At 68.3% G+C, this 56,153-nt stretch carries 49 protein-coding genes (2 of these 49 running past the window's edge); 16 read left to right on the forward strand and 33 right to left on the reverse strand.

Translation table 11 applies throughout. The features are described from left to right. The 4 genes from ACG01O_RS11705 to ACG01O_RS11720 all read right to left on the reverse strand — a co-directional run. On the reverse strand, positions 1–196 hold the 5' portion of the coding sequence (locus ACG01O_RS11705; RefSeq protein WP_394384714.1) for an alpha-hydroxy acid oxidase. Its footprint begins 941 nt before the window's first position; 196 of the gene's 1,137 nt are visible here — the first part of the coding sequence; the start codon lies at positions 194–196; the stop codon falls past the left edge of the window. An 82-nt stretch (positions 197–278) separates the two neighbouring features. After that, positions 279–962 (reverse strand): Fe2+-dependent dioxygenase, encoded by a 684-nt coding sequence (locus ACG01O_RS11710; RefSeq protein ID WP_394384716.1) that lies wholly within the window; start codon positions 960–962, stop codon positions 279–281. A gap of 25 nt (positions 963–987) precedes the next feature. After that, positions 988–3,279, reverse strand: a complete 2,292-nt coding sequence (locus tag ACG01O_RS11715) for a TonB-dependent receptor (protein ID WP_394384718.1) — start codon at positions 3,277–3,279, stop codon at positions 988–990. A gap of 94 nt (positions 3,280–3,373) precedes the next feature. Further along, a complete protein-coding gene (locus ACG01O_RS11720; protein ID WP_394384719.1) occupies positions 3,374–4,147 on the reverse strand; it encodes a TonB family protein in 774 nt (257 codons plus the stop codon). 117 nt (positions 4,148–4,264) lie between these two features. Here ACG01O_RS11720 and ACG01O_RS11725 point away from each other — a divergent pair, with 117 nt between their 5' ends. Beyond that, positions 4,265–4,618: a phage holin family protein gene (locus tag ACG01O_RS11725; RefSeq protein WP_394384721.1), complete on the forward strand. Its 354-nt coding sequence runs from the start codon at positions 4,265–4,267 to the stop codon at positions 4,616–4,618. Between the two features lie 144 nt (positions 4,619–4,762). Here the strand turns inward: ACG01O_RS11725 and ACG01O_RS11730 are convergent, their stop codons facing one another. Beyond that, positions 4,763–6,355 (reverse strand): M48 family metalloprotease, encoded by a 1,593-nt coding sequence (locus tag ACG01O_RS11730; protein ID WP_394384723.1) that lies wholly within the window; start codon positions 6,353–6,355, stop codon positions 4,763–4,765. Between the two features lie 224 nt (positions 6,356–6,579). Here ACG01O_RS11730 and moaC point away from each other — a divergent pair, with 224 nt between their 5' ends. Continuing rightward, positions 6,580–7,071: a cyclic pyranopterin monophosphate synthase MoaC gene (moaC, locus tag ACG01O_RS11735; RefSeq protein ID WP_394384726.1), complete on the forward strand. Its 492-nt coding sequence runs from the start codon at positions 6,580–6,582 to the stop codon at positions 7,069–7,071. Here moaC and ACG01O_RS11740 read toward each other — a convergent pair whose 3' ends face one another. From ACG01O_RS11740 to recA, 14 genes are all read right to left on the reverse strand, one after another. After that, the gene (locus tag ACG01O_RS11740) at positions 7,072–8,793 is read right to left on the reverse strand and encodes a PglL family O-oligosaccharyltransferase (RefSeq protein WP_394384728.1); all 1,722 of its coding nucleotides are present in this window, start codon (positions 8,791–8,793) and stop codon (positions 7,072–7,074) included. A 37-nt stretch (positions 8,794–8,830) separates the two neighbouring features. Beyond that, entirely contained in the window at positions 8,831–10,306 is a 1,476-nt protein-coding gene (locus tag ACG01O_RS11745) for an O-antigen ligase family protein (protein ID WP_394384730.1), read from the reverse strand. Positions 10,307–10,404: 98 nt separating this feature from the next. Next, on the reverse strand, positions 10,405–10,851 hold the full coding sequence (locus ACG01O_RS11750) for a pilin (protein WP_394384732.1): 447 nt from the start codon (positions 10,849–10,851) through the stop codon (positions 10,405–10,407). A gap of 161 nt (positions 10,852–11,012) precedes the next feature. Further along, positions 11,013–11,459, reverse strand: a complete 447-nt coding sequence (locus tag ACG01O_RS11755) for a pilin (protein WP_394384734.1) — start codon at positions 11,457–11,459, stop codon at positions 11,013–11,015. Positions 11,460–11,754: 295 nt separating this feature from the next. After that, positions 11,755–12,540, reverse strand: coding sequence for an MBL fold metallo-hydrolase (locus ACG01O_RS11760; RefSeq protein ID WP_394384736.1), 786 nt, complete (start codon positions 12,538–12,540; stop codon positions 11,755–11,757). A gap of 177 nt (positions 12,541–12,717) precedes the next feature. Beyond that, positions 12,718–13,377 carry an FHA domain-containing protein gene (locus ACG01O_RS11765; protein ID WP_394384738.1) on the reverse strand — a complete coding sequence of 220 codons (660 nt, stop codon included), beginning with the start codon at positions 13,375–13,377 and terminating at the stop codon, positions 12,718–12,720. A gap of 37 nt (positions 13,378–13,414) precedes the next feature. Continuing rightward, entirely contained in the window at positions 13,415–14,224 is an 810-nt protein-coding gene (locus tag ACG01O_RS11770) for a Stp1/IreP family PP2C-type Ser/Thr phosphatase (RefSeq protein ID WP_394384740.1), read from the reverse strand. Next, complete coding sequence (locus ACG01O_RS11775; protein WP_394384742.1) at positions 14,221–15,369, reverse strand: serine/threonine-protein kinase; 1,149 nt, start codon at positions 15,367–15,369, stop codon at positions 14,221–14,223. Before ACG01O_RS11775 ends, ACG01O_RS11770 begins: the two co-directional genes overlap by 4 nt. A gap of 10 nt (positions 15,370–15,379) precedes the next feature. Next, positions 15,380–16,075, reverse strand: coding sequence for a TerC family protein (locus ACG01O_RS11780; protein ID WP_394384743.1), 696 nt, complete (start codon positions 16,073–16,075; stop codon positions 15,380–15,382). 64 nt (positions 16,076–16,139) lie between these two features. Next, complete coding sequence (gene sucD / locus ACG01O_RS11785) at positions 16,140–17,033, reverse strand: succinate--CoA ligase subunit alpha (RefSeq protein ID WP_394384744.1); 894 nt, start codon at positions 17,031–17,033, stop codon at positions 16,140–16,142. 18 nt (positions 17,034–17,051) lie between these two features. Continuing rightward, complete coding sequence (sucC, locus tag ACG01O_RS11790) at positions 17,052–18,212, reverse strand: ADP-forming succinate--CoA ligase subunit beta (protein ID WP_394384746.1); 1,161 nt, start codon at positions 18,210–18,212, stop codon at positions 17,052–17,054. A 24-nt stretch (positions 18,213–18,236) separates the two neighbouring features. Then, a complete protein-coding gene (locus ACG01O_RS11795) occupies positions 18,237–18,812 on the reverse strand; it encodes a DUF2889 domain-containing protein (RefSeq protein WP_394384748.1) in 576 nt (191 codons plus the stop codon). 170 nt (positions 18,813–18,982) lie between these two features. Beyond that, positions 18,983–19,549: a regulatory protein RecX gene (locus ACG01O_RS11800; protein ID WP_394384750.1), complete on the reverse strand. Its 567-nt coding sequence runs from the start codon at positions 19,547–19,549 to the stop codon at positions 18,983–18,985. 138 nt (positions 19,550–19,687) lie between these two features. Further along, the gene (gene recA, locus ACG01O_RS11805; protein ID WP_394384752.1) at positions 19,688–20,734 is read right to left on the reverse strand and encodes a recombinase RecA; all 1,047 of its coding nucleotides are present in this window, start codon (positions 20,732–20,734) and stop codon (positions 19,688–19,690) included. 200 nt (positions 20,735–20,934) lie between these two features. On the opposite strand from recA, the gene ACG01O_RS11810 reads away from it, so the two are divergent. Both ACG01O_RS11810 and ACG01O_RS11815 read left to right on the forward strand, forming a co-directional pair. Then, positions 20,935–21,606: a response regulator gene (locus ACG01O_RS11810; RefSeq protein WP_394384754.1), complete on the forward strand. Its 672-nt coding sequence runs from the start codon at positions 20,935–20,937 to the stop codon at positions 21,604–21,606. Further along, positions 21,607–23,124, forward strand: coding sequence for a sensor histidine kinase (locus ACG01O_RS11815; RefSeq protein ID WP_394384756.1), 1,518 nt, complete (start codon positions 21,607–21,609; stop codon positions 23,122–23,124). Positions 23,125–23,187: 63 nt separating this feature from the next. On the opposite strand, the gene rodA is transcribed toward ACG01O_RS11815, so the two are convergent. The 5 genes from rodA to ACG01O_RS11840 form a co-directional block, all read right to left on the reverse strand. Next, positions 23,188–24,342, reverse strand: a complete 1,155-nt coding sequence (gene rodA / locus ACG01O_RS11820) for a rod shape-determining protein RodA (RefSeq protein WP_394384758.1) — start codon at positions 24,340–24,342, stop codon at positions 23,188–23,190. Then, the gene (gene mrdA / locus ACG01O_RS11825; RefSeq protein WP_394384760.1) at positions 24,339–26,369 is read right to left on the reverse strand and encodes a penicillin-binding protein 2; all 2,031 of its coding nucleotides are present in this window, start codon (positions 26,367–26,369) and stop codon (positions 24,339–24,341) included. The genes rodA and mrdA overlap by 4 nt, the downstream gene beginning before the upstream one ends. Before the next feature lie 89 nt (positions 26,370–26,458). After that, positions 26,459–26,980, reverse strand: a complete 522-nt coding sequence (gene mreD / locus ACG01O_RS11830; protein ID WP_394384762.1) for a rod shape-determining protein MreD — start codon at positions 26,978–26,980, stop codon at positions 26,459–26,461. 100 nt (positions 26,981–27,080) lie between these two features. Beyond that, positions 27,081–28,085, reverse strand: coding sequence for a rod shape-determining protein MreC (mreC, locus tag ACG01O_RS11835; RefSeq protein ID WP_394384764.1), 1,005 nt, complete (start codon positions 28,083–28,085; stop codon positions 27,081–27,083). A gap of 35 nt (positions 28,086–28,120) precedes the next feature. Next, positions 28,121–29,164 (reverse strand): rod shape-determining protein, encoded by a 1,044-nt coding sequence (locus ACG01O_RS11840; RefSeq protein ID WP_056191483.1) that lies wholly within the window; start codon positions 29,162–29,164, stop codon positions 28,121–28,123. 208 nt (positions 29,165–29,372) lie between these two features. Between ACG01O_RS11840 and gatC the strand changes: the two genes are divergently transcribed. From gatC to gatB, 3 genes are read left to right on the forward strand one after another with little or no spacing between them, the layout of a single operon-like run. Then, the gene (gatC, locus tag ACG01O_RS11845; RefSeq protein WP_394384767.1) at positions 29,373–29,672 is read left to right on the forward strand and encodes an Asp-tRNA(Asn)/Glu-tRNA(Gln) amidotransferase subunit GatC; all 300 of its coding nucleotides are present in this window, start codon (positions 29,373–29,375) and stop codon (positions 29,670–29,672) included. Then, a complete protein-coding gene (gene gatA / locus ACG01O_RS11850) occupies positions 29,669–31,159 on the forward strand; it encodes an Asp-tRNA(Asn)/Glu-tRNA(Gln) amidotransferase subunit GatA (protein ID WP_394384768.1) in 1,491 nt (496 codons plus the stop codon). The genes gatC and gatA overlap by 4 nt, the downstream gene beginning before the upstream one ends. Positions 31,160–31,161: 2 nt before the next feature. After that, positions 31,162–32,613 carry an Asp-tRNA(Asn)/Glu-tRNA(Gln) amidotransferase subunit GatB gene (gatB, locus tag ACG01O_RS11855; RefSeq protein ID WP_394384770.1) on the forward strand — a complete coding sequence of 484 codons (1,452 nt, stop codon included), beginning with the start codon at positions 31,162–31,164 and terminating at the stop codon, positions 32,611–32,613. A 28-nt stretch (positions 32,614–32,641) separates the two neighbouring features. On the opposite strand, the gene ACG01O_RS11860 is transcribed toward gatB, so the two are convergent. The 3 genes from ACG01O_RS11860 to ACG01O_RS11870 all read right to left on the reverse strand — a co-directional run bounded on the left by ACG01O_RS11860 (position 32,642) and on the right by ACG01O_RS11870 (position 36,446). Next, positions 32,642–33,337, reverse strand: coding sequence for a hypothetical protein (locus tag ACG01O_RS11860; RefSeq protein ID WP_394384772.1), 696 nt, complete (start codon positions 33,335–33,337; stop codon positions 32,642–32,644). A 7-nt stretch (positions 33,338–33,344) separates the two neighbouring features. Then, on the reverse strand, positions 33,345–34,016 hold the full coding sequence (pyrE, locus tag ACG01O_RS11865) for an orotate phosphoribosyltransferase (RefSeq protein WP_394384774.1): 672 nt from the start codon (positions 34,014–34,016) through the stop codon (positions 33,345–33,347). Positions 34,017–34,115: 99 nt separating this feature from the next. Further along, positions 34,116–36,446 carry a TonB-dependent receptor gene (locus tag ACG01O_RS11870; RefSeq protein WP_394384775.1) on the reverse strand — a complete coding sequence of 777 codons (2,331 nt, stop codon included), beginning with the start codon at positions 36,444–36,446 and terminating at the stop codon, positions 34,116–34,118. A gap of 194 nt (positions 36,447–36,640) precedes the next feature. Here ACG01O_RS11870 and ACG01O_RS11875 point away from each other — a divergent pair, with 194 nt between their 5' ends. From ACG01O_RS11875 to ACG01O_RS11900, 6 genes are all read left to right on the forward strand, one after another. Beyond that, positions 36,641–37,441, forward strand: a complete 801-nt coding sequence (locus tag ACG01O_RS11875) for an exodeoxyribonuclease III (protein WP_394384776.1) — start codon at positions 36,641–36,643, stop codon at positions 37,439–37,441. Positions 37,442–37,576: 135 nt separating this feature from the next. Beyond that, positions 37,577–39,145: a peptide MFS transporter gene (locus ACG01O_RS11880; RefSeq protein WP_394384778.1), complete on the forward strand. Its 1,569-nt coding sequence runs from the start codon at positions 37,577–37,579 to the stop codon at positions 39,143–39,145. A gap of 1,044 nt (positions 39,146–40,189) precedes the next feature. Further along, on the forward strand, positions 40,190–42,487 hold the full coding sequence (locus ACG01O_RS11885; RefSeq protein ID WP_394384780.1) for a TonB-dependent receptor plug domain-containing protein: 2,298 nt from the start codon (positions 40,190–40,192) through the stop codon (positions 42,485–42,487). 154 nt (positions 42,488–42,641) lie between these two features. Continuing rightward, on the forward strand, positions 42,642–43,802 hold the full coding sequence (locus ACG01O_RS11890) for an efflux RND transporter periplasmic adaptor subunit (RefSeq protein WP_394384782.1): 1,161 nt from the start codon (positions 42,642–42,644) through the stop codon (positions 43,800–43,802). A gap of 18 nt (positions 43,803–43,820) precedes the next feature. Beyond that, positions 43,821–47,099, forward strand: coding sequence for an efflux RND transporter permease subunit (locus ACG01O_RS11895; RefSeq protein ID WP_394384784.1), 3,279 nt, complete (start codon positions 43,821–43,823; stop codon positions 47,097–47,099). 1 nt (position 47,100) lies between these two features. Next, entirely contained in the window at positions 47,101–48,498 is a 1,398-nt protein-coding gene (locus ACG01O_RS11900) for a TolC family protein (protein WP_394384786.1), read from the forward strand. A gap of 10 nt (positions 48,499–48,508) precedes the next feature. Here ACG01O_RS11900 and ACG01O_RS11905 read toward each other — a convergent pair whose 3' ends face one another. From ACG01O_RS11905 to ACG01O_RS11915, 3 genes are all read right to left on the reverse strand, one after another. After that, the gene (locus tag ACG01O_RS11905) at positions 48,509–49,039 is read right to left on the reverse strand and encodes a DUF7482 domain-containing protein (RefSeq protein ID WP_394384788.1); all 531 of its coding nucleotides are present in this window, start codon (positions 49,037–49,039) and stop codon (positions 48,509–48,511) included. A 71-nt stretch (positions 49,040–49,110) separates the two neighbouring features. Beyond that, positions 49,111–49,677, reverse strand: coding sequence for an HPP family protein (locus ACG01O_RS11910; RefSeq protein ID WP_394384789.1), 567 nt, complete (start codon positions 49,675–49,677; stop codon positions 49,111–49,113). Positions 49,678–49,771: 94 nt separating this feature from the next. After that, positions 49,772–51,136, reverse strand: coding sequence for a cation:proton antiporter (locus ACG01O_RS11915; protein ID WP_394384791.1), 1,365 nt, complete (start codon positions 51,134–51,136; stop codon positions 49,772–49,774). A 216-nt stretch (positions 51,137–51,352) separates the two neighbouring features. Between ACG01O_RS11915 and ACG01O_RS11920 the strand changes: the two genes are divergently transcribed. The 3 genes from ACG01O_RS11920 to ACG01O_RS11930 are packed head-to-tail and all read left to right on the forward strand — an operon-like array spanning position 51,353 to position 53,630. Further along, entirely contained in the window at positions 51,353–51,601 is a 249-nt protein-coding gene (locus ACG01O_RS11920; protein ID WP_394384793.1) for a type II toxin-antitoxin system Phd/YefM family antitoxin, read from the forward strand. Beyond that, on the forward strand, positions 51,601–52,098 hold the full coding sequence (locus tag ACG01O_RS11925) for a PIN domain-containing protein (RefSeq protein WP_394384795.1): 498 nt from the start codon (positions 51,601–51,603) through the stop codon (positions 52,096–52,098). The genes ACG01O_RS11920 and ACG01O_RS11925 overlap by 1 nt, the downstream gene beginning before the upstream one ends. Beyond that, on the forward strand, positions 52,095–53,630 hold the full coding sequence (locus ACG01O_RS11930) for a tryptophan halogenase family protein (protein ID WP_394384797.1): 1,536 nt from the start codon (positions 52,095–52,097) through the stop codon (positions 53,628–53,630). Before ACG01O_RS11925 ends, ACG01O_RS11930 begins: the two co-directional genes overlap by 4 nt. On the opposite strand, the gene ACG01O_RS11935 is transcribed toward ACG01O_RS11930, so the two are convergent. From ACG01O_RS11935 to epsC, 3 genes are all read right to left on the reverse strand, one after another. Next, positions 53,614–54,900 (reverse strand): MFS transporter, encoded by a 1,287-nt coding sequence (locus tag ACG01O_RS11935; RefSeq protein WP_394384799.1) that lies wholly within the window; start codon positions 54,898–54,900, stop codon positions 53,614–53,616. The genes ACG01O_RS11930 and ACG01O_RS11935 overlap by 17 nt on opposite strands. Positions 54,901–54,987: 87 nt before the next feature. After that, positions 54,988–55,275: a DUF2789 family protein gene (locus ACG01O_RS11940; protein WP_394384801.1), complete on the reverse strand. Its 288-nt coding sequence runs from the start codon at positions 55,273–55,275 to the stop codon at positions 54,988–54,990. A 166-nt stretch (positions 55,276–55,441) separates the two neighbouring features. Next, positions 55,442–56,153: the 3' portion of a serine O-acetyltransferase EpsC gene (gene epsC, locus ACG01O_RS11945; RefSeq protein WP_394384803.1), read on the reverse strand. The gene runs 221 nt beyond the window's last position; only the last 712 of its 933 coding nucleotides appear in the window; its start codon lies off the right edge, out of view — the gene reads right to left on this strand; it ends in the stop codon at positions 55,442–55,444.

Raw genomic sequence — 56,153 nt, forward strand, 5'->3', positions numbered from 1 at the left:
CCAGGTCGCGCAGCACGCGGGGCTGGAGTTGGATCGCGTCCCAGGCCGCGCGGTTGGCGCGCAGCGTGATCTCGTCCGCCGCGCCGCCGTTGAGGTAGGCCCAGGCCGCTGCATCGACGCGGGCTTGTGCGGGCGCTTCGAAATCAGCCAGGTTGGCCATGCCGTCCGGCAGCTTCTCGATGCGGGGCGAAGTCATGTGGCCCCTCGTTCAGCGCAAGCGCTGCCCCATCCCCCGTGGGGATGCGAGCTGGCTTGGGGCGGCCCGGCGCGGCGCTCGCTCACGTGTCCGCCCACATCCGCAAGAGGTTGTGATACGTCCCGGTCAGCTGCACGAGCTCGGGCGTCTCGCCCAGCTCGCCGCGCAGCCGCATCAGGCTCAGGTCCATCTCGTAGAGCAGGCGGCGCTGGTCATCGCCGCGCACCAGGCTCTCGATCCAGAAGAAGCTGGCCAGCCGCGCGCCGCGCGTGACGGGCTCGACGCGGTGGACGCTGGTGCCGGGGTAGATGACCATGTCGCCCGCGGCCAGCTTGACGCGCTGCTCGCCGTAGGTGTCGGCAATCACCAATTCACCGCCGTCGTAGTCGCTCGGTTTGCTCAAGAACAGCGTGCACGAGATGTCGGTTCGCACGCGTTGCACCCCGCCGGGCAGGTAGCGGATGGCCTGGTCCACGTGGTCACCGTAGGTGTTGGCGGTGCCGGCGTAGCGGTTGAACAGCGGCGGCAGCACGCGCTTGGGCAGCGTGGCGGAGAAGAAGACGGGGTGTCGGTCCAGCGCCTGCAGCACCAGGGCCTGCAGTTCGCGGTGGGGCTCGCTGCCAGGCTGCAGCTGCTGGTTGTTCTTGACCTGCGCGGCCTGCGCGCCGGCGGTGCTGCGGCCGTCCACCCACGTGGCGGCGGCCAGCAGCTCGTGGGCTCGGGCGACGCCGGCGGCGTCGAGGATCTGGGGGATCTTCAGCAGCATGGCGTCGCGCGGTCCGTCGTCAGGATCAGAACTTGTAGGTGCCGGTCAGGCTGGTCACGCGGCCGGTGCCGGGCACGTAGAAGCTCGTGTAGAGCTGGTCAGCATAGATCTTGTTGGCCACGTTGCTGACGTAGAGCTTGAAGCTAAGCTGCTCGGGCACGACGGCGTATTCGGCCATCAGGTCGGCCGTGACGAACTTGGGCGCGTAAATGCCGGCCGGGTTGCGGATGGGCGTCTGGCTGCTGCGCGCGTTCAGGCCGGCGCCCAGGCGCACTTGAGGATGGACCTGGTAGGCCGTCCACAGGCTGCCCGAGTAGCGCGGCGACAGCGACGGGCGCGAGCCCTGCACCTCGCCGGTGTTGACGCTGGAGATGTCGATCTTGGCCACCGGCATCCAGGTGAAGTTGCCGAAGACTTCCCATTCGGGCGTGATCTTGCCGACGACGTCGATGTCCAGGCCAGCGGCGTGGCGCTTGCCGGACAGGGTGACGAGGTTGGTGATCAGCGGGTCGGTGTTGCGCTCGTGCAGCTTGGTGTTGCGGAAGGCGCTGGCGCGCACGCTGAGCTTGCCGTCGGCGCTGTCCCACTTGGCGCCCAGCTCGACGTTGACCGACTTCTCCGGCGGGATGTTCTCGTTGGCCGCGCTCAGGGAATAGGCATCGCCGGAGGTGTTGAACGAGGTGGCGCCCATCAGGTGGAAGGACCATTGCTCATTGGGCTGGAACAGCACGGCGGCCCGCTTGCTGACCTCCGAGATGTTCATGTGCCAGGGCGAGCCGGGCATGGCCAGTGCGGTGGCGGTCGCCGGCGTGGCCGGCACGTCCACCAGCGGGTACACCACCGTCGACGAGAAGGTGTTGTACTGGTGGTAGGTGCCCTTCAGGCTGTCGAAGCGCAGGCCGGCCAGCACCTTCCACATCGGCGCGATCTGGACCATGTCCTGCAGGTAGGCGCCGTAGGCCTTGGACACATAGTCGTTGTTGGTGCGGTAGCTGCGCAGGCTCTCGTCGATGGTGGCGCCGTCGTACGGCGTGCCCACCGTGGTGTTGGGGCGCGTCGGCACGATGCCACCCTGCGTTGCCGGGATCTGCGCGTAGACCTGCTTCTTCTCGTGCGCGAAATCGACGCCGGCCTGGAGGTGGTGGTCGAAGCCCAGGGCCTGGAAACGGCTGCTCAGGTCGCTCTGCGCCGTGACCGTCTGCATGTCCTGCTTCTTGAGCTGCTGGCCGCGGGTGATGACGGTGGCGGGGCTGAGGTTGTCCAGCGTGACGGCCTGGCCGCCCGGCTGCAGGTTGGCTGCAGCGAAATTCCACAGCGTGGCCCGCTGGTCGCGGCTGTAGTTGGCGGCGCGCACCTTGGTCACCAGTTCGGTGTCCTTGGAGAAGCGATGCGTGTGCGTGAGCATGCCGTAGTAGGCCGTGCCCTTGTTGAAGTCGCTGGCCAGGCCGTAGTAGGCGTCCGGGTCCATCTTGGTGTTGACGCCATTGGCGTAGGGCGACGTGGCCGTCGGCCGGATCCAGCGCACACCGTAGTTGATGCCGTTGTCGTTCTGCAGGCCGTACAGCGTGATGCCGAACTCGTCGGTCTCGTCGACGCCGAGGCGGTAGTTGACGCCGATGCCGCGCTTGTCCACCTTGGAGCCGGCGCCGTTGCTGTCGGCGGTGTTGGTCATGGCGCTGACGCGCAGCGCCGAGTTCTCGCCGGTGCGCTTGTTGAAGTCGGCGATGGCGCGCAGGCTGGCATGGCTGCCCATCGTGACGTCGATCTGGTTCTGGTCGGCGAGCTGGGCCTGCTTGGTCACCTGGTTGACCGCGCCGCCCGTGGAGCCGCGGCCGAACAGCAGCGAGGCCGAGCCGCGCAGCAGTTCCACCTTGTCGAGGAAGAAGGTGTCGCGGTCGTAGAAGGCCGGGTCGCGCATGCTGTCGATAAAGATATCGCCGGTGCTTTGCAGCGAGATGCCGTGGACCTTGATGTCCTCCTCGCCGCCCTCGGCAGCCTGGAAGGTGATGCCGGCGGTGTTCTTCAGCACCTCCTTGACGTTGCCGTAGTTGCGGTCGTCCATCAGCTTTTCGGTGATGACGGTGAGGGACTGCGGAATGTCGCGGATGTCCTGCTTGCCCTTGCCGATGCGGGTTTCGGTGGCCTGGTAGGCGTCCTTGCCTTGGGGCTCGGCGCTGGCCTTGAAGCGCACGGTGGGCATCACTGTGTCTTCCTTGGTGGGGGAGGTTTGGGCCAGTGCGGCCGAGGCCAGGCCGAAGCCGGCGGCCAGTGCGCCCAGCGGCAACAGCGCCGGGGTCGTCTTGTTCTTGCGGGACATGGATTGCTCCGAGGGATCGTGAGGAATAGGCGTGGCTTTGCCCACGGCGGCCTCAGGGCCGCCCACGGCATGGCTGGTCAGGGGAAGGGTGGGGTCAACGGTCGAGTTCGTAGGACATCGGTGTGATGACCTCCCACTCGATGGGCTGGCCGTTCTCGGTCTGGGGGGCGAACCGGGCGGTGCGGATGTCTTGCAAGGCCTGCTCGTCCAGGCGCGCGAAGCCGGACGATTTCGCGAGCGCGACCTCGCGTGGCAAGCCGTTTACATCCACCACCACGCGCACATGCACCACGCCAGACTCCTTGAGCCGCTTGGACATCAGCGGCACCGTCGAGCGCGGCTCGCGCACGTAGCGCACGGCGCTGGCCGGGATGCGCTTGAGCGCCGGCGTGGCCACCGGGGCGGGCGGCGGCACCACCTGCGCAACCGGGGCAGGCGCCGGCTGCACCTGCGCCGGCACGGGCGGCGGCGCGGGCAGGGCGGCCACCACCAAGGCCGGCGCGGGCGCCGTGGCCACGGCAATCACCGGCGGCTCGATCAGCGGCGGCGTGGGGGCCTTCATGTCAGGCAGCGCCACGGGCGGGCGGGGCTGCGGCTTGGGCGGCTCGGCCGGCGCCATCAGGCGCACCACCACCGGGGCCATGCGCGCCACCGTGCGCTTCACGGCCTGCCCCTGGCTCAGCGCCCAGAACGCGAGGATGTGCAGCGCCAGGATGCCGGCCACCGCCCAGCGCTGACGGCCCGGCGGCGTGGCCAGGTCGGCATAGCTCGGGCGCTCCGTCACGCGCAGCGCCACCGGCGCGGCGGCGCTGGCAACCGGCTGGGGGGCGACGAAGTGCAGGGGTTTCACGGCGTGGGCGATCAGCATCGATGGAAAAATCTTAACACGAATGCGAACGATTCTTATTTGATGTTCGTCATGCGGCTGGCCGATGCGGCGCCCGCGCCACGGCCAGGCCCAGGGCCGGCCGATATGCTCCCGGCCATGAAAACCCTTGTGCGATGGATGCTGCTGGCGGCCGCCCTGCTGCTGGTGGCGCACCTGTACCCCGGCGTGGTGGTCACCAGCTTCAGCGCGGCGCTGATTGCGGCCCTGGTGCTGGGCCTGCTCAACACCCTGCTGCGCCCGCTGCTGGTGTTGCTGACCCTGCCCGTGACGGTGCTGAGCCTGGGCCTGTTCCTGTTCGTGATCAACGCCCTGATGTTCTGGATGGCCGCGTCCCTGTTGGACGGGCTGGCCGTCACCGGCTTCTGGGCGGCGCTGATCGGGTCGGTGATCTACAGCCTGTGCGGCATGGTGATCGACGTCGTCATCGAACGCCTGTTCCCGGCTGACTGAGCCTCACGCCTCACGGCACGGCCCCCCGGCGGGCGCAGCCACGCCGCGCGTCCAGCCGTGCCTGCAGGTTCGGCTTCGCCCCGTTTGCCAGGAAGTCTGGAAGTGCCCCTCGACGGCGCGGCCGTCAGGCGATCGGGGGTGGTCTTAGTTCGGCAGTTCCACGTCCGGCGGGATGTAGCGGCCCTTGTACATCTCGGCCAGCATGGCCTGGCGCTCGTACACCAGCGTGCGCAGCCGGGCGTCGATGACCGAAGCCTCCACCTGGTCGGCCTCGGGTCGTCGGGATTGCCGCAGGCCGGAGCGCAGGCGGTCGATGGCGCCGTTGAGGTCGCCCGCCGCAGCATGCACCTCGGCCTGGGCCCGCACGGCGCGCAGGGGCTGGTCCAGCTGTTGCCAGATCAGGGCTAGCTGTGCCCAGGCGTAGGAATCCTTGGGCTCCAGCGACACGTGCGTTTGCAGCGCGTCCGCCGCGTCGCGCAGCGCCCCCGGGCCGGCGCCCGGCGCCAGGGCCAGGCCCACGCGTTGCAGCAGCAGCGGGCGTGACTTCTCGCCTTGCAGCTGCGCCAGCGCCGCCACGCCTTCCATCGGCCGGCCACGGGCCTGGGCCAGCTCGGCGCGCAGGTAAATCAGCAGCCGGCGTGCGGCGGTGGCTTCCGGGGCGCTGGGGTTGAGGAGTTGCAGCGTGGTCTCGGCGCTGCGCAACGAGGCCTCGGCGCGCTCGAAGTTGCGCAGCTTGATGGACGCGAGCGAGGCGGCGTAGCGGGCGCCGAGTTGCTCGTAGCCGCCGCTGTCGCGCAGCACGCGGGCGCCCGCGTCGTAGTTCTCCAGCACCTGCCAGGCTTCCACGCGCGGGTCCATCAGCACGCGGGCCCGGGCGGCCATCAAGGCGTGTTCGGCAATGCCGCGCGGGCGGGCAAAGGGCTCCAGCGCCAGGCGGGTGCGCGCGTCGCCAATGCGCTCGCTGGTCAGCGGGTGTGAGCGCAGGTACGGGAACGAGCCGTTGTCCATCAGGTGGTAGGCCTGGTCCATGCGCTCGAACATGCTCACCATGCCGCTGCCGGCAAAGCCCGCTTCCACCAGCACGTTGAAGCCCACGCGGTCGGCCTCGCGCTCCATGTCGCGCGAGAAGTTCAGCGACATCTGCGTGGCCGCCGCCTGCCCGCCCACGATGCCGGCGTTGGCCAGGTCGATGTTGCCGCGCGTGGCCGCCAGCACGCCAAGCAGCAGGCCGGCAATCGCGATCATGCTGTTCTTGGAGTCCCCCGCGATGCGCCGCGCAATGTGCCGCTGCGTGACATGCGAGATCTCGTGCGCCAGCACGGAGGCGAGCTCGTCGCGCGACACCGTCATCGCGATCAGCCCCAGGTGCGTGCCCACGAAGCCGCCGGGCAGCGCAAAGGCGTTGATGCTCTTGTCCTCCACCAGGAAGGACTCCCACGCAAAGCGGGCCTGGATGTCGTCACCCACATGACCCAGCTTGCGCGAGGCGGCCACCAGCGGCTGGAAGATGCCTTCCATGTATTCCTGCAGGATGGGGTCCTGCACCACGGCGGGGTCCAGCCGGATGGAGCGCATGTAGCGCTCGCCCAGCTGCCGCTCGGCGCCCACGTCCAGGTCTTGAGAGACCGAGTCGCCCAGCGCGGGCAGGTTGACCTGCGCACTCAAAGGGGCCCCCGGCAGGGCCAGCGTGGCGGCAGCCAGCAGGCTGAGCAAAGGGCGTTGCAGCAACTTCTTCATCGGGCAGCGGCGGGGTGCGCCGGGAACGCTTCAGCAGACAGACTCCTATGATGCCTGCAACACCTTGCCCCAATGTTTCCAGGCATGAAGGCGCTCGGCGCCCAGCCGCGCATCGCTGAACGCGTGCGCCGCTGAGCGGTCGCCCGAGGCGACGGCGATGTGTGCGGCATCCCGCCGCCAGCCCATCGCCGGCGCGTGCCGACCCGCCACAACCGATGCACGACATGAGCCACCCTCTCACCCACTTCGACACCCAAGGCCAGGCCCACATGGTGGACGTCTCGGCCAAAGCCGAGACCCATCGCGTGGCCGTGGCGGCCGGCGAGATCCGCATGCAGCCGGCCACCTTTGCGCTGATTGCCGGCGGCACGGCCAAGAAGGGCGATGTGCTGGGCTTGGCGCGCATCGCCGCCATCCAGGGCGCCAAGCGCTGTAGTGATTTGGTGCCCTTGTGCCACCCGCTGGCCATCACCCGCGTGGCGGTGGAGTTCGAGCTCGACGAGTCAAGTCACCGCGTGCACTGCCGCGCCCAGGTCGAAACCCTGGGCCGCACGGGCGTGGAGATGGAAGCCCTGTGTGCCGTGCAGGTCGGCCTGCTCACCATCTACGACATGTGCAAGGCCGCCGACCGCGGCATGGTCATCAGCAATGTGCGGGTGCTGGAGAAGCAGGGCGGCAAGAGCGGCGTGTGGCACGCCGAGCCCGACCCCGCCTGATCAGCGCAGGCGCCGCCAGTCGCGCACGTCCGAAGCCGGCTGGCATTGCGGCATGGCGCCGCTGGCCGCCGCGGTGAGTGAGGCCGCCGTGGGGCAACTGGCGAACCAGGTGTCGCCCGTCGGGTTGCGGAACTCTCGCAGCCGGTCGGCCAGGAAGCGTGCGCCGTCCACATCGCCCACAGCCTCCAGCGAGCGGGACCAATGCATCATCAGCCGCGCATCGATCAGGCTGAAGGCGGTGCGGCGCGTGGCGTCCAGCGCGGCTTGGCCGGGGGGCAGGCTGGTGGCGGCGGCGTAATCGGCCTGGTGGCTGAAGAACACCGAGTGCTGGCCCGCGGCAATGCGCCGGCTCAACGGGGCGTCGTCCGCGGCCGGGGCGTAAATGGCCACGATGCGTTGGTAGTCCCACACTGCGAACAGGCTGCCGGCCATCAGCAGGCCGCCCACCCACTGCCAGGGCGCGGGTGAGGTCGCCGGGGCGTCGTCAGCTCGCGCCGGCAACGCCAGGCCCAGCGCAAAGCAGGCCGGCAGCAGGAAGTAGGCGTACCAGAGCGGGTACTCGAGCAGGCTGTGCAGGCCGATGGCCAGCACCAGCATCAGCGCGGCACGGCGCAAAGGCGCCTCAGGCCCCGGGCGCGCGGCACCGCGCCAGGCTTGCCACAAGCCCCAGCCCAGCAGCGCCAGCACCGCGCCGGCCCAGGGCAGGCCGAGCTCCACGGCCAGCTGGGAGGGCAGGTTGTGCGTGTGGTCGAAGAAGGCGATCGGCCGGTTGGGGAACGGGGTCAGCGTCCAGGCGAAATTGAATTCGCCCCAGCCCACGCCCAGCCAGGGGTTGGCGCGCGTCAGCGCCCAGGCGTCGTGCAGGATCGCCAGCCGCGAGGGCGAGCCGGCACCTTCCGACAGGCGCGAGGCCGCACCGAAGGCGTGCCCCTCGGCGGACCACTGCGCCATCAGCCACCAGCTCAGGCCCAGCATCACGGGCGTGGCCAGCAGGGCCAGACGCGCCGGGCGGGACAGTTGACGGTCCACCAAGCCCCAGAGGGCCAGCATCGCCACGCCGATGAACCCGGTGCGCGAGGCGCTCAGCACCACGGTGAACACGCAAGCAAACAGCAGCGGCGCCAAGGCAGCGGCCGGCGCGCGGCGCCGCTCGGTCAGCCACACGGCGGCCACGGCGGTCCACATCATCAAACTGGCGAGGTGGTTGGGTTGGCGCAGGTTGCCCACGCCGCGCCCCGGGATGCCCGAGCGGGCGATGAGCGTGCCGTCCGCCCACTCGGGCGCAAACACCTGCACGGCGCTGATGGCAATGCTGGCCCCGCCGGCCAGCAGCAGGCCCCAGCAGAATGCGTCAGCCACCCACGGCCGGGTGGCGGCAGGCAGACCCTGGGCCAGCAGAAACACCACCAGGCCGGCCAGAAGAATGACGGCCGAGCCCAAGGCCAGGGACGAAGGCAAGCCGCGCCAGAACAGGGACACCCACGGAGCCACGCACAGCAGCACCAGGGCCAGGCCGGCCGGCGTGGTCAGCCCCGCCCGCCAGCGCGGCAGGAAGCGCGCGCACACCGCCAGCGCCAGACCCCAGCCGGCCAGGGCCAGCAATTGGTTGTACAGCGTGGCGGCCGGCGTCTGGTTGAAGGCCACCAGGGGCGGCAGGCCGGTGGCCAGGGCCAGGCACAGGCTGGCCGCAGGGCGATGGGGGGCAGGGGTGGCAGCGGACATGGGCGCGCATGATGGCACGCGCCGTGCGGTCAGCGCGTCAGGGGTGGGGCGCCGGAGTTGCGGGCGTTGTGGCAGGTGTTGTGGGGTTGGCCGGGCCGATCTGCCCATGCGACCAAAAGCGCGGGCGTGGCCCATCGCCAGGGAAGGCGCGTTTCACGTCTTGGAGGTGCTCGGGCAGGCGGATCAGTTCCGGCAGCGTCTGCACGAGCAGCGCGCCCGTCAGCAGCAAAGGCAGCCCATGCCAGCGGCGCACGGCTGGTGTCGGGGCGGTGGCGGTTTCGGTGGTGGTTTCGGGGGCGGAGGTCACCCACCAAGCCCAGCTGAAGCCGATCAATGCGGCCAGCCAGGTCTGGCTCACGGGCATCACCCACAGGCCGGAGAACCAGCTGTCCACGAACACGCAGGCCCAGGCGGCCAGCACGGCAGCGCCCAGCGTTGCAGGCTGGCCCGCCGAACTGCGCTGACGGCGCCAGGCCGCCCGAGCCAACATCGCCAGCAACAGCGCGGCGAGCAGCGTGGCGGGCCAACCCCATTCCGCCAGCCATTGCAGCGGTTCGTTGTGGGGGTGTGCCGCCTTGGGATGGTTGCCCATGGCGTAGTGCATGGGTCCCGCGCCCAGCCAGGGCGATCCGATGGCCATGTCCCACGCGCGAATCCAGAGGCTGAAGCGGGAGTGGTCGCTGGCCAGTTCCACCGGGCCGGCGTCTCGGGCCAAGCCGGCGGCTTGGGCGAGTCCGCCGGACCACCCCTGAAGCAGCGCGGACAGCACGGCACCGAGGGCCAGGCTGCCGCCCAACACCCCCAGGTTCGGGCGCGCATTGGCCTGACCGCGGCGCCAGCACAGGCCCCACACCAACAGTGCGGCGGCCAAGCCGAACAGGCTGCCCCGGCCGAGGGTGATCCACAGCAGCGTGGCACTGGCCACCAGGCCTGCGCCGGTCAGCAGGCGCCCGAGCGCACTGCGGAACTGCAGCACCCCAAACGCAGCCAGCGGCAGGGCGACCGTCTGCACATGGTTGAGGTAGCGCCGGTTGGCAAAGCCCGGCAGCGGCATGTCGGCCGCGATCGGCAGGCCTTCGGTGGCACCCAGCACCGCCATGCCCAACACCGGCACGGCGTACACCGCCACGGCCAGCGCGGCCACCTTGGGCAGCAGTTCCAGCGTCTGCCGGCCTTGAGACGCCAGCACCGCGCCCACGGCCAGCAGGCTGGCGAGGTTCAGCACCTCGCGCAACCCCATCGCCGGATTGGCCGCCAGCGCGCTGGACAGCACGCCCAGCGCCGCCAAGGCCGCTGCCCCCCAGGCCATGCGCGAGGACAACGCCGGCACCGGGGCCTGCAGGGCCACCGCAGCCAGCAGCGGCATGCACAACAGTTGCAGCACCCGGGCCCCGTCGTAGGCCAGCAGTCCGGGCGTGACCACCGGCAGGAGCAACGGCACGCCCAGCAGGTAGGCCGCCATCAGGGCCAGCAGGGGTGATGGCAATCGAGACGGCGCGGCGTGTGGGGGCATGGGTACGTGGCGGCTGTCGCTGGGGTGGGTGCCGGGGTGGGTGCTGGGCGCGAAAAGCACAAAGGGCCCGAAGGCCCTTTGCGTCAGCTGAATCTAGATCAGGTGAACGACTTGGTCAGCGAATCACGCGTGGCTTGTGGGATCGTGCCGGTGAAGGTGGCAACAAACTTGATGCGAGCCGGGTCGGTCAGGTCAGGCGTCAGGACGATGGTGCTGGCGCCGCTGTTGCCCATGGCGTTGGCGGGAATGTTGGCGGTGATGGCGCCGTTGCTGACGGCCACCGACGTGATCAGCGGGGTGGTCATGGAAGCCGGGATGCCGTTGGTGCTCAGATTGCAACCCGTGTTGGTGCCGGTTTCCTGCGTGCAGATGGCCACAGCCTTGACGTAAGCGCCCAGGCTCGTCACAACGGACGCGGCCTTGGACTTCGAGGTGTAGTCGCGGTACTGCGGAATCGCCACGGCAGCCAGGATGCCGATGATGGCTACGACGATCATCAGTTCGATCAGGGTGAAGCCTTGTTGAGCACGGGTGCGCAGATTCATCGTTCAACTCCAGAAAATGTGGCGACGGGATTCAAGGGGAAGGGGAAGCGCTCGGCCCGGTGATGGGGCGCTGCATTCCCATCGGGAGCCGCGTCGGGTTGACTGGGCTCTCACAAAAGGACAAGGGCCCGAAGGCCCTTGCGCTTGGATCGAGAGATCGATCAGGTGAACGACTTGGTCAGGGAGTCCTGGGTCGCTTGCGGGATCGTGCCGGTGAAGGTGGCAACAAACTTGATGCGAGCCGGGTCGGTCAGGTCAGGCGTCAGGACGATGGTGCTGGCGCCGCTGTTGCCCATGGCGTTGGCAGGAATGTTGGCGGTGATGGCGCCGTTGCTGACGGCCACCGACGTGATCAGCGGGGTGGTCATGGAAGCCGGGATGCCGTTGGTGCTCAGATTGCAACCCGTGTTGGTGCCAGTTTCCTGCGTGCAGATGGCGACGGCCTTGGTGTAAGCGCCCAAGCTGGTCACGACGGACGCGGCCTTGGACTTCGAGGTGTAGTCGCGGTACTGCGGAATCGCCACAGCAGCCAGGATGCCGATGATGGCCACGACGATCATCAGTTCGATCAGGGTGAAGCCTTGTTGGGCGCGTGCTTTCAGGTTCATGTCAGTACTCCAGCAAAGTGAGTGGTGGGTGGGAACACGCTCCTTGAATGCAGGGGGCGTGCCAGCTTTTTGGACGAGGTCAGCCGTGGAAAAGCACACGGATTCCGGGCCAGTTGGCGGGTGGACTGACAAAAAGCGTCACATCGGGGCTGACGCGTTCTGTCAGCGGTCGGCCAGCTGCCGAAAAACGTCAGCCGGGATGGTGGGCATCTGTTGCTGGATGTGACAAAAACAAAGGCGCCCGAACGGGCGCCTGGTGGGGCAAACGGCGGGCCAGAGCGGCCGGTGTCCAGGTTCACAGGGCCATGCAGTCGCCCGCGTTCAGGGCCGTGATGCAGTGCGGGCTTTGCAGTGCAGCGACGCCTTGCATGACGGCCTCCACTTCGCCCGGCTTGATGTGCGTGATGCGAACGTCCACGCTGCCGCCCAGCTGGGCGAGTTCGTGGCCCAGCTCTTTGGGGCAGAGGTGTTGGCTGACCTGGGCGAGCCGCTCTTCTTCGTCGCTGAAGGCGGTTTCGATCACCAGGTGCGACAGGCGCAGTTGCGCCAGGCGTTGCCACAGGGCCGGGTTGGGGCCGGTGTCACCGGTGTAGACCCAGTGGGCATGGCCGCGGTCGGGGCCGGCATCGACCGCAAAGCCGACGGCCGGCACGGTGTGGGCGGCGGGCAGCACTTCGATGACGCGGCCATCGAGGTTCAGGCGGTCGCCGGTGCGGAATTCATGCAGCGACAACACCGGGGCCTCGCGCGTGGGCAAAGCGGTGAAGTCGGGCCAGATCACGCCGTTGAAGATGTTGTCGCGCAGCGCCGCCAAGGTGTCGGGCAGGCCGTGCACCTGGATGGGCGGGCGGCGGGCGGCGGAGCGGATGCGCAGCACGGCGTCGGCCAGCAGCGGGATGCCCAGCACGTGGTCCAGGTGCGAGTGGCTGAGCAGGATGTGGTCGATGCGGGCCAGGGCGTCCAGGGGCAGATCGCCCACGCCGGTGCCGGCGTCGATGAGCACATCGTCGTCCAGCAGGAAGGCGGTGGTCTTGTAGCCGGCGGCGATGGCGCCGGAGCAGCCCAGGACGCGGATGTTCATGCGAAGCGTGGCTCGATGTGGGCCCACGCGAGGCGCGGGGCGGAGCCAAGAATGTACGCAGGGCCGGAGGCCGCTGACCGGTCGGATTACCGGGTTGGACCTGTCGTGTGCGTGAGGATGTCACACGGGCGGCAGCGCGCCCGCAGGTGCCCAGGGCGGTGCCGGCGGCGCGGGTTGTCAGCCCTGGATGAATTGCATCTGCGTGCCGGCCAACTCGATCAGGTCGCCGGTGCGCAGTGCAATCGATTCGCCGGTCAACGGGATGCCGTTGACGCTCGGGCGGTGCGTGCCTTCCACGTGGGCAAACACGTAGCCCGTGGGGCGCTTGGTGATGGAGGCAACCTGCACGCCGGGCTTGCCCAGCGTGGTGACGACCTTGGTCAGCGCCACTTCGCGGCCGGCCGCAGCGCCGGTCAGCACCTTGATGGAGGCCGGGCCGATGGTGGCCGCACCCAGGGCGCCGTACGACGACGTGACCCCGACCGCCGGGCTGACGCTGGGCGGCGTGCTGCCCGGCTTCAGGATCATGGTCTTTTCGTAGTCGCCGCCATCGCTCAGCAGGAACTTGATCTTGTACTTGCCGATCTCGACCGTGTCGTTGTCGGCCAGCAGCTGTTTCTTGATCGCCTTGCCGTTGATGTAGGTGCCGTTGGTGGAGTTCAGGTCTTCAATGAAGACGTCGGCGCCCACCATTTGCAGCACGGCGTGCTCGCCACTGACGGCCAGGTTGTCGATGACGATGTCGTTGTACGGCCGCCGACCCAGCGTGGTCTTGTCTTTCGTGATCTGGACGTCCTTGATCACGACGCCGTCGAGCGAAACCACCAGTTTGCCCATGTATGACCTCAAGTTCTGTTGTGCGTGCCGCGACTTTTCAGGTAGCTGAATCTTTGCCAGCCCGGCGACCGAACGGCCACCAGCTGCGGCTTTCGGTGCGCTGGCGGCCCTCATGCCGGGCAAGAATGATGGCGATGTTATCGCGGCCGCCGTGGTCATTGGCCGCGTTGATCAGTGCATGAGCGGCCTGGGGCAGGGCCTGATTGCCATGCAGGAGGTTCGCCATGCTGTCGTCGTCCAGCATGTCCGACAGGCCGTCCGAGCACATCAGGTAGGTGTCGCCGGGCTGGACTTCGTGCAGATGCGTCTCCATGAGCACCGTGTCTTCCACGCCCACGGCGCGGGTGACGAGGTTCTTGTTGCTGGAGAACGCGGCCTCTTCCACGGTCAGCAGGCCGGCGTCGATCTGCTCCTGCAGCAGCGAGTGGTCACGCGTGATCTGCATGAGCCGGCCGCCCCGGTAGCGGTAGGCGCGCGAGTCACCCACATGGCCCAGCAGCAGGCCTTCCGGGCGGAAGACGCCCAGCACGAGCGTGGTGCCCATGCCGGCGTAGCGGGGGTTGGTGTTGGCCGAGTTGAAGATGGCGCGGTTGGCGTTGTCCACGCAGATGTCCATCGCCCGCTTGACTTCCGCCGCGCGCGCCTCGCGGCCGCCGTCCTTCAGCCAACGGCCCAATTCCGTGCACACGAAGCTGGTGAGCATCTGGCTGGCCACCTCGCCGGCGTTGTAGCCGCCCATGCCGTCGGCCAGCACCATCAACCCGGCGGCCTCATCAAGGGCCACCGAGTCTTCGTTGTTGTCGCGCGCACGGCCCACGTCGGTGGCGCTGAAGAACTCCAGGGTCATGGGACTTGAGGGGGATCAGACGGCGGGCCGCCGGTGGCAGAAGACCGAGGATTCTGCCCTGCTTCGCCGGCCTGAAGCCGCAGTGTTTGCGCGAAGGCACCGCCCGTGCGCGACGACGCCTGCGGCGCAGTGGGTTCGGCCTGCAAGTCCATCACGAGCACGGCGTCCAGGTCGCGGGCCATTTGTTCACCGGAGGCATAGCGCAACTCGGGGCGCTTCTCCAGCGCCACGGCCAGCACCAGGGCCAGTGACTCGGGCAGGCTCGGCCGGTGGGTGCGTACGTCGGGGGCGGGCTCGGTCGCGATCTGCTGCATCAGCCGGGCCATCGATTCGCTTTGGTGCGGCAGGGTGCCGGTGAGCAGCTGATACAGCAGCACGGCCAGGGAGTAGAGGTCGCTGCGCCCGTCCACGGCGAGGCCCGCCAGTTGCTCGGGCGACATGAAGGACGGCGTGCCTAACACCAGGCCTGTGCGGGTTCGGCTGCCATCGCCCACGCGGGCGATGCCGAAATCCATCAGCTTGAGGCTGCCGTTCACCCGATCCAGCATGACGTTGGCGGGCTTGATGTCCCGGTGCACCACGCCCTGGCTGTGCGCGTAATGCAGCGCCCGCGCCAGCCGTGCGCCCAACTGAACCACTTCTCTGACAGGCAGCAGCTGGCCGGGGCGCGTGAACAGGCTCAGGTCGCGGCCGAGCACGTATTCCAGCGCGATCCAGGCGTCGTTGCCGTCCTGGCCGGCGTCTACCACCTGCAGGATGTCGGGGTGCTCCATCGCGCGCGCAGCGCGGGCTTCCCGCATGAAGCGGTCGCGCACATCGGCCAGGTCGTCGGCCGAGAACTCGCGGCTCAGGGCCAGCCGCTTGATGGCCACCTGCCGCCCGGTGGAGCGTTGGGTGGCCTTGTAGACGATGGCCATGGCGCCGCGGCCGATTTCGGCGCCCAGCTCGAAGTCGGCCAGGTCCGGTGGTGGGTTGGTGCCGCGGGTGCGCGACCGGGGCGCGGTGCGCGCGGCGGCGGAGGCGTCTGTCGGGGCGGCCGGCGGTGGGGGCGGAGAGGTTTCTGCCGAGTCGTCAGCGCGCGCGATGCGGCCTACCAGGCGCTGCCAGAAGCCGCTGGTTTTGCCGGGAGTCTCGCCTTGCGCCATAGGCGCGATCTTAGGCGGCGCCTGCCTTCTGACGCCGGGCGCGGGCGAGCCCGAGTGCGACCACCGTCACGGCCCCCAACAGGCTGACGGTGTAGTCCAGGTCGTGCAGGTGGGCCTGGACCCAGTCATGCACGAGCACATCGGTGGTGGCCATTTCGCCGGCCACAAATCCGAGCAGGGCTGCCCCCAGCGTGATGATGGCCGGCACGCGTTCCATGAGCTTGAGCAGCACCGTGCTGCCGAAGATGATGAGCGGGATCGACAGGCCCAGGCCGACGGCCAGGAGCACCGGACGCATCGGCGCGGGCGCCGCACTGGCGGCGGCGGCGATGGCCACCACGTTGTCCAGGCTCATGGCGAGGTCGGCCAACAGGATGGTGCGCACCGCCGCCCACAGGCCGCCGGCCTCGCGCACCTGGGCTTCTTCCTCGCCCTGGCTCATCAGCTTGATGCCGATCCACACCAACAACGCGGCGCCCACGAGCTTGAGCCCCGGCAGTTGCAGCAGCTCGATGGCGAACAGCGCGAGCAGCACCCGCATGACGATGGCCGCGGCCGCGCCGCCGATGATGGCGTGGCGCTGCTGGCGCGGCGGCAACTGCCGGGTGGCCAGCGCGATCACAACGGCGTTGTCGCCTGACAGCAGCAGGTCCGCCCAGACGATCTTGAACAGGGCAAACCAAACGCTGGGGTCGAGGTGATCCATGGGGGCTATGAAATGAAAAAGCCGTCGGCAACGCCGACGGCTTGGACACGGGGCTGAGCCCGGATTACAGCAGGCCCTTGAGCAGCTTGCCCATCTCAGACGGGTTGCGGGTGATGGTGAAACCGCACTCTTCCATGATGGCCAGCTTGGCGTCGGCCGTGTCGGCGCCGCCCGAGATCAGCGCGCCGGCGTGGCCCATGCGCTTGCCCGGAGGGGCGGTGACACCGGCGATGAAGCCCACGATGGGCTTCTTCATGTTGGCCTTGCACCAGCGAGCGGCTTCGGCCTCGTCCGGGCCGCCAATCTCACCGATCATGATCACGGCGTCGGTGTCCGGATCGTCGTTGAAGGCCTTCATCACGTCGATGTGCTTCAGACCGTTGATCGGGTCGCCACCGATGCCGACGGCCGACGACTGGCCGATGCCCAGCTCGGTCAGCTGCGCCACGGCTTCATACGTCAGCGTGCCCGAACGCGACACGACGCCGATGCGGCCCTTGCGGTGGATGTGGCCCGGCATGATGCCGATCTTGATTTCTTCCGGCGTGATCAGGCCCGGGCAGTTGGGGCCCAGCAGCAGCGTGCGCTTGCCGCCGGCGGCTTCCTTGGCCTTCATTTTGTTGCGCACTTCCAGCATGTCCCGGACGGGGATGCCTTCGGTGATGCAGATGGCCAGGTCCAGGTCGGCTTCAACGGCTTCCCAGATCGCAGCGGCAGCACCGGCGGGCGGCACGTAGATGACCGACACGGTCGCGCCGGTCTGCGAGGCGGCTTCCTTGACGGTGGCGTAGATGGGAATGTCAGAGAACTTCTCGCCCGCCTTCTTGGGGTTCACGCCCGCGACGAACGCGTTCTTGCCGTTGGCGTAGGCCTGGCAGCCCAGGGTGTGGAACTGACCGGTCTTGCCGGTGATGCCCTGGGTGATGACCTTGGTGTCTTTGTTGATGTAGATCGACATATCTCTTACTCCTGGGCGTTAGGCAACGGCGGCGACGATCTTGGTGGCCGCTTCGGCCATCGTGTCGGCGGCGATGATGGGCAGGCCGGATTCGGCCAGCATCTTCTTGCCCAGTTCTTCGTTCGTGCCCTTCATGCGCACGACCAGCGGCACGCTCAGGTTCACGGCCTTGCAGGCGGTGATGACGCCTTCAGCGATGGTGTCGCACTTCATGATGCCGCCGAAGATGTTCACCAAGATGCCCTTGACGGCCTTGTTCTTCAGCATGATCTTGAAGGCCTCGGTCACCTTCTCGGCCGTGGCGCCACCGCCGACGTCCAGGAAGTTGGCCGGCTCGCCGCCGAACAGCTTGATGGTGTCCATCGTGGCCATGGCCAGGCCGGCGCCGTTCACCAGGCAACCGATGTTGCCGTCCAGGCTGATGTAGGCCAGGTCGAACTTCGAAGCTTCCACTTCCGCCGGATCTTCTTCGTCCAGGTCGCGGTAGGCGACGATTTCGGGGTGGCGGAACAGGGCGTTGGCGTCGAAGTTGAACTTCGCGTCCAGGGCCATCAGGTTGCCCTTGCTGTCACGGTTCAGCGGGTTGATTTCCACCAGCGACGCGTCCGTGTCCATGTAGCACTTGTAGAGCTTGGCGAACAGGTCGACGGCCTGGTCGACCGTGTGGCCTTCCATGCCGATGGCGGCTGCAATCTTCTTGGACTGCTCGGTGGTGATGCCGGTCAGCGGATCGATCACTTCGGTGACGATCTTCTCGGGCGTGCTGTGGGCCACCTCTTCGATGTCCATGCCGCCTTCGCTGGAGGCGATGAACGCCACCTTCTGCGTGGCGCGGTCGGTGACCAGCGACACGTAGAACTCCTTGCCGATGTCCGCGCCGTCTTCGATGTAGAGGCGGCGAACCTTTTGGCCTTCGGGGCCGGTCTGGTGCGTCTTGAGCTGCATGCCCAAGATGGCTTCCGACTTTTCCTTCACGTCGTCGATGGTCTTGGCGACCTTGACGCCGCCGCCCTTGCCGCGGCCGCCAGCGTGGATCTGCGCCTTCACGACCCACACGGGGCCGCCCAGCTTCTGCGCCGCTTCAACGGCTTCCTGCACGGTGAAGGCGGGGATGCCGCGCGGCACCGGCACGCCGAATTGGCGCAGGATTTCTTTGCCCTGATATTCGTGGATTTTCATGGGTGGGTCTCTCGGGTCGGGAAGTCAGGAAGCAGTCGTGCTGGCATCAGGCGTTGCCTGATGCCAGCGGGGGTAAAAGCGGGCCACCGTGGCGCCATCGCGGCGCAGCGCGTGGCAACGGTCCAGCTGAAAAGGGGGCGCGCCGTCGCTGTCGCCTTCGCGCGTGTCGATGACGGAACCGGCCAGGGCCTGGATGACGGCGGTGGGCAGCACCAGGCTGAGCTCGGTCAGGTGCGTGCAGCCGCGTGTGCCGGACAGTCGCTCCTGCACGCCCTGGCGAAAGCCGTTCATCAGGTTCAGGCCGACGAGCCGTGCGTAGGCCTGGCCGTGTTCGTTGCAGGCGCCGGGGTAGGGCATCCAGCGCGTTTCGGAGCGCGCAGCGGTGACGGTGAGCGAGCTGTCGACCGTCAAGTGCAGGTGCATCTCGTGGATGGGGTCGCCCGCTTTGCGCGGCACGCCGGCCAAGGGCACGTCGTGGGTTTTGGTGTCCGTCAGGGAGGCTTCAACGTCGAACTGGCCGTCATCACGCGCGAACACCTGCACATCGAAGGCGCGGCGGTGAAGCGGGCGGCGCGAGGTGGACGGGTTGGCGGCTGACATGAAGCGGGGATTGGCGGGACCACCCGGGCGATGCCGGGACGGGAGTTTTCCGGCGTTTTTTAGACCGTGACGGACGTTTGCAAGCGTCGATCGGCGGGCTGTAACCGGGTGAACCCTCATTTTTGGGCAGCCGGCAATGTAGCACGGAGGGTGAAAAGTGCCCGTTGCGCTCAGTCAAGCGAGGCCGGCGATCGCAACAAACGCCGCACGACGTCTGGTGAAAACCCGCGGGCCAACAGGAAACGCGTCTGTTTCGCCTGGGCGGCGGCGTCTCGATCGGGTTCCGGGCCGAAACGGCGCAGCCACACCTCTCGGGCGCGGGCCTGCTCGCTGGCTTTGAGGTCGGCGGCTTGGTCGGCGTCCAGCTTGAGGCCGTGCTGTGCCAGTTCCTGCTGGATGCGCTGCGCGCCAAAACGCTGGGCGCGCAGGTGCACGCGAGATTCGATGAACCGGGATTCGCTGAGGTAGCCGTCTCGTGACAGGGTGTCCAGCAGCGCGTCGACCGTGCATTCGGCGTCCTCGGCGTCCTCGGCGTCCCCGGCGTCATCGCCCAGGTCCGCCGTGTCGTCGGGTGGTGCCAAGTGACTGGCTTCCGCCGCCGCCGCAGCTGCTGCTGCCAAAGCCCGCGCCCGCCGTTCGATGGCGAGCAGCTTGCGCCGCAATTCCAGCCGGCTGTGCTCCCGCTGGGCCAGCAGCGCGATGGCGCGGGCTTTCAGGGACAGCGGGGGGCGGCTCACGGTCGGCAGCGGTGTGGAGGGGGGGGGCGGCGTCAGCCGAGGGCTGCCGTGCAGGCGGGTGTGCAGCACTGTGCTGCGACCCCGTGGAGGGTCGAGGACGGGCAATGAGGATGCGGCCGGGAAGCTCCCGGCCTGGCCTCACTCGCCGTCGTGGCCCTCGCCGTCACCCAGCAGCGACACGCCCACGGCCGCGCGGATCTTGTTCTCGATTTCGCGGGCGATGTCGGGGTTCTCGCGCAGGAATTCGCGCGCGTTGTCCTTGCCTTGGCCGATCTTTTCGCCGTTGTAGGCGTACCAAGCGCCGGACTTGTCGACCACCTTGGCCACGACGCCCATGTCGATGATTTCACCTTCGCGGCTGATGCCTTCGCCGTAGAGGATGTCGAACTCGGCGGTCTTGAACGGGGGGCTGACCTTGTTCTTGACGACCTTGACCTTGGTCTCGGAGCCGATGACCTCTTCGCCCTTCTTGATGGAGCCGATGCGGCGGATGTCCAGGCGCACGGAGGCGTAGAACTTCAGCGCATTGCCGCCGGTGGTGGTTTCAGGCGAGCCGAACATCACACCGATCTTCATGCGGATCTGGTTGATGAAGATGACCGTGCAGTTGGTCTTCTTGATGGTGGCGGTGAGCTTGCGCAGGGCTTGGCTCATCAGGCGGGCTTGCAGGCCGGGCAGGCTGTCGCCCATTTCGCCTTCGATTTCCGCCTTGGGCGTGAGCGCGGCGACCGAGTCGACGACGATGAGGTCCACGGAGCCGGAGCGCACCAGCGCGTCAACGATTTCCAGGGCCTGTTCGCCGGTGTCAGGCTGGCTGATGAGCAGGTCTTGCAGGTTGACGCCCAGCTTTTGGGCGTACTGCACGTCCAGGGCATGCTCGGCGTCGATGAAGGCGCAGGTGCCGGCGAGCTTCTGCATTTCGGCGATGACCTGCAGGGTCAGCGTGGTCTTGCCGGACGACTCGGGGCCGTAGATCTCGATCACGCGGCCGCGCGGCAGGCCACCAACGCCCAGCGCGATGTCCAGCCCCAGCGAGCCGGTGGAGACGACCTGGATGTCTTCGATGACCTCGCCTTCACCCAGGCGCATGATGGAGCCCTTGCCGAATTGCTTTTCGATCTGGGCGAGGGCGGCCTGCAGGGCCTTGGCTTTTTCGGTGTTGAGGGCTTTGACCGGGGCGTCCATGCGTATCTCCGTGGGGAATGGCTGAATTATGGGGCAATCTGTATGTTTGTACAGTATTTTGTCCCCCGAGCTGCGGCAGCGCGCGGCGTCAGGATTGAGGAGAGTGTGCCGGCCAGGTGGCTCATGCGATGAGCCAGGTTTGCGATGGCGCAAGTTCGGTGTCGGCCACGGCACATAACATCGGCGCAGGAGACAAGACCATGCGCATCCTGATTGCAGAAGATGATCAAGTGCTGGCGGACGGGTTGCTGCGGGCGCTGCGGGCGTCCGGCTATGCGGTGGACCGGGTCAGCAGCGGCACCGAGGCTGATACGGCCTTGGCCACCCATGAGTTCGATCTGGTGATCCTGGACCTCGGGCTGCCCCGGCTGCACGGGCTGGAGGTGCTGCGCAAGCTGCGCGCGCGGGGTTCGACGATGCCGGTGCTGATCCTGACCGCGGCCGACAGCGTCGAGCAGCGCGTGAAGGGCCTGGACCTGGGCGCTGACGACTACATGGCCAAGCCTTTCTCGCTGCAGGAGCTTGAGGCCCGCGTGCGCGCGCTGACGCGCCGCGGCCTGGGCACGGCCAGCAGCATCATCAAACACGGGCCGCTCAGCTTTGATGCCACCGGCCGGGTGGCCTACATCAACGAGCAGATGCTGGAGTTGTCGGCGCGCGAGTTGTCGTTGCTGGAGGTGCTGCTGCAGCGGGCGGGCCGCCTGGTCAGCAAAGACCAGCTCGTGGAGCGGCTGTGCGAGTGGGGCGAAGAGGTGTCCAACAACGCCATCGAGGTGTACATCCACCGCCTGCGCAAGAAGATCGAACAGGGGCCCATCCGCATCGCGACGGTGCGCGGCTTGGGCTACTGCCTGGAAAAGATCGCGTCGTAAATGCCGGTGAAGGACGGCGCCACGCGCCAGCAGGGCTCGCTGTTCGGCGAGATCTTGGATTGGATGCTCGCGCCGCTGCTGTTGATCTGGCCGATCAGCGTGGCGCTGACCTGGCTGGTGGCGCAGGGCATTGCCAGCCGCCCGTACGACCGCGAACTGGGCGAGATGGCCCGCAGCCTCGGGCTGCAGGCCGCGTCTGCCGCGCCGCTGGCGCCCAGCGCCAAGGGCAAGGACCGGTACGCCCTTGCGCCCGAGGCTGCGGCGCTGCTGCGTGCCGATGCGTCCGACACCGTGTACTACCAAGTGTTGGGCGTGCGGGGTGAACTGCTGAGCGGGGATGCCGCCTTGCCGGTGCCGGCGGAAGATGCGCCCGTGGTGCCGTGGGAGCTGCACTTTCGGGACGACGAAGTGGGGGCCGAGGCGGTGCGCGTGGCCTACCTGTGGGTGTCACCCGAAGGGGAGGCCGGGTCCAGCCGCATGCTGCTGGTGCAGGTGGCCGAGACGCTGGGCAAGCGAGCGCGACTGACCAACGAAATCATCAAGGGCGTGATCCTGCCGCAGTTCGTCATCCTGCCGTTGGCGGTGCTGCTGGTGTGGCTGGCGCTGGCGCGTGGCATTGCGCCGCTGAACGAATTGCAACGGCGCATCCGCTCGCGCGAAAGCTCTGACCTGTCGCCCATCGACGAGCGCCGCGTGCCCGACGAGGTGGCGCCCCTGGTGCAGGCCATCAACGACCTGCTGACGCGGCTGGACTCGTCCATGAGCCGGCAAAAGCACTTCCTGGCTGATGCGGCGCACCAGCTCAAGACGCCGCTGGCCGGCCTGCGCACGCAGGCGGAGCTGGTGCAGCGCGAGATCGATGCGGGCCGCTCGTCGCCGGATGAACTCAAGCGCTCTTTGTCGCAGATCGCCCGCGCCAGCGAGCGGGCGGCGCACATGGTGAACCAGCTGCTGTCGATGGCGCGGGCCGAGGATGCCGAGCACGCCATGCGGCGGGAGCCGGTGGACTTGTCGGACGTGGCCATCGACACCGTGCGGGACTTCGTGCCCCGCGCGCTCGAGCGCCGCATCGACCTTGGCTACGACGGCGTGGTGCCGGACGAAAGCCGCCTGCGCGTGCTGGGCCAGCCGGTGCTGCTGGGCGAGTTGGTGCGCAACCTGGTCGACAACGCCTTGCTGTACACGCCCGCCGGTGGTGTGGTCACGGTGCGTGTGGTGGAAGACCCGTTCGGCCAGGTGGTGGTGTTGCAGGTGGAGGACACCGGCCCCGGCATCCCGCCGAGCGAGCGGGAGAAGGTGTTCCAGCCGTTCTACCGATCATTGGGCAGCGGGGTGGAGGGCTCGGGCCTGGGCCTGGCCATCGTGCAGGAAATCGTGCAGCAGCACGACGCGGAGCTGGGCCTGGACGACACGCGGGTGCGCCGGGCCGCGGGCGGCGAGTCGCCGGATGGGCAAGGGCCGGGGGCGCGGTTCACGATCCGGTTCCCTGCCGTGCCAGCCGCGGTGGCGCTGCCCTGAGCGACCACCTGGGGCTGCAGCCCGGAGCAGCCACCCGACGCCACAGCCCGACGCTGAGCAGGGTCAGGTCTTGACCAGCTTCTTGGCCCGCGAGATGGACATCAGCAGGCCCAGGCTCAGCCCCAGCGTCACCATGGCGGTGCCGCCGTAGCTGATGAAGGGCAGCGGCACGCCCACCACCGGCAGGATGCCGCTGACCATGCCCATGTTCACGAACACGTAGGTGAAGAAGCTGAGCGTGACTGCGCCGGCCATCAGCCGTGTGAACAGCGTCGGCGCGTCGGACGCGATCATCAGCCCGCGCAGGATGAGCGCCGTGAAACCCAGCAGCAGCGCGAGTGCGCCCATCAGCCCGAACTCCTCGCCGAAGGCGGCAAAGATGAAGTCGGTGGTGCGCTCGGGAATGAACTCCAGGTGGGTTTGCGTGCCCTGCATGAAGCCCTTGCCGGTCATGCCGCCGGAGCCGATGGCGATCTCGCCCTGGATGATGTGAAAGCCCTTGCCCAGCGGGTCTTTGCTCGGGTCCAGCAGCGTGCACACGCGGTGCTTCTGGTACTCCTTGAGCAGCATCCATTGCACGTCGGGCTCGCAGATGTGGTCTTCACTGGCCACCAGCGCCACGATGCCTGCAGCCCCGAGCACCATCACCGGCAGGATCAGCTTCCAGGGCAGGCCGGCGAAGAAGATGACGTACAGGCCCGCGGCCAGCACCAGCAGGCCGGTGCCCAGGTCGGGCTGTTTCGCAATCAGCAGGAAGGGCAGCAGCAACAGGCCGAAGGCGGCGATGAAGTCGGGCCAGCGCAGCAGGCCTTCGCGCTTCTGGAACCACCAGGCCAGCATCAGCGGCGTGGCCAGTTTCAGCAGTTCCGACGGCTGGATCTGTGTGATGCCGATGCTCAGCCAGCGTGTGGCGCCCTTTTTGGTGACGCCGAACAGGGCCGTGGCCACCAGCAAGGTCACGCCGAACACATAAAGGGGAATGGCCACGGCCATCAGCTTTTGCGGCGGCACCTGGGCCACCAGGAACATCAGCCCCAGCGCCAGCAGCATGTTGCGGGCGTGGTCCACAAAGCGCGTGCCGTGGTCGTAGCCGGCGGAGTACATGCACAGCAGGCCCCACGCGCACATCCACAGCACCGCCAGCAGCAACGGGATGTCGAAATCGCTGAGCCAGGGGCGCAGGCGGCTGAGCAGGGGCGGGCGCTCGATGACGGTCATCGTGAAGCTCCGGAGGCCGGGCGCGGGGCTGAGGCGGGCGCTGAAGCCGACGACGCGGCGATGGCCGCGCTCGGCAGGGTTTGGCCGGGCAAGGGCACGTCGGCGGCGCGGCGCGGCGCACCCACGGGGGCGAAGGACTGACCCTTTTGGGTGAGCGCAATGTCTTCCTCGCTGGGGTACTGGCCCATCAGCAGGTAATCGAACACGCGCCGGGCGATCGGGGCGGCCGAGGCCGAGCCCCAGCCTGCGTTTTCGACGATGACGGCCAGGGCCACCGTGGGCTTGTCCAGCGGCGCGAAGGCGACGTAGAGCGAGTGGTCGCGCTTGCGTTCGTCGGCCTTGATGCTGCTGTACTTCTCGCCAGCCTTCAGGCCGATGGCCTGGGCGGTGCCCGTCTTGCCGCCGCTCTGGTAGCCCGCGCCCAGGAACACCTGGCGCGACGTGCCCTCCAGCGTCACGCCGTTCATGGCGTTGCGGATCACGTCCACATCCGCCGGGCGCAGCGGCAGCGGCTCCCGGGCATCGCTGGCCACGCGGCGCTGCTCGTGCTTCACGACGTCTTCGATCTCGCGCACCAGGCGCGGCTTGAAGCGCTGGCCGCCTGAGGCGATCGTGGCGTAGGCGTTGGCCATCTGCAGCATGGTGAAGTTGTTGTAGCCCTGGCCGATGCCCAGCGAGATGGTCTCGCCGGCGTACCACTTCTGCTGCTCGGGCCGGCGGAACTTCTTGCGCTTCCACTCGGTGGAGGGCAGGTCGCCGGTCACCTCGCCCTGCACATCGATCTCGGTCTTGCGGCCCAGGCCGAACGGGGCCAGTTGGTCGTGGATCAGGTCCACGCCCATCTCGTTGGCCAGGCTGTAGAAGTACACGTTGGACGAGCTGACGATGGCCAGGCGCATGTCCTTGGGGCCGGGCCGGTCGGTCTCGGGGCTGCCGAAGGTGCGGCCGCCGAAGCTGTAGGTCAGGTTGTCCATGATGACCGTGCCGGGGGCGCGCTTGCCGCTGTTCAGCGCGGCCATGGCCATCAGCGGCTTGAACGTGGAGCCCGGCGGGTAGGTGCCGCGCAGGGCGCGGTTCAGCAGCGGCTTGTCGATGTCTTCGTTCAGCTCGCGCCAGCTGTCGGCGTCGATGCCATCGACAAACAGGTTGGGGTCGAAGGTGGGCTTGGACACGAAGGCCAGCACCTCGCCGTTGCGCGGGTCGATGGCCACCAGCGCGCCCCGGCGTTCGCCGAACAGCTGCTCCACCAACGCCTGCAGCTTGATGTCGATCGACAGGTTCAGCGTGTTGCCGGGCGTGGGCGGGCGGTGGTCCAGCCGGCGCACGGCGCGGCCGCCGGCGCTGGTTTCCACCTGCTCGAAGCCGGTGGCGCCGTGCAGTTCCTTCTCGTAGGCCTGCTCCAGCCCCAGCTTGCCGATGTATTCCGTGCCCCGGTAGTTGGCCAGGTCGTCTTCGTCCCAGTCGTCCATGGCCTTTTTCTCGGCCTGGTTGATGCGGCCGATGTAGCCGATCAGGTGGGCGCCCACGTCGCCCAAGGGGTAGCTGCGGAACAGCCGCGCCTTGATCTCCACGCCGGGGAAGCGAAAGCGTTGCGCGGTGAAGCGGGCCACTTCTTCGTCCGTCAGCTTGGTGCGGATGGGCAGCGAGTCGGTGTGCTTGGCTTCGTCCAGCAGGCGCTTGAAGCGGCGTTTGTCGCGCGCCTGGATGTCCAGCACCTGGCCGAGGGCCTCGATGGTGCCGTCCAGGTCGGTGACCTTCTCGGGGTTGATCTCCAGCGTGTAGGCCGAGTAGTTGCTGGCCAGCACCACGCCGTTGCGGTCCTTGATGAGCCCGCGGTTGGGCACGATGGGCACCACCGCGATGCGGTTGGACTCGGCCCGCTCGGCAAAGCTGTCGTACTGCACCACCTGCAGCCACACCAGGCGCGCCACCAGCAGCCCGAAGCAGAACAGCACGAAGGCGCCCGCCGCCCACACGCGCACACGAAAGCGCGACAGCTCCTGGTGGAGGTTTTTCAGGACGACCATCTGGTCAACCCCTCGGGCGCACGGCCGCCCGAAGGCCGAGGGACGCACCCCCGGGGGGCAGCGGGCGAAGCACGCGTGGGGGCCTCATGTCACAGCGGGCGGTGCGCGTCGCGGTCGGGCGCGCGGCGCTGCGGCGCCAGCAGCAGCACGCTGGCCACCGGCCACAACACGGCCTCGAACACCGGGGCCAGCAGCACCGGCCAGCCCGGCCACATGCCGCCCACGATCATGCGCACGATCAGCGCCAGCGCGTGCGCGCCCACGAACAGCGGCAGCACCTGCACGGCCTGCGCGCCCAGCGGGAACCAGGTCAGCCGCCGATGCAGCGTGATCGCACCGAAGCTCAGGCCGCTGTAGGCCAGCGCGTGCTGGCCGAGCAACGCACCGTCGTGCACGTCCATGGCCAAGCCGAAGACGAAGGCCCACAGCACGCCCACCCGGCGCGGCTGGTGCACACCCCAGAACACCAGCACCACGGCCAGCACATCGGGCATGCCAGCCAGGCGGCCCGTGGGCACCATGTCGATCATCATGGCCACCACCAGCGTGAGGCCGATGAACCAGGGGTTGGCCGGCAGCAGCAGCTGATCGGCGGCGCGCGGCATGATCATGGCGCGCTCCTTTCCGGCCGCGCGCCGGGCCGCCCCAAGCAAGGCCGGGCCCCCACGGGGGGCCGCTGCGCAGCAGCGGGGGGCAGACAGCTCAGCATGATCATGGCGTGGCTCCCGACGCCTTGGCGGCGGCCTTTTCAGCGGCTTTGGCGGCGCGCTCTTCCTTCTTGGCCGCGCGCACGGCGGCCTTGGCTGCAGCCGCCGAGGCGGCTTCTGCGGCTGCGGCGGCCTCGGCCTCCTTCTTGGCCGCGAGATGCCGGTCGTGCGGCAACAGCACCAACACGTGGCGGGCACTGTCCGGTTGGGCGATGGGGGCCAGCAGCACCTGCGCGAAGCTGGAATCACCACGGCGCTCCACCACGGCCACCTTGGCCACGGGCAGGCCCGGCGGGTACACGCCGTCCAGGCCGGAGGTGGTCATGAGGTCGCCCACCTTGATGTCGGCGTTGGCGGCCAGGAAGCGCAGTTCCATGCCAGCGCCATCCGATCGGCCGGCGGCGGCGTTGCGCATCTGGGTGCGGGCGTTGAGCAGCGGAATGGCGGCGTCCTTGTCGGTCAGCAGCGTCACTTCGCTGGACAGCGGGTACACGCGCGTCACCTGGCCCAGCACGCCGGCTTCATTGATGACGGGCGAGCCCGCCACCACGCCCTGCGTGGCGCCGCGGTCGATCACGACGCGCCGCGAGAACGGGTCCGGGGCCTCGAACAGCACCTCGGCCGGCACGGAAGGCACCGCCAGCGACGGTTGCAGGCCCAGCAGCTTGCGCAGCCGCTCGTTCTCGGCCTGCAAGGCTTCGGCGCGCGACAGGCGCTCGGCCTGCTGCGCCAACTGGCGCTTGGCCTGGTCTTCCGCCTGCATGGCCCGCTGCGTGCCGCGCAGGTAGTCGCCCGCGGTGTCCCACGCGTCCACGGGCGTCAGCAGTAGGCGTTGCACCGGGTGCAGCACCAGCGCCAGCGCGGCGCGGGCGGGCTGCATCAGCTGAAAGCGGGCGTCGGCCACCATCAGCAGCAGCGCCAGCGCCGAGCACAGCGCGAGCTTGGTCAGCGCCGACGGACCTTGGCGGAAGAACGGCGGGGGAGAGCGATCCAGGGTGCCGAGCGGCATGGCTTGCTGCGCGGCCCGAAGCCGCTACTCTGGGGTCACTCGGAGGTGAAGATGCTGCCCAGGCGCTCCATGCGCTCCAGGGCCATGCCGCAGCCGCGAACGACGCAGGTCAGCGGGTCTTCGGCCACCAGCACCGGCAGGCCGGTTTCTTCGCCCAGCAGGCGGTCCAGGTCGCGCAGCAGGGCGCCGCCGCCGGTCAGCATCATGCCGCGCTCGGCGATGTCGGCGCCCAGTTCCGGCGGCGTTTGCTCCAGCGCGTTCTTCACGGCGGAGACGATCTGATTGAGCGGGTCGGTCAGGGCTTCCAGGATCTCGTTGGACGAGATCGTGAAGCTGCGCGGCACACCTTCGGACAGGTTGCGGCCCTTGACTTCCATTTCCTTGACCTCGGAGCCCGGGAAGGCGCTGCCGATGTTCTTCTTGATGGCTTCAGCCGTGGGCTCGCCGATCAACATGCCGTAGTTGCGGCGGATGTAGTTGATGATGGCTTCGTCGAACTTGTCGCCGCCCACGCGCACCGAGCCCTTGTAGACCATGCCGCCCAGCGAGATGACGCCGACTTCCGTCGTGCCGCCGCCGATGTCCACCACCATGGAGCCCGAGGCCTCAGCCACCGGGAGGCCCGCGCCGATGGCGGCGGCCATGGGTTCCTCGATCAGGTAGACCTCGGAAGCACCGGCACCGAGGGCCGATTCACGGATGGCACGGCGCTCGACCTGGGTGGAACCGCAGGGCACGCAGATGATGATGCGCGGCGACGGCTTGAAGGTCTTGCTGTCGTGGACCATCTTGATGAATTGCTTGAGCATCTGCTCGGTCACCGTGAAGTCCGCGATCACGCCGTCCTTCATGGGGCGGATGGCTTCGATGTTGCCGGGCACCTTGCCCAGCATGGCCTTGGCCTCGCGGCCGACGGCCTGGATGGTCTTCTTGCCGTTGGGGCCGCCTTCGTGGCGGATGGACACCACCGAGGGCTCGTCGAGCACGATGCCCTTGCCGCGCACGTAAATCAGGGTGTTGGCGGTGCCGAGGTCGATGGCCAGGTCGGTGGAGAAATAGCGGCGCAGGGAGGCGAACATGGTGTGGCGCGGGGAGCCTCGCCGACGGGGCGCGGCTTGAAATCGGGGGTCTGAATAAGCGACGAGGCCGCCCGGGCTGCGACGAAATTCATCGCGAATCGGGCAGCCTCGAGGGCTTGCAAGATGGGCGGCGATAATAACCGATCACCCTGTTTTTGAGCCCGCCAGCACTAGGTTTCTGGCGCATGGCTTACATCTAAAAACCCTCATGAGCCTCACCCCTGACGACGTGAGCCGCATCGCCAATCTGGCACGGCTGGAATTGCAGCCGGCCGAGTCGGACGCGCTGCTGGGCAACCTCAACGACTTTTTCAAGATCGTGGACCAGATGAGCGCCGTGGACACGGCCGGCATTGAGCCGCTGTACACGCCGCTGTCGGCCATCCAGCAGGTGCAACTGCGTCTGCGCGAGGACGCCGTCACCGAGAGCAACCAGCGCGAGTTGAACCAGCGCAGCGCCCCGGCCGTCGAGGACGGCCTCTTCCTCGTTCCCAAGGTCATCGAATGAAGCCCGTTCACGACATGGGCGTGGCCGAGCTGGCCGCCGCCCTGAAATCCCGCGCGCTGTCCAGCCGCGAAGCCACCCAGGCCCTGTTGGACCGCGTGGCCGCGCAAGACGCCCAGCTGGGCGCCTTCCTGCATGTGGACGCGGACGGCGCCCTGGCCCGTGCAGCGGCCGCCGATGCGGCCCTGGCTGCCGGCACCGCAGGTGCCCTGACCGGCGTGCCCGTGGCGCACAAGGACATCTACGTCACGGCCGACATGCCGACGACCGCTGGCTCCAAGATGCTGGCCGGCTACCGCAGCCCGTTCGACGCGACCGTGGTGGCGCGCCTGAACGCCGCCGGCACGGTGAGCCTGGGCAAGCTCAACTGCGACGAATTCGCGATGGGCTCGGCCAACGAGAACAGCGCCTACTTCCCGTCCCACAACCCCTGGGACTTGAGCCGCGTGCCCGGAGGTTCGTCCGGCGGCTCGGCCGTGGCTGTGGCTGCGCGCCTGGTGCCGGGCGTGACCGGCACCGACACCGGCGGCTCCATCCGCCAGCCGGCCAGCTTCACCGGCATCACCGGCATCAAGCCCACCTACGGCGTGTGCAGCCGCTACGGGATGATCGCCTTCGCGTCCAGCTTGGACCAAGCCGGCCCGATGGCCCGCTCGGCCGAGGACTGCGCGCTGCTGCTGTCGGCCATGAGCGGCTTTGACGAACGCGACGCCACCAGCGTCAACCAGCCCCCGCAGGACTTCCACGCCCAGATGCTGGCCGCCCGTGAAGGCGCGGCTGCCGGCAAGCCGCTGGCGGGCCTGCGCATCGGCCTGCCGCGCGAGTTCTTCCCCGCGGGGTTGTCGGTTGATGTGAACGCCGCAGTGCGCGCGGGTCTGGCCGAGCTGGAGAAGCTGGGCGCCACGCTGGTGGACGTCAGCCTGCCCCGCACCGAGCTGGCGATTCCGGTGTACTACATCATTGCTCCGGCCGAGGCGAGCTCCAACCTGAGTCGCTTCGATGGCGTCAAGTTCGGCCATCGTGCGGCAAAGTACGACGATCTGCTGGATATGTACAAGAAGACCCGCGCCGAAGGCTTCGGTGCGGAGGTCAAGCGCCGGATCATGATCGGCACCTACGTGCTGAGCCACGGCTACTACGACGCCTACTACCTTCAGGCTCAGAAGCTGCGCCGCATGATTGCGGACGACTTCCAGCAGGCCTTTGCCCAGTGCGACGTCATCGCCGGCCCGGTGGCCCCGACCGTCGCCTGGAAGCACGGCGAGGGCAAGGACGACCCGACCCAGGCCTACCTGGCCGACATCTTCACGCTGCCCGGCTCGCTCGCCGGCCTGCCCGGCATGAGCGTGCCGGTGGGCACGGGCGCCGGCGGCATGCCCGTCGGCCTGCAGCTGATCGGCAACTACTTCAAGGAAGGGCAGCTGCTGCACACCGCGCATGCCCTGCAGCAAGCCACCGACTGGCACCGCGCCGCGCCTTCGGGACTCTGATCATGCCCACGACACCCAAACTCATCCGCGGCTACGAAGTCGTCATCGGCCTCGAAAACCACGTCCAGCTCTCCACGCAGAGCAAGATCTTCAGCGGCAGCTCCACCGCCTTCGGTGCCGAGCCCAACACCCAGGCCTCGCCGGTGGACCTGGCCCTGCCCGGCACACTGCCGGTGCTCAACCGCGCGGCGGTCGAGCGGGCCATCCGCTTCGGTCTGGCGGTGGGGGCCAAGGTGGCGCCGCTGTCCATCTTCGCCCGCAAGAACTACTTCTACCCCGACCTGCCCAAGGGCTACCAGATCAGCCAGTTCGAGATCCCGGTGGTGCAGGGCGGCGCGGTGGAGTTCTTCGTCGGTGATGTGAAGCACAAGGTCAACCTGACCCGCGCCCACCTGGAAGAAGACGCGGGCAAGAGCCTGCACGAGGACTACCAGGGCCAGTCGGGCATCGACCTGAACCGCGCGGGCACGCCGCTGCTGGAGATCGTGTCCGAGCCCGACATGCGCTCGGCGCAAGAGGCGGCCGAGTACGCCAAGACCCTGCACGCGCTCGTCATGTGGTTGGGCATCTGCGACGGCAACATGCAGGAAGGCTCGTTCCGCTGCGACGTGAACGTGTCGGTGCGCAAGCCCGGCGAGCCCTTTGGCACGCGCCGTGAGATCAAGAACCTCAACAGCTTCCGCTTCCTCGTCGACGCGGTGAACTACGAGGTCAACTGGCAGATCGACGAAATCGAAGACGGCCGCAAGATCAGCCAAGCGACCGTGCTCTACAACCCGGACACCGGCGAGACCCGCGCGATGCGCAGCAAGGAAGACTCGGCCGACTACCGCTACTTCCCCGACCCCGACCTGCCGCCGCTGGTCATCGCGCCGGAGTGGGTGGAGCGCGTGAAGGGCGAGATGCCGGAACTGCCGTCGGTGATGGCGGCGCGCTTCGAGAGCGCGGACGGCCTGCCGGCCTATGACGCGACCATGATGACCCAGAGCCTGGCCACGGCTCGCTACTACGAGGCCGCCAAGGCCGCGGGCGCGACACCGAAGCTGGTGGCGAACTGGGTGATGGGCGAAATCAGCAAGCGGCTGAACGCCTCGGGCGCCGAGATCGATGCCGCACCGGTCGGCCCGGCGCTGCTGGCAAAACTGATCGCTCGCATCTCGGACGGCACGATCTCGAACAACGCCGCCAAGCAGGTGTTCGAGGCGCTGTGGAGCGGCGAGTCGACGGACGTCGACGCGGTCATCGAAGCCAAGGGCCTCAAGCAGGTCAGCGACACCGGCGCCATCGAGGCCATCCTCGACGAGGTGCTGGCGGCCAACCAGAAATCGGTCGACGAGTACCGCGCCGGCAAGGACAAGGCGTTCAACGCGCTGGTCGGTCAGGCCATGAAGGCCACCAAGGGCAAGGCCAACCCGGCGCTCGTGAACGAGCTGTTGAAGAAGAAGCTGGGCTGAGGCGGCAGGCGGCGGGCGCCGCCTGCGGTCACTTCGATGCGGCCTTGGACGGCGCCGGTGCCGGCGCCTTCTCCGGCAGGCTCAACGGCGGCAGGGTGCCCGGCGCGGTGCCGGCCCACAGCTTGCGCAGCCGGGCCAGTTCCAGGTCGTAGCCCTTGTTGATGCGCACCAACTCGGCCTTCTGGTTTTCGATCAACACCTGTTGGGCTTCCACGCTGGCGTCGTTGGCGTCCAGCAGTTGCTTGAGCTTGCCCGGCAGCGGCTTGCCTTTGTAGAACTCCGCTTCGTCTTGCAGCGGCTTGCGCTCGGCCATCAAGTCCTTGATGCGGCGCTCGGACAGGCGCATCGCCTTGTTGGCGTCGTCCAGCGCGGCATTGCGGGCGCGTTGGTGGGCGGCTTCGTTCGGGTAGCGCAGCACCAGCGCGCGGTCGCGGCGGATGGCGTCTTGCTGGGCCATGCGATCAGCCGCGGCCTGGCGCTCGGCGGCTTCCTTGGCGGCGCGCTCTTCCGGGCTCAAGAAGGGCGGCAGGGTGCTGCGCTGCGAGCCGTCGGCATTGAGCACCCGCTGTTCGCGGGCGGTGCATTCCAGGATGGGTCGGTCGCTGGTGAGCTTGCGGCCGTCGGGTGTGGTGCAGGTGTAGATGCCTTTGCTGGGCGCGGCTTCCTGTGCCAGGACGGCAGTGCCCCCCGACGCAACAGCCACGGCGATCAGCAAGCGGCGCATCCGGCCCTCAGACGCCGTAGCGCTCGCGGTAGGCCAGCACCGCGGGACGGTGTGCGGCCAGTTCCGGCGCGTCGTTCAGGTAGGCCAGCAGGTCGGCCAGGCCGGCCACGGCCACCACGGGCAGGCCGTAGCGCTGCTGCACCTGCTGCACGGCCGAGTGGGCGCTGTCCACGCCGCCCTCGGCGGCTTTTTCCTGCCGGTCCAGCGCGATGGAGACGCCGCACGGCGTGGCACCGGCCGCCTCGATCATCTGGATGGACTCGCGCACCGAGGTGCCGGCGGAGATGACGTCGTCGATGATGAGCACGCGGCCCTTCACCGGTGCGCCCACCAGCGTGCCGCCTTCGCCGTGGTCCTTGGCTTCCTTGCGGTTGTAGGCGAAGGGCACGTTGTGCCCGCGCCGCGCCAGTTCCATCGACACCGCCGCAGCCAGCGTGATGCCCTTGTAGGCCGGGCCGAAGATCATGTCGAACTGCAGGCCCGAGGCGATCAGGCGTTCGGCATAAAAGCCCGCCAGCTTGCCCAGCTTGGCACCGTCGTCGAACAGGCCGGCGTTGAAGAAGTAGGGGCTCAGCCGCCCGGCCTTGGTCTTGAACTCCCCGAATCGCAGCACGCCGGCTTCCACGGCAAAGGCGACGAAGGACTGGGCAAGGGTGTCAAGGGCAGCAGCGGCGGACATGTAAAAGATTCTAGAGGTCACAAAAAGCGGCCCGACCCCCCAGAAGGGGCCGGGCCGGCAGGGGGTTTCACCGAGGGGCGCGGCGCCCCCAGTGCCCGATCAGAACGAGGCCTTGAACTGCACGCCGTAGCTGCGCGGCTCGTTGACGATGCCGGTCAGGTTGTCAAAGTCGATCGCGGCGATGACCTGGCGGTGGTTGGTGATGTTGCGCGAGTAGGCCGCCACTTCGTACTTGCCGTTGGCCCAGCCGTAGCCCACGCGCAGGCCGCCTTCCAGGGCCGACTTGGCTTTGTATTCCACGGCTTCGTACAGGAACATGTTGTACTTGTCCTTGTAGGCCCAGTCGGTCAGCACGGTCAGTTCGCCGTCGCCGATCTCGGTGCTGTACTTCAGCGTCCAGTTCCACACCACCTTCGGTGCGCGCGGCAGCGGGTTGCCGTCGATGCTGACCGTGCCGGCCAGCTTGCCGGCCGGGTCCAGCACCGTGCAGCCCGTGTTGGGCGTCAGGAATTGGAAGTTGGCGTTGCCGCAGGGCTGGATGAAGAGGTTGCCGTCCTTAATCTTCGTGTCGTTGTACGAGAAGCCCAAGGTGGTGCGCCAGTCGCGGGCGATGATGGCCTGCGCGTCGATCTCGAAGCCCTGGCCTTCGGCCTTGGCGGCGTTGACCAGGCGGTTCTGGTTGGTGGAGCCCGAGCCGGCGGTCAGCTGCAGGTCCTTCACGCGGTACTTGAACAGCGTGCCGGTGATGCGGGCGGTGTTGTCCAGCAGGTCAGCCTTGAAGCCGGCTTCCACCGACAGGTTCTTCTCGGAGTTGGCGATCGAGATGCTGTCGCCGAACAGCACGCGGCCCTGGATGGACGGTGCGCGGTAGCCGGTGGCCACGCGGGCGAACAGGCTGGTGGACTTGTCCAGGTTGTAGTTCGCGCCCAGGTCCCAGCTCCAGTTGGTGGACTTGGGGTTGGCGTAGAACGGGCCAATGATGTCGACGTTCTTGGCCTTGCCCGGCGTCCAGGTGCGCACGGCGTCGAAGTCCTTCTTGTCGTCGGTGTAGCGCAGGCCGGCGGTCAGCTTCAGGTCGGGCGAGACGGCGTACTTCACGTTGCCGAACGCGGCCCAGGACTTGGCGTTCTGGTGCTGCACGGCGTAGCCGTTCTGCGGGTCACCCGAGGCGAAGCTGTCGAAGTTGAAGCTGTCCACTTGCAGCTTCTCATTGAAGTAGTACACGCCCAAGATCCACTGCATCGCTGCGGCGGTGTTGGACTGCAGGCGGAACTCTTGCGTCGTCTGGCGCAGGTAGGGGATGCCGTCGGCCGTTTGTGCGTCGAACGGGATGACCGACGGGTAGGGCGTGGTGGAGCCGGCGGGGGTGTACTTCGGGCCGTCGGCGATGCCGCAGAAGCGGCAGCCGAAACCGCCGTCGACGTCGCCGCGGCTGTAGAACTTGGCGCGGTCGTGGGCGGTGATGGAGTACAGCGACATGCCGTCCAGGTCCCAACGCAGGCGGGCGCTGACTTCGCTGGACTTCAGGGTCTGCGAGTTGTAGCCGTCGGTGGGGTAGTAGGCGTCGTCGTAGCCGTCCACCAGGTCGTTGGTGCCGCGCTTGATGATGTTGGCGCGGAAGGTGGTGGCCGTGCCGCTGAAGTCGCGGGCCTGAACCTTGAACAGGCCTTCGAAGTTGCCGTTCTTGTACAGCGCCTGCATGCGCAGGGCCTTGTCGTTGTAGCCCTCGAGGTCGGCCGTGCCGCCGGCGGTGGCGGCAATCGGGTTGTGCACGCGGTTGCTCTGGCGCTGGCTCAGGCCGGCCACGCGCAGTTGCAGGTCGCTGTCCACCGGCACGTTCACGGCGGCTTCCAGGTTCACGGCGCTCCAGCGGCCGAAGCCGACGTTGGCGTAGCCTTCCAGGCGCTTGGTGGGCTTGGCCGAGTCGAACTTCATGACGCCGGCGGGCGAGTTGCGGCCGAACAGCGTGCCTTGCGGGCCGCGCAGCAGTTCGACTTGTGCCATGTCAAAGACCGGGAAGCCCTTGAGCGCCACACTCTCTTGCACCACGTCGTCGTAGACGAGGCCGACGGGCTGCGAGGCGTTCAGGTCGAAGTCGGTGTTGCCCAGGCCGCGCACGTAAAAGCGCGGGAAGGTCCGGCCGAAGTCGGATTCGATGTTCAGGCTGGGCACCTTGCCCGAGATGGCGCGGATGTCCTGGCCGCTGGCGTTGTAGGTGTCCAGTTCTTCCGACTTGATGGCGGAGATGGACAGCGGCACCTCCTTGAGGTTCTCAGCGCGGCGGCTGCCGGTCACGATGACCGCTTCCAGCTGGCTCACGTCCTTCTTGGCTTCCGGGGCGGTCGTGGTTTGGGCGACGGCCGCTTGCATCGGGAAGGCGGCGATCAGCGCCAGCGCGAGCACGGTCGGGGAGATGCGGGGTGTCTGCATGAAGAATCCTCGGGGTGACGGGGTTTTGGGGCAGGCGGGACAAAAAAATGGGCGTTTCAAAACGCCTCTGATTCCTACGGAATCGTAAAGATCACATGACGGTTTCGTGATGAAACTCTCACCCGGTGTTGTGCAATTGCTGCACTGCGATACTCCCGCCGCCTCAGTTCTCCGCCCCTCGCGCCGCCCCAGCCATGCGTTTCATCACCGCCAACCTCAACGGCGTGCGCTCTGCCGCCAGCAAAGGCTTTTTCGACTGGCTGGACCGCCAGGGCGCCGACGCCGTGGGCGTGCAGGAGCTCAAGGCGCAGGCCGACGTGGTGGAGGCCCAGTTCCGCAGCTGCGGCTCCTTGAATGGCCAGTTCCACTACGCCGAGAAAAAGGGCTACTCCGGCGTGGGCCTCTACCTGCGGGATTGCCCGAGCGATGTGATCGTGGGCTTTGACGGCGGCGAGTTCGACGGCGAAGGCCGCTGGGTGGAAGCCCGCTTCGACAAGCCCGGCCGCAAGCTCAGCCTCATCAGCTGCTACTTCCCCAGCGGCTCCTCGGGTGAAGACCGCCAGCAGGCCAAGTTCCGCTTCCTGGACGCGATGCACCCGCACCTCATGGCCCTGAAAGCCGAGCGCGAGTTCATCCTGGTGGCCGACGTCAACATCGCCCACCGCGAGGCCGACCTGAAAAACTGGCGCAGCAACCAGAAAAACAGCGGTTTCCTGCCCGAAGAGCGGGCCTGGATGACCCGGCTGCTGGGTTCCGAGAAAGATCAAGGCGGTTTGGTGGACGTCTACCGCCACCTGCAGCCCGACACCACCGACACCTGCTACACGTGGTGGAGCAACCGTGGCCAGGCCTACGCCAACAACGTGGGCTGGCGGCTGGACTACCACCTGGCCACGCCCGGCCTGGCGGCGCTGGCGAAAAAGGAAGCGATTTACAAGGGCGAGAAGTTCAGCGACCACGCGCCGCTGGCCATCGATTACGACTTCCAGCTCTGACCGAGCCACCCCCGGTCGGCGGGGCTGACGAAGGTCATTTCGGGCTTACCCGGCCCCGGGCGGCCGGCCCCTGCCTGGAAAATCCCGCCCTTCGCGCGCGGACCACCGTCCGCCGTCTTACCGGGAACGAAACACGTGACTACCCCTTCCACCGCGACCCACCCGGCCGCGTCTGGCGCCGCCGGCCTGCCGTCGGGCACGCCCATCCTGGGCCAGCCCAACCAGCTCTTCGTCCTCTTCTTCACCGAGATGTGGGAGCGGTTCTCCTACTACGGCATGCGGGCGCTGCTCGTGCTGTTCCTCATCACCGAGGCCGCCAAGGGCGGCTGGGGCTGGACCCGTGCGGACGCCTCCAACCTCTACGGCTGGTACACCGGCCTCGTCTACCTCACGCCCATCCTGGGCGGCTACATCGCTGACCGCATCCTCGGCACGCGTCGCTCGGTGCTGCTGGGCGGCTTCATCATCGCGGCCGGTCACATCGCGCTGTTCCTGGACACGGTGCCGAGCTTCTACGCCGGCCTGGGCCTGGTGGTGCTGGGCACGGGCCTCTTCAAGCCCAACATCTCGGCCATCGTGGGCCAGCTGTACGGTGAAGACAACGAAGGCCAGCGCGACGGCGGCTACACGCTGTTCTACATGGGCGTGAATGCCGGCGCGTTCTTCGGCATCTCGCTGTGCGGCTACATCGGCGAGAAGATCTCCTGGAACCTGGGCTTCGGCCTGGCGGGCGTGTTCATGATCCTGGGCGCGATCCAGTTCTACCTGAGCCAAGGCCTGTTCGGCACCATCGGTGACAAGGTGGACGCCGCCAAGAAGGCCGTGCAAGCCGCGCAAGACGACACGCCCGCCCATGTGGTGGCCGACCGCCTGAAGGCGATCTTCGTGTTCTCGTTCTTCACGATCTTCTTCTGGTTCGCCTTCGAGCAAGCGGGTGGCTCCATGACCATCTTCGCGGCCGACTACACCGACCGCACGCTCGCCGGCACCGCCGGTTTCGCGTTCAAGGTGGTCAACACCGCCATGACGCTGGTGCCCGCCAGCATCCTGACCTGGCTGCTGTTCAAGCTCTACCGCTCCACCGGTGGGCAATACCTGCTGGCCAATGTGTCGCTGGCGGCGGCCTTCGCCATCATCTGGGGCCTGTGCCTGTGGATGCTGGGCCGCGAGTTCGCGATGGACCAAAGCGAAGTGCCCGCCACCTGGTTCGGCGTGCTGAACAGCTTCTTCATCGTGGTGCTGGCGCCCATGTTCTCCAAGATGTGGGAGAAGCACTGGAACCCTTCCGGCCCGATCAAGTTCGGCGTGGGCCTCGTGCTGCTGGGTCTGGGCTTTGCCGTGCTGTCCTACGGCTCGGCCGGCATCCCGCAGGGCGCCAAGACGGCGCAGGTCAGCATGATCTTCCTGACGCTGGCCTACCTGTTCCACACCATGGGCGAGCTGTGCCTGTCGCCCGTGGGCCTGAGCTACATCTCCAAGCTGGCGCCCACCCGCCTGCTGGGCTTGATGTTCGGCGTGTGGTTCCTGAACACCGCAATCGCCAACAAGATCGCCGGCTCCACCGGTGCCTACATCGACCACATCTCCAATGCGTACTCGATGTCGGCCTTCTTCCTGATCTTCACCATCATCCCCATCGCCGCCGGTGTGGTGCTGATGCTGCTGAGCCCACTGATGAAGAAGTGGATGCACGGCGTGCACTGAGCCGAGTGAAACCTGCGCCGGACGATGGACGGCGCATATCGGCTCGAAAATTGAGTTTCAATGGTTTCCCCTTGAAACAGTTCAATGCAGGGCGCAGGGTTTCCCTGGTCAGTGAATTCGAGATTTGCCGATAAATTAACAAATGCCAGCCAGTTTTGGCTGGCATTTGTCATTTGAGGGAATGCACGAAGAATCACGTGGAAAGCCAGCGAGCCTCGTCGGTGCAGATTTGTTGGCGACCGTGGCCATGGCGAAGCCGATGGCTTGATTTTTTTGAGTGCGGACTGTCTGATTGAATCTAAAAGGCTTGTTTCTGCATTTGCACGCCTTGCTTTGCTGAGTTGAAAGGTTTGATCAGTTTGCGGCCGCCTGGCTTAGCGGCTGCGTTTTGGGGGGGGTTATGAAAATAAGTTTAGCCTTCGTTGCTTGCGCGTTTGCAATTTCCTCAGTCGGGGCGTCGACTTGCAAATTCCGGTGTGAAGAGGTTTTTGGCAAGGGCGATTCGCGTTGCGAAAATATATGTAAGGATTTTGTCGACGTGCCGCGCAAAGGGGCCAAGGCTCGCGCTGCGAGTCCCGCTGCAAAAGCGTCGGGCGACACTGCGCCGGACGTTCAAATTGCGCCGCAGCCAACCGCACCCGCCTCCGCTGCTTCAGCCGCCTCAGCTTCAGCATCGAGCAGTGCGCAGCAGTCCGATTGAATAGTGTCGATTGGAAAGCCTCAGATATTCAAGTTGTCGATATCTGTGCGAGTGGGCGTTCAGGCGTTTGGGTTTGGCAGGGTGTGCTCGATTTTGGGTGCGGAACTGCAGTTGCGCTGGCTTGGGGAGGCGGCGGTCAACGTCGTGTTGGTGGGGGCAAGTTCATGCCGATTCCTCAAGAAATCCAGGGATTGGTTTTGCGTCTCTGGATTGACCATGATTTGCAACCAGGGGCATCGGTCAAACCGGCGCCATGGGGCGGTAGGCTCTTGCGGCGGGGCAAACAAAGGGTGGGATAACACTCATGCTTGGACGTGCAAACGCCATGACCTGCGGAAAAGCCCGTGCTTCTGGTTTTGGGTGGTGAGCCGGCATTTGTCATGACAGCGCTTTGGCGATGGGTATGGGGCTGCCCGGTCATGCCTTCAGCGGGCTTTGCCAGGATGGGATCGGTGCGGGGGCTCTTGTTGACTGTGGGTGTCGCGTCGGCGGGCGCCGCCGGCGGCGTTCCTGCGGAATCGGGCAACGACCCCCGGGGGCCGGAGCGAGTGGAGGTCACCGGACAGGCCGCGCCAGCTGCAGCGCGCGCGGTGATGGCCGGCAAGTTGGTGCTGGGGCGCACGGTGCTGGATGGCGCCCATGTCAGCACACTGCGTGACGTGCTGAGGCGCGATCCGGCGGTGTCGGTGTCGGCCTCGGGGCGTATCGGTCTGCTCGGGTTGCCCGGCTACACGCAAGTGTTGCTGGACGGGCTGCCGCCCCCGGACGGCCTGGACCCTCTGGAACTGCCCCCTTCCCAGGTGGAGCGCATCGAGATCATTCGAGGCACTGTGGCCGAGACCGGGTTGGCCGGCATTGCGGGCACCATCAACGTGGTGCGGCGCAGCCTGAAGCGGAGCCTGCCGTGGCAATGGAGCGGCGAACTGTCGGGGCCCTCCGCGCAGCGCACGGCGCGGATGGGGCTGCAGGGCACGTGGCGTGATGAAGCCGCGGGGCACGCTGCCGGGCTCACCCTCAATGCCTGGCGCACGCACTCGGAGTTGGCCACTGACAGCAATGGGGCTGTGTTGGCGCCAACAGGGGTGGATGCGTGGCGGTCGTCGACCACCAACACCGCGTTGCACACGCAAGTGGCGCTGTCGCCCAGCGTGCGGTTGACGTTGGCCGAGGGCGAGTCGTTGCAACTGTCCGCCGATTTCTCCAGCGGCAGCTCGGGCAACGTGCAAGACACGGATCTCACGCCCGGAAGTGATGTGGGTGCTCGGCAACCGCAGCAAAGTCGGTACCGCTGGAATTGGCGAACGTCGCCGAGTTCGACGGGCACGCTGGAGTGGGAGCGGCGGCTTGAGGACGGTGCCGTCTGGAGCGCGCGCGGGCAGGTGGCCCGAATGAATGAAAGCATGGAGGTGACGGGCAGCGCGCAATGGGCCGGCGGGGCGATGCAAGTGCTGGCCAATCGAGATGACCGTCAGCGAGCGTCGAGCCAGTGGCGCCTGGTGCGTCGCGGGGGGGCGCGTGATGGCCACGTCCTGCAATGGGGCGCCGAACTGCGTCACGAGCGGCTGACGCAGCGGCGCGGCCTCGATGTGGAAGGTGCGAGCTCGTACATCGATGCGCTTTTCACCACACAGGCGGTCAGCCGCAATCTGGATCGCAGCGTGTGGGTGGAGGACGACTGGGCATGGAGCGACGAGCTCCAACTGAAGCTCGGATTGAGATACGAGCAGCGTGTCCACCGGCTCGCCGAGGGCGTGGCTCGCCATGAGGTGTCGTTGGGCATGTGGGCGCCAACTGTGCAAGCTGCGTGGAGCTTCGGGGATGACGGGGAGCACACCCTGACCTTGGGGCTGTCGCGTGGGTTCAACATGCCACTGGCGATGGTGCTGAGTCCGCGCCCTGTGCTCGACCCCACCGCTGAATGCCGCAGTCAGCTCAGCTGTGGCACCAATCGGCCTCAGGCGCCCGACCGTGCCGGCAACCCGTTCCTGCAACCCGAACGGTCTTGGGGAATCGATCTGAACTGGGACGCCAGCCTGGGCGAACACAGCTCGGCCTCGTTGGGCGTGGGCTGGCGGTGGTTGAGTGCCGTGCGTGTTCAAACGACGGCGCTGGAATCGGTCCTGTGGTCGACGGAACCTCGATGGGTGGAACGGCCCACCAATGGCGGGCGCGCTCAGTCTCGCGCCGTGACGCTGGGGTTCAGCCTTGCTCCCGCTGACTGGTGGGTGAACGCTCCCAGCTCACTGGAGTTCACCGGGAGTCTGCAATGGGCGGGTTCGCGGGTCAGTGCAGTGGCCGGCCCGTACAACCGGCTCCCCGAACAATCGCCTTGGGCGGCGCGTTGGGGCAGCAAGGTCCGGGTTGGCGCATGGCCGTTGGAGTGGCATGTGGACGGAGCCCTTCACCCGGCCTATCAATGGCAGGACGCCATGGGCATGCTTCGTCGGCAAGGGACCAAGCGCACCTGGTCAACCTCGGCCACCTGGACGTTCGATGCGGTCACTCAGCTGACGCTCCAAGTGTCACCGCTGCTGAATGACCGTCACACGATGCACGCGATCTGGCAGCCAACGGGCGAACAGTGGCAGCAGCGCAGCCAGGTGCGGCCGGTGTTCAGTCTGAGCTGGACCGCCCAGTTGTAGAGGGGCGTGCGGCGCGCGAAGCGTTTTTGTTCACAGATCCGCGCCGTTGACAAGTTGACAAGGCTTGTCAGCAGCCCGGCCGGGCTTTCCGGGCGGAGGGGCCTCAGCGGGGGGTGAACTGCTTACAGTCGCCCGCTTGCATTCGGAGCCCCTCATGATGAAGACCCGCCTGGCGCTGCGCCTCACGCCACTTTTCGCCGCTGTTTTGCTCGCCGCCTGTGGCCAGCAGCAGGGGGGCCCGGGGGGGCATGCGGGTGGGCCGCCGCCGGTGTCGGTGGCACCTGCCACGCAGCGGGAGGTGCAGGAGTTCGACGAATTCACCGCCCGCCTGGAGGCGCCGGACACCGTGGAGGTGCGCGCCCGCGTGGCCGGCACGGTGGAAGCGGTGCGCTTCAAGGAAGGCCAGGTCGTGAAGAAGGGCGAGCCGCTCTTCACGCTGGACGCCCGCGCGTTCAAGGCTGACGTCGCCCGTGCCGAAGCCCAGGCCGCCGCCGCCAAGACGCAGGCGGAACTTGCCAAGGCCGAGCTGGCGCGGGCGGAGAAGCTGGTGAGCGCCAACGCCGTCAGCGTGCAGGAGATCGACCAGCTGCGCGCCGCGCTGCGCAGCACCGAGTCCAACCAGAAGGCTGCGGAGGCCGCGCTGGTGCAGGCCCGCCTGAACGTGGAGTACGCGAACGTGACCGCGCCGGTCAGCGGCCGCACCTCGCGCGCCAACGTCACGCCCGGCAACCTGGTGGGCGTGGGCGACCCGGTGCTGACCACGCTGGTGTCCAGCGACAAGGTCTACGCCTACTTTGACGCGAGCGAGGCCACCTACCTGAAGTACATGCGCGCGGCCAAGCCGGCAGCGACGGCGGTGCAGATGGGCCTGTCCAACGAGACGGGCTTCCCGCACGCCGGCAAGCTGGACTTCGTGGACAACCGCCTCAACCCCGCTACCGCCACCATCCGCGCCCGTGCGGTGTTCGACAACAAGGGCGGCGCGTTCACGCCGGGTTTGTCGGCCCGCATCAAGCTGGGCGGCGGCAGTGCCTACACCGGCGTGGTGGTGCCGGACCGCGCCATCACGACGGACCAGACGCACAAGATCGTGCTCGTCGTCGGTGCCAACAACATCGTGCAGCCCCGGCCGGTCACGCCGGGCGCGCTGATCGACGGCATGCGCGTGGTGGACGGCCTCAAGGCCGGCGAGTTGGTCATCGTGGACGGCCTGCTGCGCGCCTTCCCCGGTGCACCCGTCACGCCCCAGGTGCTGAAGGTGGATGCCAACGGCATGCCCATCCCCGTCGCGCCCGCGCCTGCCGCCTCGAAGTAAGCCCAAGGCGACACGCTCATGGACATCTCGCGCTTTTTCATCGACCGGCCGCGCTTCGCGACCGTGTTGTCCCTCTTCATCTTCCTGATCGGCGCGCTGGCGATTCCGCTGCTGCCGGTGTCGGAGTACCCCGAGGTCGCGCCGCCGCAGGTGGTGGTGCGCGCCCAGTACCCGGGTGCCAACCCGCGCGTGATCTCTGAAACCGTGGCCACGCCGCTGGAGGAGCAGATCAACGGCCTGGAAAACGTTCTCTACTTCGAGAGCCAGGCCACGGGCGACGGCGGCATGACGCTGACCGTCACCTTCAAGATCGGCACGCACCCCGAGGCCGCCGAAACCGCGGTGCAGAACCGCGTGAACCGCGCGCTGCCGCGCCTGCCCGACATCGTGCGCCAGATCGGCGTGACGACCGAAAAGGCCGCGTCCAACCTGACCATGGTGGTTCACCTCGTCAGCCCCGACAACTCGCGCGACGCGCTGTACCTGCGCAACTACGGCTCGCTCAATGTGCGGGACGAACTGCTGCGCGTGCCCGGCATGGGCTCGGTGCTGAGCTTCGGCGCGGGCGACTACGCCATGCGCATCTGGCTGGACCCGCAAAAGCTCAGCAGCCGCAACATGACGGCGTCTGAGGTGGTGGGCGCCATCCGCGAGCAGAACACGCAGGTGGCCGCCGGCGTGGTGGGCGCCTCGCCCGCCCCGAAGGGCACGGACTTCCAGCTCGCCATCAACGCCCAAGGGCGCCTGGCCAGTGAGGAGGAGTTCGGCAACATCATCGTCCGCACCGAGCCCAAGACCGGCGCCTTCGTGCGCGTGAAGGATGTGGGCCGCGTCGAGATCAGCGCCAACAGCTACGCGCTGCGCAGCCTGCTGAACAACAAGGAAGCTGCGGCCATCGCCATCTTCCAGGCGCCGGGCTCCAACGCGCTGGCCATCTCGGAGAACGTGCGCAAGACGATGGAGCGCTTGAAGCCCAGCTTCCCGGCGGGCGTCGATTACGCCATCGTGTACGACCCCACCCGCTTCGTGCAGACCTCCATCGAGAAGGTCGTGCACACGCTGTTCGAGGCCGTGGCCTTGGTGGTGCTGGTGGTCATCGTGTTCCTGCAAACCTGGCGCGCGTCCATCATTCCGCTGGTGGCGGTGCCGGTGTCCATCGTCGGCACGTTCGCCGTGCTGCTGGCGCTGGGCTTCTCCATCAACACGCTGACGCTGTTCGGCCTGGTGCTGGCCATCGGCATCGTGGTGGACGACGCCATCGTGGTGGTGGAAAACGTCGAGCGCAACATTCAGGACGGCCTCACGCCGCACGACGCGACCGTGAAGGCCATGCAGGAGGTGTCGGGCCCCATCATCGCCATCGCGTTGGTGCTGTGCGCGGTGTTCATTCCGCTGACGCTGGTGCCGGGCCTGTCGGGCCAGTTCTACAAGCAGTTCGCGGTCACCATCGCCATCTCCACGGTGATCTCGGCCTTCAACTCGCTGACGCTCTCGCCCGCGCTGGCCGCCATCCTGCTGCGCCCGCATGACGCGCCCAAGGACGCGCTGATGCGCGGCATGGACACGCTGTTCGGCCCGTTCTTCCGGTGGTTCAACCGCTTCTTCCACCGCCGCTCGGAGGGCTACGGCCGCGGCGTCACGGGCATCCTCAAGCGCAAGTCGCTGGCGCTCATCGTCTACGCGCTGCTGCTGGGCGCCACGGCGCTGATCTTCACGCGCATTCCCAGCGGCTTCGTGCCCGCGCCGGACAAGCAGTACCTGATCGGCGTGGCCCAGCTGCCCGCCGGCGCCAGCCTGGACCGCACCGAAGAAGTCATCCGCCAGATGAGCGCTATCGCGCTCAAGGTGCCGGGCATCCAGGACTCGGTGGCCTTCCCCGGCCTGTCGGTGGCGGGCTTCTCGGCCTCGCCCAACGAAGGCATCGTGTTCTTCGGCCTGGAAGACTTCGACAAGCGCACCGGCCGCGACAAGAGCAAGGAAGCCATCCTCGGCGCGGTCAACGGCGCCATCCAGCAAATCCAGGGCGCGCGCATGTTCGTCGTGCCGCCGCCGCCGGTGGACGGCCTGGGTATTGCGGGCGGCTTCAAGATCCAGGTGCAGGACCGCAGCAGCCAGGGCGAGCAAGCCCTGTACGGCGCGGCCTGGGGGTCGCTGGGCCAGATCTACGGCAACCCCAACACCAGCATCGGCACGCCGTACTCCAACTACGACATCAACGTGCCCCAGCTGTTCGCCAACGTCGACCGCGTGAAGGCCAAGCAGATGGGCGTGCCGCTGGGCTCCATCTACGACACGCTGCAGATCAACCTCGGCTCGCTGTACGTCAACGACTTCACCAAGTTCGGCAAGACCTACCAGGTCATCGTGCAGGCCGACGCGCCCTTCCGCGCCAAGGCGGAGGACGTGACCCAGCTCAAGACCCGCAACGACGCCGGTCAGATGGTGCCGCTGGGTTCGCTGATGAGCGTGGAGCCGACCTTCGGCCCCACCCGCGTCACGCGCTACAACGGCTTCCCATCGGCCGACATCAACGGCGCGCCCAAGCCCGGCTTTTCGTCGGGCCAGGCCGAGGCCGAGATCGAGCGCATCTTGAAGACCCTGCCGCGCGGCTTCGGCTACGAGTTCACCGACCTCAGCTACCAAGACCGCCTGACCCGCAGCGTCACGCTGCCGGTGCTCAACGTGCAGGTGCCCACGCTGGCCGCGGTGCTCGCGTTCTCGGTGCTGCTGGTGGTGCTGGTGCTGGCGGCGCAGTACGAAAGCTGGAGCCTGCCGCTGGCCATCATCCTGATCGTGCCGATGTGCATCTTGTCGGCGCTGTTCGGCGTGTGGCTGTCGCACCTGCCGCCCTTCATGCAGTCGGGCGACCTGAACATCTTCACGCAGGTGGCGCTGGTGGTGCTGGTGGGGCTGGCGTGCAAGAACGCCATCCTGATCGTGGAGTTCGCCAAGGAACTGGAAGAGCAGGGCCGCTCGGTGGCCGATGCCGTCATCGAGGCCTGCCGTCTGCGGCTGCGCCCCATCCTGATGACCTCCATCGCGTTCTGCGCCGGCGTCATTCCGCTGATCCTGGGCAGCGGTGCCGGCAGCGAAATGCGCCGCGCCATGGGCATTGCCGTGTTCAGCGGCATGCTGGGCGTGACCTTCTTCGGCATCTTCCTCACGCCGGTGTTCTACGCGCTGCTGCGCAAGGGCACCGAGAAGCGCCGCGCCCGTGCGGCCGCCCTGCGCGCCCAGGTCGACGCCTCGGCCCACGCCTTCCACCCTGGCATTGACGATGAAAAGGAGGGCCACTGACATGCTCGTCCGCTTGACCCCTCTTGCCCTCGCCGCAGCCCTGGTGGGTTGCGCAGCGCCCCCCCTGTCGAACGGGCCGATTTACGTCGCGCCCAAGGAGTTCAGCGGCGTGCCCGCCAGCGCGGCCGCAGGTGCGCCGCAACTCGCCCAGGCCTTTGCGGAACCCGCGCCGTTTGATGGCGCCTTGAAGGACGTGCTCGCCCACAACCGCGACCTGCGCGCCGCCGCCGCACGCCTGAAGCAGGCCGAAAGCCTGGCCGACGCGGCCGGTGCCCGCCGCCTGCCCTCGGTCAGTGCCGGCGCCAACGCCAGCCGCCAGCGCGCGCCCAACGACCAGGGACAGTTCAACAACTTCAACAGCTACGGGGTGAACGCCACCGCCGGCTGGGAAGTGGACCTCTGGGGCCGCGTGGCCGCCACCGCCCAGGCAGCGGGTTATGACGCCCAAAGCGCCGCGCTGGACCGCGACGCCGCCCAGCTCAGCCTGGCCCACGCCGCGCTCAACCTGCAGGCCCAGCTCATCGGCCTGGGCCATCGCCTCAAGCTCGCCAAAGAAACCTTGGCGGTGCAGAACCAGGTGCTGGACCTGGTGAAGGCCCGCGTGGGCGCCGGCCGCGGCACCGCGGTGGACCAAGCCCGCGCCGAGGCGCTGGTGGCGCAAACCTCGGCCAGCGTGCCGGCCCTGCGCAACGCTGCCTGCCTCACTCGCCTGCAGCTGGACGTGCTGCGCGGCCAGCCCCCGGCGGACTGCGAGAAAGCCGACAGCGACCCGCTGCCCGCCATGCCCGCGCCGCGCCTCATCAGCCTGGGCACCTTGCCCGACCCGCAAGCGCTGCTGGAGGCCCGGCCCGACCTGCGCGCCGCCAACATCCGCGCCAAGGCCGCCGCGTCGCGCGCCCAGGTGGCCTGGGCCGCGCGTTGGCCCATGCTGGGCCTGACCGGCCAGATCGGCTGGAGCGCCGGCAGCAGCGGTGACCTGTTCAAGAGCGCCACGCAGATTCACTCCATCGCCGGCGCGCTGAACTGGAACTTCCTGGACTTCGGCGCCCGCAAGGCCGAGGAAAGCGCCGCCCGCGCCGCCTTCGACGCGGCCGTTGCGGCGGCCGAGCAGGCCCAGCTGACGGCGCTGCAAGACGCCCAGGGCAGCCTCTCCACGCTGCGCGAGACCGAGCAGCAGGCCGCCGCCCAAGCCACGGCCGCCGAGGCCGCGCAGCGGGCCCGGGACCTGGCGCTGAAGCGCTACGAAGCCGGCGTGACCGACTTCTACGCGCTGCTCAGCGCCGAGCAGGAGCGCCTGGCCGCGGCGGACGCGCTCATCCAGGTGCAAACCGCCCGCGCCACCGCGTTGCTGGGCGTGCACAAGGCGTTTGCCGCCCAGCTGACGGCCACGGCCCGCTGAGCGGGCGCCGTCAGCGCACGCCGCGCAAGGCGCTGCCGCTGGCGCCGCGCGTGATGGGGCAGTTCACGACGATGGCGGTCACCTCCACCGCCACGTCGCCCCGCGCCTCGGCGGCCAGCACGGCTTCTTCCGACCGCAGCTCCTGCGGCGTGGCGCCCGGCCGCCAGCGCACCAGCGCCAGCCGCCACAGCGGGCTGTAGTTCGGGTCCGGCGTGGCGGCACCCACGGCGTTGGGGCCGGAGGCGAACACGCTGATCTGTGCCGCGTCGGCGAACTTGTAGACCCGCTCGGTGATGGAGGCGCGGCCAGCGCCCAGCGCATCGGCCAGGCGCGGCACGTGGTTCACGCCGGCCAGCGCGGCCATGGCGGCGTCGGAGATGTCCGTCGTCACGTACTCCACGCGGTGCCCCTCCACCCACGCCAGCTGCTTGGGCAACACCACCTCGTCACGGCCGGGCGCGGCGCAGCCGCCGAGCAAAACTGTCCAGGTGAGGGACAAGGCCGCGAGGGCCGAGCGGGGGGCGCAGTGCAGGTGAACCATGGGCAGCAGTCGGGGCCAGGGCTGCGGCCATTACACCGGAAGGCCGGTGCACCGCCGCCGCGGCCGGGTCTTCAGCGCCAATAGCGGGGGTAGGTCCGCCCGGTGGCGCGGTGGTACAGCACCGCCACTCCCACCAGCACCAGGGCGCCGAACAAGGTTGGGAACAGCAGGAAGCTCCAGGTCGGTGCCGCGAGGAACACGATGATGGGGTTGGACCCGGCCGGTGGGTGCAGCGTGCCGCTGAGCATCATCAATGCGGCCGACGCGGCGGCGGCACCCGCCAGCGCCCACCAGCTGGGCCCGAAGGCCGCCAGCGCCGCCAGCCCCACGGCCGTGCAGATGACATGGCCGCCGATGACGCTGCGTGGCTGCGAGAAATGCAGCTCCGGGAAGGTGAACACCATCACCGCGGTGGAGCCGAACGAGCCCAGCAGCAACAGCGTGTGGGCCTGGAACGAGCACCAGCCCAACACCGCGATCACGGTGAACACGCCCGCGCAGGCCAGCAGCCCGCTGTGCAGCGACACGCGCGGTGCGGCCGAGGGTTGGGCCAGCGCGTGGCGAACGGCCCGAGCCCAGCGCGGCGCGCGCAAGCCCGAAGCGGGCGCGGGGTCGGACGGTGGGGCGACGTCGTTCATGGGCGCCGTGGATTGTGGCGGACGCTGGGCCCGCGGGTTGAACCGCTCAGGCGATCAGGCGCTTGGGCGTTTAGGCGTTTAGGCGTTTAGGCGATCAAGCCGAGCTGCCTGCCGCCGTGCGGGGCAGCGCATCCAGCTCGCCCGACTCCCGCGCCTTGCGGCCGTACACCGCCTCGAACAGCGGCGTGGCCATCACGGTGGTCACCACCGCCATCAGCACCAGCATCGAGAACAGCGCCGGGCCGATGATGCCCTTCTGCAAGCCGATGTTGATGATGATCAGCTCCATCAGCCCGCGCGAGTTCATCAGTGCGCCGATGCCCAGGGCGGTGCGGTTGTCTTCGCCCGCCAGGCGCGCGGCCAGGTAGCAGGCGCCGAACTTGGCCAGCACCGACACCAGCAGCACCCCCAGCGCAATCAGCAGCAGCTCGGCGGAATTGATCATGTCCAGCCGCGTGTTCAGGCCCGAGTAGGTGAAGAACATCGGCAGCAGCAGCACCACGGCCAGCGGCTCGACCTTCTTCTTCAGCTCCTCCGCAAACAGCCCGCGCGGCATGACCGCGCCCAGGATGAAGCCGCCAAAGATGGAGTGGATGCCCACCGCGTCCATGATGAACGCCGACAGGCAGAACAGCGCCATCGTGATGCCCAGCACCGTGGTGCTCATGTGGCCCTCGCGCTCCACGATGCGGCCCAGCGGCGCCAGCAGCCGGCGGCCGAAGAGCATGATGAAGGTGGCGTACAGCACCCCGCCGCCAATCGCCAGCACCGCCACGCCCGGGCCGGCGCCGAAGGCAGCCAGCACCACCGCCAGCACGCACCACGACACCGCGTCGTCAAACGCGCCCGCCGTCAGCGACAGCGTGCCCAGCGAGGTGTTCGCCAGGCCGCGCTCGTTGATGATGCGCGCCAGCATCGGGAAGGCCGTGAGCGCGATGCACGCGCCCATGAACAGCGTGGCATTGGCGGTGGAAATGCCCTCGGCGAACAGGCCCGGCACGGTCAGCAGCAGCGGCGTGATCAGGAACGCCATAAAGAACGGCGCCGTGATGCCCGCCACCGACACCCCGATGGCGCTGCGCGCCTTGGTGGCGAAGTGGTCCAGCCGCAGCGTGGTGCCCACCAGGAACATGTACAGCCCCACGCCCAGCTGCGCGCCGGTGTACAGCACGTTGCGCATTTCCTTCGGAAAGATGGCGGCCTGCACCTCGGGCGCCAGCATGCCGAACAGCGACGGGCCCAGCAGCACGCCCGCAATCATTTCGCCCACCACCTGCGGCTGCGCCAGGAACTTGCGGCCGGCCCAGCCCACCACGCGGCAGGCCAGCAGGATGATGGCCAGCTGCAGGAAGAAGCGGATGCTGAAGTCGCCCGGCGAGTAGGTGTGCGCCACGGCTGGGGCGGCGGGGCCGTGCTTGGCGAACACATCGGCCAACACGGCCAGCAGGTCGAAATCCATCGGGTAAGCCTTGTGGTCTGTCAGGCGCTGTCGCCGGCCAGTGCGCCCAGCGGTGGGTTGGCGACAACGTTGTCTCGTTCTGATCCCGGTCAAAGAGACCAGCGGTTGTGCACTGTGCCAGCCGGGGTTGCGCTGTCCATCGGCATGAACCTCTTTGTGCCGACGTACCTACCTTGCGTTTGCCGCATTGCAGGCAGGTAGGTACATTCGCCGGCCATGAAGCTCCTGAGCAGCCGTGACTTCAACCGCGACGTGAGCCACGCCAAGCGCGCCGCGCAGGTGGAGCCCGTGCTCATCACCGACCGCGGCCAGCCCACGCACGTGCTGATGAGCATTGCCGAATACCGCCGCCTCACCGGCGAGGGCGAAAGCATCCTGGACCTGCTGGCCCAGCCCGATGCCGTGGCGTTGGAGGCCGGCGACCTGGCCCCCGACGGCGCCTGGGACCACCGGGAACCGCTGTGATGTACCTGCTGGACACCGGCATCGTGCTGGAACTGCGCAAGGCCCGTGCCGCCCCGGCCGACGCCGGCCTGGCCGCCTGGGCGGCGGGCCTGCCGCGCCAGAAGCTGTTCATCTCGGCACTCACGCTGCTGGAGATAGAAACCGCCGCCGCCCGCCTGGCACGCCGGGACCGCGCCGCCGGCCTGGCCCTGCGCGACTGGATCGACAACCGCGTGATGCCCGCTTTCGAGGGCCGCGTGCTGCCGGTCGACGCGGCGGTGGTGCGCCGCCGCGCGCAGCTGCCCTACGCCAACACCCGCGACGGCCTGCTGGCCGCCACCGCGCTGGAGCACAGCCTCACCTTCGTCACCCACCGCGTCTCGGCCTTCCGCGCCGGCCGCGTGAAGCTGCTCAACCCGTCCGGCTACGTGGCCCAGCCCAGCGAGGACGACGAAGACTGGGCGCACGGCGCGCAAACCGGCCACCAGTGGCTCAAGAACCTGTATACCCGCGCATGACCCACAAGCGACGAATCCTCATCGTCGGCGGCGGCACGGCCGGCTGGCTGACGGCGGCTTACCTGGCCCGCCACCTGCGCCTGGCCGAGCGGCCGCACCTGGAAGTGACCGTGCTGGAGTCGCCCGACATCGGCATCGTCGGCGTGGGCGAGGGCACTTTCCCCACCATCCGCAACACGCTGCAGTTCCTGGGCATCGACGAGGCCCGCTTCATCCGCGAGACCTCGGCCACGCTGAAGCAGGGCATCCGCTTCATGGACTGGGCGCACGCCCCGGCGGCTGACGGCACGCGGCACGCGTTCTTCCACCCGTTCGAGGCGCCGTACTTCGCGGACGACCTCAACCTCGTGCCCTACTGGCTGCTGCAAGACGCCGCCACGCGCCGGCCGTTTGCCGAGGCCATGACGCTGCAGGCCCGCGTGGCCCAGGCCCAGCGCGCGCCCAAGCGGGCCGGCGAGGCGCCGTTTGCCGCGCCGCTGAACTACGCCTACCACTTCGACGCCTACAAGCTCGCCCGGCTGCTGGCCGAGCGGGCGCGCGAGCTGGGCGTGCGCCACACCGAAGGCGAGGTGACCGACGTGGTGCTGGACGCCACCGGCGCCATCTCGCACCTGCACACCGCGCAGCACGGCCGCTTCGAGGCGGACTTGTACGTGGATTGCACCGGCTTTCGCGCGCAGCTCATCGGCGCGGCGCTGGGCAGCCCCTTCACCTCGGTGCGGCACCAGCTGTTCGTGGACCGGGCGCTGGCCTGCAAGCTGCCGCTGGCGGCCGACGCGCCGATGGAAAGCAGCACCGTCGCCACCGCGCACGAGGCCGGCTGGCTGTGGGAGATCGGCCTGAACGGCGCGCGCGGCATCGGCTGCGTGTACTCCAGCCAGCACCTCAGCGACGAGCGCGCGGCCGACCTGCTGCGCGCCTACTGCGGCCCCGAGCTGGACGCCGCCGCCGTGCGCAGCATCCCGTTCGAGCCCGGCTACCGCGAGCAGCAGTGGGTCAAGAACTGCGTGGCGGTGGGGCTGTCCGCCGGCTTCCTGGAGCCGCTGGAAGCCACCGGCCTGGTGCTGGTGGAAGCGGCGGTGGGCATGGTGGCCGAGATGCTGCCGCACAGCGGCCCCATCCACGCGCCGGCGCGCCGCTTCAACCAGCTGATGACGGCCCGCTTCGAGAACATCATCAACTTCCTGAAGCTGCACTACGCCGTCAGCCAGCGGCCTGAGCCCTTCTGGCGCGACAACGCCGCGCCCGCCACGCTGCCCGAACGCCTGGCCGGCCTGCTGGACGAATGGCGCCTGCGCCCGCCCGGCCGCTTCGACTTCGTGCTGGACACCGAAACGTTTGCCTTCTTCAACTACCAGTACATCCTGTACGGCATGGGCTTCGAGACCGACCTGCAGGCCGGCCGCGACGACTTCCCCCGCGCAGAGGACGCGGCCAAGGTGTTCGCCAAGATCCAGCGCTTTGCCGACCGCGCCGTGGCCGACCTGCCGTCGCACCGCGCGCTGATCCAGCAGATCAACGCGGCGCGTTGACGGTCGTCGGACGGTTCCCGCCCTCGCCACCCCTGTCGGGCTCAGCAGGCGCGCGCAGCCACACCAGCGCCGCCAGCGCCGTGCCCGCCAGCGCGGCCGACCACACCAGCACCTCCGTGCCCCGCGCCGCCCACAGCAGGCCGAACAGCCACGGCGCCAGCGCCTGCGCCAGGCGTGCCGGCAGCATCAGCCAACCCTGCCGCTGGCCGTAGCCCGCCACGCCGAACAGCGCCAACGGCAGCGTGCCCTTCGTGATGGTCAAGATGCCGTTGCCCGCGCCGTGCAGCAGCGTGAAGGCCGCCGCTGCGGGCACGCCGAACACCGCCAACAGCACGGCCCCCAGCGGGTGGGCCAGTGCCGCCAGCCGGGCCGACTGCAGCGGGTGCAGCCGCCGCAGCGCGCCGAACTCCAGCAGCCGCCCCGCCACCTGTGCGGGCCCCACCAACGCGGCCAGCGCGATCACCGTGCCGGGCGCAGCGCCCACCGCCGCCAGCAGGCTGGGCAGGTGCGCCGCCAGCGCGGTGCTGATGAACAAGGTGACGGCGAACACCCACGACAGCGCCACCACGGTGCCCAACCGTGGCTGCGGCGGGGTGGCCGCGGGCAGCGCCATCGTGGCGGGCGCGGGCGCTCCGGGGGAGGTGTTCGGTGCGGTGGCCGGCTCGTCGGAGGGCCGGCCCGGCGTGCGCGGCAGCGCCGCGTTCAACGGCAGGCCCACCGCCAGGTGCAGCACCGCCCAGGTGGCGCAGGCGCCGCGCCAGCCCCACGCGTGTTCCAGCGCGGCGGTGAGCGGCCAGCCCACGGTGCTGGCAAAGCCGCCCAGCAGCGTGATGCCGGTGATGGGCCCGCGCGCCTCGGCGCCGTACAGCCGCACCAGCGCAGCGAACGCGCCTTCGTACAAGCCACTGCCCATGCCCACGCCCAGCACCGCCCAGGCCAGGTACAGCCACAAGGCGTTGGGCGCGGCCGCCAGCAACAGCAGGCCCAGCGCGAACACGCCGCTGGTGGCCATCAACACCGGGCGCCCGCCGTGGCGGTCGATCTGCCGGCCCGCGTGCGGCCCCACCAGGGCCGACACCCCCAGCGCGGCCGAGAACGCGCCGAACACCGCCGGCTCGCTGATGCCCAGCTCGGCCGCCATGGGCCGCGCCAGCAGCGCGGGCAGGTAGAAGGACGACGCCCAGGCCAGCGTCTGCGCGCCGCCCAGCCGCGCCACCACGGGCCAGCGGGCGCGCGGCGGGGGTGTGGGCGTGGCGGTCGGGCCGGTCATGCGCCGATTGTGGGCGCGGTGGACGCCCAGAATCGGCTCTATGCGGGCTCAACACGGGCTCAAGATCGGCCCGGCCAGGGCCTGCCGTCAGGTCGTGGGCGCGTCTTCCGCCTGCGGCAGCTCGGACGGGTCCGGGTGCTCGCGCAGCATGGCGTTCAACAGGTCGATCTGCATGATCCAGTCGCCATCGTCCGCGCGCCATTGCTGGGTCAGGAAGGCCTTCTGGCTCGGCGTCCAGAACGGCGCTTCAGCCAGGTTCAACGTGGTGGGCAGCGGGCGGTGCCGGCGCACGAACAGCCGAACCTCGGCCGGCGAATCCGGCAGGCCCAGCTGGGCGAACAGGTCTTCCAGGCTGCGGTGGGTGGTGGTGTCCATGGGCACTCCTTTCAATCGAGAAGGAGTGCAAGGTACGGCCCGGTGCGGGCCGGCCGTGTCAGCCAAGGCCGCACGGCGCTGTCGGCCCTGTCGGTGCTTCACCGGGGCGGCAAGGGCCGGCGTGCAGACCCGGCGGCGGCGGGCACCGCCCCGGGGCGCGCGGCGCTCAGTTGCCGCCGCAGCCCACCGAGTCAGCCTGCGTCACCACGCTGCCCGGCGGCACGCTGCGGGTCAGCCACACGTTGCCGCCGATCACCGAGCCGCGGCCGATGGTGATGCGGCCCAGCACCGTGGCGCCGGCGTAGATCACCACTTCGTCCTCCACCACCGGGTGGCGGGGCTGGCCCTTCACGGCGTGGCCCTCGTCGTCGGTGCGGATGCTCTTGGCCCCCAGCGTGACGTTTTGGTAGATGCGCACCCGCTCGCCCAGGATGGCCGTCTCACCGATGACGACACCCGTGCCGTGGTCGATGAAGCAGCCCCGCCCGATGGTGGCGCCGGGGTGGATGTCGATGCCGGTTTCGGCATGCGCCAACTCCGCCACCACGCGGGCCAGCAGCGGCAGACCCAGCGCATACAGCTCATGCGCCAGCCGGTGGCTGATCAGCGCGCGCACGCCGGGGTAGCACAGCAGCACCTCGTCCACGCTGCGCGCGGCCGGGTCGCCCTGGTAGGCGGCCAGCACGTCGCTGTCCAGCAGCACGCGAATCTTGGGCAGCGTCAGCAAAAAGCGGTTGGCCAGGTCGGCCGCGTCCGCCGCCGGGGCGTCGTCACCGCGCTGGCGGGCGTGGTGGCGCAGTTCCAGCGCGGCCTGCTGGCGCAGCGTCGTCATGGCCGCGCCGAGGGTGTGGCCGACGTAGAAGTCTTCGTTGTCTGGC

Origin of the sequence: Pelomonas baiyunensis (genome assembly GCF_043555935.1) — a bacterium.
Taxonomy (GTDB): Bacteria; Pseudomonadota; Gammaproteobacteria; order Burkholderiales; family Burkholderiaceae_C; genus Pelomonas; species Pelomonas baiyunensis.

What these genes read in the sequence shown, in the direction of transcription:
- ACG01O_RS11920 (WP_394384793.1), top strand. Translation starts at nt 51,353, where the DNA reads ATGAAGCTCCTGAGCAGCCGTGACTTCAACCGCGACGTGAGCCACGCC.
- ACG01O_RS11750 (WP_394384732.1), bottom strand. Translation starts at nt 10,851, where the DNA reads ATGAATCTGCGCACCCGTGCTCAACAAGGCTTCACCCTGATCGAACTG.
- ACG01O_RS11890 (WP_394384782.1), top strand. Translation starts at nt 42,642, where the DNA reads ATGATGAAGACCCGCCTGGCGCTGCGCCTCACGCCACTTTTCGCCGCT.
- ACG01O_RS11860 (WP_394384772.1), bottom strand. Translation starts at nt 33,337, where the DNA reads ATGCGCCGCTTGCTGATCGCCGTGGCTGTTGCGTCGGGGGGCACTGCC.
- moaC (WP_394384726.1), top strand. Translation starts at nt 6,580, where the DNA reads ATGAGCCACCCTCTCACCCACTTCGACACCCAAGGCCAGGCCCACATG.
- ACG01O_RS11725 (WP_394384721.1), top strand. Translation starts at nt 4,265, where the DNA reads ATGAAAACCCTTGTGCGATGGATGCTGCTGGCGGCCGCCCTGCTGCTG.
- gatC (WP_394384767.1), top strand. Translation starts at nt 29,373, where the DNA reads ATGAGCCTCACCCCTGACGACGTGAGCCGCATCGCCAATCTGGCACGG.
- ACG01O_RS11770 (WP_394384740.1), bottom strand. Translation starts at nt 14,224, where the DNA reads ATGACCCTGGAGTTCTTCAGCGCCACCGACGTGGGCCGTGCGCGCGAC.
- sucD (WP_394384744.1), bottom strand. Translation starts at nt 17,033, where the DNA reads ATGTCGATCTACATCAACAAAGACACCAAGGTCATCACCCAGGGCATC.
- mreC (WP_394384764.1), bottom strand. Translation starts at nt 28,085, where the DNA reads ATGCCGCTCGGCACCCTGGATCGCTCTCCCCCGCCGTTCTTCCGCCAA.
- ACG01O_RS11775 (WP_394384742.1), bottom strand. Translation starts at nt 15,369, where the DNA reads ATGGCGCAAGGCGAGACTCCCGGCAAAACCAGCGGCTTCTGGCAGCGC.
- ACG01O_RS11740 (WP_394384728.1), bottom strand. Translation starts at nt 8,793, where the DNA reads ATGTCCGCTGCCACCCCTGCCCCCCATCGCCCTGCGGCCAGCCTGTGC.
- ACG01O_RS11730 (WP_394384723.1), bottom strand. Translation starts at nt 6,355, where the DNA reads ATGAAGAAGTTGCTGCAACGCCCTTTGCTCAGCCTGCTGGCTGCCGCC.
- ACG01O_RS11930 (WP_394384797.1), top strand. Translation starts at nt 52,095, where the DNA reads ATGACCCACAAGCGACGAATCCTCATCGTCGGCGGCGGCACGGCCGGC.
- ACG01O_RS11895 (WP_394384784.1), top strand. Translation starts at nt 43,821, where the DNA reads ATGGACATCTCGCGCTTTTTCATCGACCGGCCGCGCTTCGCGACCGTG.
- ACG01O_RS11760 (WP_394384736.1), bottom strand. Translation starts at nt 12,540, where the DNA reads ATGAACATCCGCGTCCTGGGCTGCTCCGGCGCCATCGCCGCCGGCTAC.
- gatA (WP_394384768.1), top strand. Translation starts at nt 29,669, where the DNA reads ATGAAGCCCGTTCACGACATGGGCGTGGCCGAGCTGGCCGCCGCCCTG.
- ACG01O_RS11900 (WP_394384786.1), top strand. Translation starts at nt 47,101, where the DNA reads ATGCTCGTCCGCTTGACCCCTCTTGCCCTCGCCGCAGCCCTGGTGGGT.
- ACG01O_RS11755 (WP_394384734.1), bottom strand. Translation starts at nt 11,459, where the DNA reads ATGAACCTGAAAGCACGCGCCCAACAAGGCTTCACCCTGATCGAACTG.
- ACG01O_RS11780 (WP_394384743.1), bottom strand. Translation starts at nt 16,075, where the DNA reads ATGGATCACCTCGACCCCAGCGTTTGGTTTGCCCTGTTCAAGATCGTC.
- mreD (WP_394384762.1), bottom strand. Translation starts at nt 26,980, where the DNA reads ATGATCATGCCGCGCGCCGCCGATCAGCTGCTGCTGCCGGCCAACCCC.
- ACG01O_RS11840 (WP_056191483.1), bottom strand. Translation starts at nt 29,164, where the DNA reads ATGTTCGCCTCCCTGCGCCGCTATTTCTCCACCGACCTGGCCATCGAC.
- ACG01O_RS11765 (WP_394384738.1), bottom strand. Translation starts at nt 13,377, where the DNA reads ATGGGCAAACTGGTGGTTTCGCTCGACGGCGTCGTGATCAAGGACGTC.
- ACG01O_RS11940 (WP_394384801.1), bottom strand. Translation starts at nt 55,275, where the DNA reads ATGGACACCACCACCCACCGCAGCCTGGAAGACCTGTTCGCCCAGCTG.
- recA (WP_394384752.1), bottom strand. Translation starts at nt 20,734, where the DNA reads ATGGACGCCCCGGTCAAAGCCCTCAACACCGAAAAAGCCAAGGCCCTG.
- ACG01O_RS11905 (WP_394384788.1), bottom strand. Translation starts at nt 49,039, where the DNA reads ATGGTTCACCTGCACTGCGCCCCCCGCTCGGCCCTCGCGGCCTTGTCC.
- ACG01O_RS11935 (WP_394384799.1), bottom strand. Translation starts at nt 54,900, where the DNA reads ATGACCGGCCCGACCGCCACGCCCACACCCCCGCCGCGCGCCCGCTGG.
- rodA (WP_394384758.1), bottom strand. Translation starts at nt 24,342, where the DNA reads ATGACCGTCATCGAGCGCCCGCCCCTGCTCAGCCGCCTGCGCCCCTGG.
- ACG01O_RS11915 (WP_394384791.1), bottom strand. Translation starts at nt 51,136, where the DNA reads ATGGATTTCGACCTGCTGGCCGTGTTGGCCGATGTGTTCGCCAAGCAC.
- gatB (WP_394384770.1), top strand. Translation starts at nt 31,162, where the DNA reads ATGCCCACGACACCCAAACTCATCCGCGGCTACGAAGTCGTCATCGGC.
- sucC (WP_394384746.1), bottom strand. Translation starts at nt 18,212, where the DNA reads ATGAAAATCCACGAATATCAGGGCAAAGAAATCCTGCGCCAATTCGGC.
- ACG01O_RS11810 (WP_394384754.1), top strand. Translation starts at nt 20,935, where the DNA reads ATGCGCATCCTGATTGCAGAAGATGATCAAGTGCTGGCGGACGGGTTG.
- ACG01O_RS11875 (WP_394384776.1), top strand. Translation starts at nt 36,641, where the DNA reads ATGCGTTTCATCACCGCCAACCTCAACGGCGTGCGCTCTGCCGCCAGC.
- ACG01O_RS11925 (WP_394384795.1), top strand. Translation starts at nt 51,601, where the DNA reads ATGTACCTGCTGGACACCGGCATCGTGCTGGAACTGCGCAAGGCCCGT.
- ACG01O_RS11815 (WP_394384756.1), top strand. Translation starts at nt 21,607, where the DNA reads ATGCCGGTGAAGGACGGCGCCACGCGCCAGCAGGGCTCGCTGTTCGGC.
- mrdA (WP_394384760.1), bottom strand. Translation starts at nt 26,369, where the DNA reads ATGGTCGTCCTGAAAAACCTCCACCAGGAGCTGTCGCGCTTTCGTGTG.
- ACG01O_RS11870 (WP_394384775.1), bottom strand. Translation starts at nt 36,446, where the DNA reads ATGCAGACACCCCGCATCTCCCCGACCGTGCTCGCGCTGGCGCTGATC.
- ACG01O_RS11710 (WP_394384716.1), bottom strand. Translation starts at nt 962, where the DNA reads ATGCTGCTGAAGATCCCCCAGATCCTCGACGCCGCCGGCGTCGCCCGA.
- ACG01O_RS11715 (WP_394384718.1), bottom strand. Translation starts at nt 3,279, where the DNA reads ATGTCCCGCAAGAACAAGACGACCCCGGCGCTGTTGCCGCTGGGCGCA.
- ACG01O_RS11795 (WP_394384748.1), bottom strand. Translation starts at nt 18,812, where the DNA reads ATGTCAGCCGCCAACCCGTCCACCTCGCGCCGCCCGCTTCACCGCCGC.
- ACG01O_RS11745 (WP_394384730.1), bottom strand. Translation starts at nt 10,306, where the DNA reads ATGCCCCCACACGCCGCGCCGTCTCGATTGCCATCACCCCTGCTGGCC.
- ACG01O_RS11720 (WP_394384719.1), bottom strand. Translation starts at nt 4,147, where the DNA reads ATGCTGATCGCCCACGCCGTGAAACCCCTGCACTTCGTCGCCCCCCAG.
- ACG01O_RS11910 (WP_394384789.1), bottom strand. Translation starts at nt 49,677, where the DNA reads ATGAACGACGTCGCCCCACCGTCCGACCCCGCGCCCGCTTCGGGCTTG.
- pyrE (WP_394384774.1), bottom strand. Translation starts at nt 34,016, where the DNA reads ATGTCCGCCGCTGCTGCCCTTGACACCCTTGCCCAGTCCTTCGTCGCC.